Source organism: Sorangium sp. So ce362 (assembly GCF_051519845.1).
Lineage (GTDB): Bacteria > Myxococcota_A > Polyangia > Polyangiales > Polyangiaceae > Sorangium.
The window spans coordinates 9,505,254-9,562,924 of record NZ_CP150332.1; the positions used below are offsets into that span (position 1 = coordinate 9,505,254).

At 70.8% G+C, this 57,671-nt stretch carries 47 protein-coding genes (1 of these 47 only partly in view); 27 read left to right on the forward strand and 20 right to left on the reverse strand.

Features of this window, described 5'->3' with window-relative positions; all coding sequences use genetic code 11:
• Positions 1-518, forward strand: the final stretch of a protein-coding gene (locus WMF17_RS36535; RefSeq protein WP_437645667.1) for a PE-PGRS family protein. 1,282 nt of this gene lie to the left of the window's left edge; only the last 518 of its 1,800 coding nucleotides appear in the window; its start codon lies off the left edge, out of view; the stop codon is at positions 516-518.
• 23 nt (positions 519-541) lie between these two features.
• On the opposite strand, the gene WMF17_RS36540 is transcribed toward WMF17_RS36535, so the two are convergent.
• Together WMF17_RS36540 and WMF17_RS36545 are read right to left on the reverse strand one after the other, a co-directional pair.
• Positions 542-1,939 carry a hypothetical protein gene (locus WMF17_RS36540; protein ID WP_437645669.1) on the reverse strand — a complete coding sequence of 466 codons (1,398 nt, stop codon included), beginning with the start codon at positions 1,937-1,939 and terminating at the stop codon, positions 542-544.
• A 439-nt stretch (positions 1,940-2,378) separates the two neighbouring features.
• The gene (locus WMF17_RS36545) at positions 2,379-2,582 is read right to left on the reverse strand and encodes a hypothetical protein (protein ID WP_437645671.1); all 204 of its coding nucleotides are present in this window, start codon (positions 2,580-2,582) and stop codon (positions 2,379-2,381) included.
• Between the two features lie 636 nt (positions 2,583-3,218).
• Between WMF17_RS36545 and WMF17_RS36550 the strand changes: the two genes are divergently transcribed.
• Together WMF17_RS36550 and WMF17_RS36555 are read left to right on the forward strand one after the other, a co-directional pair.
• The gene (locus WMF17_RS36550) at positions 3,219-4,259 is read left to right on the forward strand and encodes a serine/threonine-protein kinase (RefSeq protein WP_437645673.1); all 1,041 of its coding nucleotides are present in this window, start codon (positions 3,219-3,221) and stop codon (positions 4,257-4,259) included.
• An 86-nt stretch (positions 4,260-4,345) separates the two neighbouring features.
• Entirely contained in the window at positions 4,346-5,938 is a 1,593-nt protein-coding gene (locus tag WMF17_RS36555) for a serine/threonine-protein kinase (RefSeq protein ID WP_437598001.1), read from the forward strand.
• Between the two features lie 33 nt (positions 5,939-5,971).
• Here WMF17_RS36555 and WMF17_RS36560 read toward each other — a convergent pair whose 3' ends face one another.
• Positions 5,972-8,215: a cyclic nucleotide-binding domain-containing protein gene (locus WMF17_RS36560; protein ID WP_437598002.1), complete on the reverse strand. Its 2,244-nt coding sequence runs from the start codon at positions 8,213-8,215 to the stop codon at positions 5,972-5,974.
• A gap of 152 nt (positions 8,216-8,367) precedes the next feature.
• Here WMF17_RS36560 and WMF17_RS36565 point away from each other — a divergent pair, with 152 nt between their 5' ends.
• The 6 genes from WMF17_RS36565 to WMF17_RS36590 all read left to right on the forward strand — a co-directional run bounded on the left by WMF17_RS36565 (position 8,368) and on the right by WMF17_RS36590 (position 14,626).
• Complete coding sequence (locus tag WMF17_RS36565) at positions 8,368-9,504, forward strand: hypothetical protein (RefSeq protein WP_437598003.1); 1,137 nt, start codon at positions 8,368-8,370, stop codon at positions 9,502-9,504.
• A 34-nt stretch (positions 9,505-9,538) separates the two neighbouring features.
• A complete protein-coding gene (locus WMF17_RS36570; protein ID WP_437598004.1) occupies positions 9,539-10,531 on the forward strand; it encodes an NAD-dependent epimerase/dehydratase family protein in 993 nt (330 codons plus the stop codon).
• Positions 10,532-10,589: 58 nt separating this feature from the next.
• Positions 10,590-11,507, forward strand: a complete 918-nt coding sequence (locus WMF17_RS36575) for a hypothetical protein (protein ID WP_437645675.1) — start codon at positions 10,590-10,592, stop codon at positions 11,505-11,507.
• Complete coding sequence (locus WMF17_RS36580) at positions 11,504-12,664, forward strand: peptidase MA family metallohydrolase (RefSeq protein WP_437645676.1); 1,161 nt, start codon at positions 11,504-11,506, stop codon at positions 12,662-12,664. The genes WMF17_RS36575 and WMF17_RS36580 overlap by 4 nt, the downstream gene beginning before the upstream one ends.
• Complete coding sequence (locus WMF17_RS36585) at positions 12,646-13,482, forward strand: type II CAAX prenyl endopeptidase Rce1 family protein (protein WP_437645678.1); 837 nt, start codon at positions 12,646-12,648, stop codon at positions 13,480-13,482. The genes WMF17_RS36580 and WMF17_RS36585 overlap by 19 nt, the downstream gene beginning before the upstream one ends.
• Positions 13,483-13,825: 343 nt before the next feature.
• Positions 13,826-14,626 (forward strand): hypothetical protein, encoded by an 801-nt coding sequence (locus tag WMF17_RS36590; RefSeq protein WP_437598009.1) that lies wholly within the window; start codon positions 13,826-13,828, stop codon positions 14,624-14,626.
• A gap of 52 nt (positions 14,627-14,678) precedes the next feature.
• Here the strand turns inward: WMF17_RS36590 and WMF17_RS36595 are convergent, their stop codons facing one another.
• Positions 14,679-15,593: a zinc metalloprotease gene (locus tag WMF17_RS36595; RefSeq protein ID WP_437598010.1), complete on the reverse strand. Its 915-nt coding sequence runs from the start codon at positions 15,591-15,593 to the stop codon at positions 14,679-14,681.
• 765 nt (positions 15,594-16,358) lie between these two features.
• Between WMF17_RS36595 and WMF17_RS36600 the strand changes: the two genes are divergently transcribed.
• The gene (locus WMF17_RS36600; protein WP_437598011.1) at positions 16,359-16,811 is read left to right on the forward strand and encodes a Fur family transcriptional regulator; all 453 of its coding nucleotides are present in this window, start codon (positions 16,359-16,361) and stop codon (positions 16,809-16,811) included.
• Positions 16,812-17,007: 196 nt separating this feature from the next.
• Positions 17,008-18,678, forward strand: a complete 1,671-nt coding sequence (locus WMF17_RS36605) for a permease (RefSeq protein WP_437645679.1) — start codon at positions 17,008-17,010, stop codon at positions 18,676-18,678.
• Here the strand turns inward: WMF17_RS36605 and WMF17_RS36610 are convergent.
• From WMF17_RS36610 to WMF17_RS36625, 4 genes are all read right to left on the reverse strand, one after another.
• Positions 18,654-19,001: a hypothetical protein gene (locus WMF17_RS36610; RefSeq protein WP_437598013.1), complete on the reverse strand. Its 348-nt coding sequence runs from the start codon at positions 18,999-19,001 to the stop codon at positions 18,654-18,656. The two genes, WMF17_RS36605 and WMF17_RS36610, sit on opposite strands and share 25 nt — an antisense overlap.
• A gap of 188 nt (positions 19,002-19,189) precedes the next feature.
• Positions 19,190-20,275: a serine/threonine-protein kinase gene (locus WMF17_RS36615; RefSeq protein WP_437598014.1), complete on the reverse strand. Its 1,086-nt coding sequence runs from the start codon at positions 20,273-20,275 to the stop codon at positions 19,190-19,192.
• A gap of 342 nt (positions 20,276-20,617) precedes the next feature.
• A complete protein-coding gene (gene glnA, locus WMF17_RS36620; RefSeq protein ID WP_437598015.1) occupies positions 20,618-22,024 on the reverse strand; it encodes a type I glutamate--ammonia ligase in 1,407 nt (468 codons plus the stop codon).
• A 136-nt stretch (positions 22,025-22,160) separates the two neighbouring features.
• Positions 22,161-22,499, reverse strand: coding sequence for a P-II family nitrogen regulator (locus WMF17_RS36625; RefSeq protein ID WP_012239819.1), 339 nt, complete (start codon positions 22,497-22,499; stop codon positions 22,161-22,163).
• A 637-nt stretch (positions 22,500-23,136) separates the two neighbouring features.
• Between WMF17_RS36625 and WMF17_RS36630 the strand changes: the two genes are divergently transcribed.
• The 7 genes from WMF17_RS36630 to WMF17_RS36660 all read left to right on the forward strand — a co-directional run bounded on the left by WMF17_RS36630 (position 23,137) and on the right by WMF17_RS36660 (position 34,463).
• Entirely contained in the window at positions 23,137-25,866 is a 2,730-nt protein-coding gene (locus WMF17_RS36630) for a serine/threonine protein kinase (protein WP_437645681.1), read from the forward strand.
• A gap of 4 nt (positions 25,867-25,870) precedes the next feature.
• Positions 25,871-26,446, forward strand: coding sequence for a GNAT family N-acetyltransferase (locus WMF17_RS36635; RefSeq protein ID WP_437598017.1), 576 nt, complete (start codon positions 25,871-25,873; stop codon positions 26,444-26,446).
• A 77-nt stretch (positions 26,447-26,523) separates the two neighbouring features.
• Positions 26,524-28,092: a sensor histidine kinase gene (locus WMF17_RS36640; RefSeq protein ID WP_437598018.1), complete on the forward strand. Its 1,569-nt coding sequence runs from the start codon at positions 26,524-26,526 to the stop codon at positions 28,090-28,092.
• Positions 28,089-30,008: a sensor histidine kinase gene (locus WMF17_RS36645; protein WP_437598019.1), complete on the forward strand. Its 1,920-nt coding sequence runs from the start codon at positions 28,089-28,091 to the stop codon at positions 30,006-30,008. Before WMF17_RS36640 ends, WMF17_RS36645 begins: the two co-directional genes overlap by 4 nt.
• Positions 30,009-30,090: 82 nt before the next feature.
• Positions 30,091-31,113, forward strand: a complete 1,023-nt coding sequence (gene ruvB / locus WMF17_RS36650) for a Holliday junction branch migration DNA helicase RuvB (RefSeq protein ID WP_437598021.1) — start codon at positions 30,091-30,093, stop codon at positions 31,111-31,113.
• 159 nt (positions 31,114-31,272) lie between these two features.
• Complete coding sequence (locus WMF17_RS36655; RefSeq protein ID WP_437645683.1) at positions 31,273-33,267, forward strand: PAS domain S-box protein; 1,995 nt, start codon at positions 31,273-31,275, stop codon at positions 33,265-33,267.
• Positions 33,264-34,463 carry a sensor histidine kinase gene (locus tag WMF17_RS36660; protein WP_437645685.1) on the forward strand — a complete coding sequence of 400 codons (1,200 nt, stop codon included), beginning with the start codon at positions 33,264-33,266 and terminating at the stop codon, positions 34,461-34,463. The genes WMF17_RS36655 and WMF17_RS36660 overlap by 4 nt, the downstream gene beginning before the upstream one ends.
• Positions 34,464-34,485: 22 nt before the next feature.
• Here WMF17_RS36660 and WMF17_RS36665 read toward each other — a convergent pair whose 3' ends face one another.
• The 7 genes from WMF17_RS36665 to WMF17_RS36695 form a co-directional block, all read right to left on the reverse strand.
• Positions 34,486-35,004, reverse strand: a complete 519-nt coding sequence (locus tag WMF17_RS36665) for a hypothetical protein (protein ID WP_437598024.1) — start codon at positions 35,002-35,004, stop codon at positions 34,486-34,488.
• The gene (locus WMF17_RS36670; protein WP_437598025.1) at positions 35,004-35,726 is read right to left on the reverse strand and encodes an anti-sigma factor family protein; all 723 of its coding nucleotides are present in this window, start codon (positions 35,724-35,726) and stop codon (positions 35,004-35,006) included. Before WMF17_RS36670 ends, WMF17_RS36665 begins: the two co-directional genes overlap by 1 nt.
• Positions 35,723-36,529, reverse strand: coding sequence for a sigma-70 family RNA polymerase sigma factor (locus WMF17_RS36675; protein ID WP_437645687.1), 807 nt, complete (start codon positions 36,527-36,529; stop codon positions 35,723-35,725). The genes WMF17_RS36670 and WMF17_RS36675 overlap by 4 nt, the downstream gene beginning before the upstream one ends.
• Before the next feature lie 110 nt (positions 36,530-36,639).
• On the reverse strand, positions 36,640-37,791 hold the full coding sequence (locus tag WMF17_RS36680) for a S1C family serine protease (RefSeq protein WP_437598027.1): 1,152 nt from the start codon (positions 37,789-37,791) through the stop codon (positions 36,640-36,642).
• Complete coding sequence (locus WMF17_RS36685) at positions 37,788-38,090, reverse strand: DUF1844 domain-containing protein (protein WP_437598028.1); 303 nt, start codon at positions 38,088-38,090, stop codon at positions 37,788-37,790. Before WMF17_RS36685 ends, WMF17_RS36680 begins: the two co-directional genes overlap by 4 nt.
• Positions 38,087-38,317, reverse strand: a complete 231-nt coding sequence (locus WMF17_RS36690; protein WP_437481196.1) for a hypothetical protein — start codon at positions 38,315-38,317, stop codon at positions 38,087-38,089. The genes WMF17_RS36685 and WMF17_RS36690 overlap by 4 nt, the downstream gene beginning before the upstream one ends.
• Positions 38,318-38,357: 40 nt before the next feature.
• Entirely contained in the window at positions 38,358-38,984 is a 627-nt protein-coding gene (locus WMF17_RS36695; RefSeq protein ID WP_437645689.1) for an FKBP-type peptidyl-prolyl cis-trans isomerase, read from the reverse strand.
• Between the two features lie 291 nt (positions 38,985-39,275).
• Between WMF17_RS36695 and WMF17_RS36700 the strand changes: the two genes are divergently transcribed.
• The 4 genes from WMF17_RS36700 to WMF17_RS36715 are packed head-to-tail and all read left to right on the forward strand — an operon-like array spanning position 39,276 to position 43,746.
• Positions 39,276-40,496 (forward strand): efflux RND transporter periplasmic adaptor subunit, encoded by a 1,221-nt coding sequence (locus WMF17_RS36700; protein ID WP_437645691.1) that lies wholly within the window; start codon positions 39,276-39,278, stop codon positions 40,494-40,496.
• A 6-nt stretch (positions 40,497-40,502) separates the two neighbouring features.
• Positions 40,503-41,300, forward strand: a complete 798-nt coding sequence (locus WMF17_RS36705; protein WP_437598031.1) for an ABC transporter ATP-binding protein — start codon at positions 40,503-40,505, stop codon at positions 41,298-41,300.
• Positions 41,297-42,517, forward strand: a complete 1,221-nt coding sequence (locus WMF17_RS36710; RefSeq protein WP_437598032.1) for an ABC transporter permease — start codon at positions 41,297-41,299, stop codon at positions 42,515-42,517. The genes WMF17_RS36705 and WMF17_RS36710 overlap by 4 nt, the downstream gene beginning before the upstream one ends.
• Positions 42,514-43,746, forward strand: a complete 1,233-nt coding sequence (locus tag WMF17_RS36715) for an ABC transporter permease (RefSeq protein ID WP_437598033.1) — start codon at positions 42,514-42,516, stop codon at positions 43,744-43,746. The genes WMF17_RS36710 and WMF17_RS36715 overlap by 4 nt, the downstream gene beginning before the upstream one ends.
• Before the next feature lie 74 nt (positions 43,747-43,820).
• Here the strand turns inward: WMF17_RS36715 and WMF17_RS36720 are convergent, their stop codons facing one another.
• The 3 genes from WMF17_RS36720 to WMF17_RS36730 all read right to left on the reverse strand — a co-directional run bounded on the left by WMF17_RS36720 (position 43,821) and on the right by WMF17_RS36730 (position 48,609).
• Positions 43,821-46,013 carry a S1 RNA-binding domain-containing protein gene (locus tag WMF17_RS36720; RefSeq protein WP_437645693.1) on the reverse strand — a complete coding sequence of 731 codons (2,193 nt, stop codon included), beginning with the start codon at positions 46,011-46,013 and terminating at the stop codon, positions 43,821-43,823.
• Between the two features lie 128 nt (positions 46,014-46,141).
• Positions 46,142-47,242, reverse strand: coding sequence for a P-loop NTPase (locus WMF17_RS36725; RefSeq protein WP_437598035.1), 1,101 nt, complete (start codon positions 47,240-47,242; stop codon positions 46,142-46,144).
• Between the two features lie 128 nt (positions 47,243-47,370).
• Positions 47,371-48,609, reverse strand: a complete 1,239-nt coding sequence (locus WMF17_RS36730) for a hypothetical protein (RefSeq protein ID WP_437645695.1) — start codon at positions 48,607-48,609, stop codon at positions 47,371-47,373.
• Positions 48,610-49,016: 407 nt separating this feature from the next.
• On the opposite strand from WMF17_RS36730, the gene WMF17_RS36735 reads away from it, so the two are divergent.
• The 3 genes from WMF17_RS36735 to WMF17_RS36745 all read left to right on the forward strand — a co-directional run bounded on the left by WMF17_RS36735 (position 49,017) and on the right by WMF17_RS36745 (position 52,170).
• The gene (locus WMF17_RS36735) at positions 49,017-49,544 is read left to right on the forward strand and encodes a TlpA family protein disulfide reductase (RefSeq protein ID WP_437598037.1); all 528 of its coding nucleotides are present in this window, start codon (positions 49,017-49,019) and stop codon (positions 49,542-49,544) included.
• Between the two features lie 151 nt (positions 49,545-49,695).
• Entirely contained in the window at positions 49,696-50,223 is a 528-nt protein-coding gene (locus WMF17_RS36740; RefSeq protein ID WP_437645696.1) for a peroxiredoxin family protein, read from the forward strand.
• Between the two features lie 75 nt (positions 50,224-50,298).
• Positions 50,299-52,170, forward strand: coding sequence for a hypothetical protein (locus WMF17_RS36745; protein ID WP_437645698.1), 1,872 nt, complete (start codon positions 50,299-50,301; stop codon positions 52,168-52,170).
• Between the two features lie 36 nt (positions 52,171-52,206).
• On the opposite strand, the gene WMF17_RS36750 is transcribed toward WMF17_RS36745, so the two are convergent.
• Positions 52,207-53,529 (reverse strand): hypothetical protein, encoded by a 1,323-nt coding sequence (locus WMF17_RS36750; protein WP_437598040.1) that lies wholly within the window; start codon positions 53,527-53,529, stop codon positions 52,207-52,209.
• A gap of 95 nt (positions 53,530-53,624) precedes the next feature.
• Here WMF17_RS36750 and WMF17_RS36755 point away from each other — a divergent pair, with 95 nt between their 5' ends.
• Both WMF17_RS36755 and WMF17_RS36760 read left to right on the forward strand, forming a co-directional pair.
• On the forward strand, positions 53,625-54,614 hold the full coding sequence (locus tag WMF17_RS36755) for a diacylglycerol/lipid kinase family protein (RefSeq protein WP_437645700.1): 990 nt from the start codon (positions 53,625-53,627) through the stop codon (positions 54,612-54,614).
• 130 nt (positions 54,615-54,744) lie between these two features.
• Positions 54,745-55,707 (forward strand): acyl-CoA desaturase, encoded by a 963-nt coding sequence (locus WMF17_RS36760; RefSeq protein WP_437598043.1) that lies wholly within the window; start codon positions 54,745-54,747, stop codon positions 55,705-55,707.
• Between the two features lie 161 nt (positions 55,708-55,868).
• On the opposite strand, the gene WMF17_RS36765 is transcribed toward WMF17_RS36760, so the two are convergent.
• Positions 55,869-57,554, reverse strand: coding sequence for a CTP synthase (locus WMF17_RS36765; protein ID WP_437598044.1), 1,686 nt, complete (start codon positions 57,552-57,554; stop codon positions 55,869-55,871).
• Positions 57,555-57,671: the final 117 nt, after the last annotated feature.

Consider the following 57,671-nt stretch of genomic DNA (forward strand, 5'->3'; position numbering starts at 1 on the left):
GCGCGGGCGGTGGTGGCGGCGGCACGTGCGCGATAGGCCGTAATGATCGCGGCGGTGGCGGCGGCAGCGGCGGATGCGGCGGGCTCGGTGGCCGCAGCGGCCAGGCTGGCCGAGGTGGAGGCGGGAGCTTTGGAGTCTTCGCCGCAGCCGGACGGGTGGTCGTCTCCGGTAACGAGATCACGACCGGAAAGGGCGGCAACGGCGGCCGCGGCGGCAACGGCGGACCGCACCAGCTCGGGGGGAATGGCGGCAACGGCGGCCCCGGTCCTGACGACGCCGCCAACGGCGGCACCGGCGGCAGAGGTGGCAACGGCGGCGCCGGCGGCCCGGGCGCGGGCGGCGGGGGCGGCCCGAGCGCCTGCCTGGCGCGCTCCGGGAGCGTCGGCTTCACGTTCACGGGCAATAGCTGCACGACAGGCACTCCCGGCTTCGGCGGCGCAGGCGGAACAAATCCGAGCGGCGGCGCCGCGGGCGCCGGACAGAACGGCGAGGGGAAGCCGAATCTGCAGATCAACTGACGAGCGCACCACCGCTCGAGAAGCTATCTCCCAACCCGTCCCAGGTCGATCTTCGTCACGACGGCGCTGAACTCGCCGGGAGCCGCGACCTTCATCCCATCGCCAAAATCCAGCGTTCCGTCGTTGAGCCCAACGACGACGACGGCTTTCGTCGTCGGATCGGTATCGATGTCAGTGATCAGTTGCCCTGCCGCAGGATCGCCGAAACGCCTGCTCCAGAGGTGCTCCCCGCCATCGCTCAGCTTTGCGACTACCCAGTCCGGATCCTGTCTCCCGCCAAGGAGCCCGCCCCCGAAATCTACGGCGCCAGCGACCCCGGTGCCGAGCACAATGTCCCCGGCGGCGTCGACGGCGACGCGAGGCCCGCCGACGATGCCACTGCTGAAAGAGCTCCAGTCATCCACCTCGGACTGGGCCGAATCATCCCCGAAATTCAACGACCACAGGTGGGTTCCCGCGGACGACAGCTTCACGAGCAGGAGGTCCGAATCTGCCAGTCCGCTGGTCTGCTGGGAGCCTAGAGTGCCGTGCGTTTCGATCTCAATCGCTCCGCTGAAGGCCCCAGCCGCGACGATGTGGCCTCGCGCGTCGACGTCGATGTCGCTCAGCATGGCGTCCCCCTCGCCTTGGACGAAGGCGATCCAGTCCATGTTTCCGGTTGGCACGATCCTGAGCAGGAAGGCGCCGGTGCCTGACGAGCTTTCGAAGAAGCGCCCAGTGTAGACGGACTGGATGGAGCCGCTGAACCGGCCTCCCACGACGATGCTGCCGTCCGGGTCCGCAGCCACCGCGGTGGCGCCGATGGTCGCTGTCGTCGTGATATCTTCGGGATCGCCGAGCTGACGACTCCAGCGCTCATCGCCCGTCATGCCGTCCAGCCTCATGATGAACGCGTCTCTCGCAGCTGTCCTCAGCGTCGATGAGCCGAGGTTCACCTCGCCGTCAAAAGAACCCACCAGAACCACGTCGCCATCGGGAGTAGCCGCCAAATCCAACGCGAACGCCTCCCCCGTTCCCGTAAATAGGTTGCGCTTCCAGTCCAGCTCGCCATTGGACAAGAATCTGGCCAAAAAAGAGCCATATCCCTCCGGATTGGGCGACGTGAGGGGCGCTCCATCCCCGAGATCGATGGCATCCTCATAGCGACCCGACAAAATGACACTATCATCCGGCAAAATAGAAAGATAGGAAACAAAAACACCGTCCGAATTGTCCACCAACAGCCGCTGACTGAAAATGTGATTACCGTCAGGCATCAGCTTGGCAAGAAACCCATCCATGCCAGACGATATCAACGGCGGACCGCCGAAGTCGGTGGTATCACGGAAGAAGCCTGACAGGATGATGTTCCCTTTGGAGTCGAGACGAGCGCTTGTTGGCCAGACCAAGTCACCGCTCCCGAAGCTCTTCGCCCAGACCACTCCTGAGCACGAATCTTCATCGCAGTCCTCGAACTCGCCGAGACCCAGGACCTGAGCACACGAAGCAGTGCTGAGGAGGGCACCCAGGGCCAGCACGCGGGTGGCGCAAATGTGGGAAGGAGAAGGCGGAGCGCGGCGCATGGTGACACATGAAGCCCCAAAGTCCCACGCCGGTCAAGCGTGAAGCAAGACTCTCAGAAGTCCTGCTGGCTCGCGCCGGAGGGCACCTTCGCGCGCTCTCTCCACCGAGCAATGGGCAAGCCTCTCCCGGTTCCGGCGGCTTCGCGGCGGGTGGACCGGTCGGAGCGCTTGCGGCAGGCTCAAGCGAGTCCCGTCGCTCGCACGCGCGCACCGCGGCAGGTGCAAGCGGTTCATGCGGGTCGTCGGCGGCGCTCACGGCCTCGGAGAACGCGATTGTCCTCGGGGAGGGCGCCTTCACTCACCCGGTGCGCGCAGTGGATGAACGCAAGATGTCCTGTGAGATGACGAAGGACGGCATGACCTGCAAGTTGATGCCGGCCGAGGGCATGTCCGTGGACATGCTCAAGGAGCGCAGCGAGGCCATGACCAGGATGATGTCCGCCGGGATGCCCATGATGATGATGTGCGGCGGGATGCCCATGAGAATGGGCATGTCCACCATGACCAAGGAGCGCCACCACCAGGCCTCTCTTTCTTGAAACCAAAGGACGCCGGCGACCGTCGGCGTCCTTTATCTCCTCTCCATCCCCGCGCGAGACCCGCCCTCAGGGCGCCGACAGCGAACAGGTCATCATCAGGCAAACACAGCCAAATCCGTGAATTCGACGTAACGACTTGCAGCGACCATCAGATGAGTTCCGTCACTCCTGGTGAAGACGCCTGAGCCCGCGCGCGATGCCCCTGTCGCATTGCCCCTCCTCCCGCGCGCCGGTGGTGGCCGGGTTTGAACATGAAGGCGGGAAGAAGAGATCAATGATCTTCCCACCTTCTCGCCTTCATGTGAATCACTCCGGGGCAAATCAGGCCACCACCCGCGCGCTCGCCCTGCCCATCAGGCTCGCCCTCCCCAGCTCTCCCCAGCGCGCTCGCCCTCCCCAGCTCCCCAGCATCCCCAGCAGGCTCGCCCTCCCCCAGCAGCCTTGCCCTCCCCTCCCCACGCGCCCACCCTCCCCGCGCCCGGCCGCCAGCCGAGGCCGGCGCCCAACCGTCCCTACCGCGAGGGCGCCGGAGCGGCTACAACCTGAGCTCGTTCCGCGGGCATGCTGGCGCAGCGCGCTCGGAACAGCGAGGACTGCCGATGGACCACGACATCGACGACGTGATCGACGGCCGATACAAGCTGATCGAGGTGGTCGGCCAGGGAGGCCATGGCGTCGTCTACCGCGCCCTGGACCAGCAGACCGGCACGCACGTCGCGGTCAAGTACCTCAGGCCCGAGTTCTCCAGCGATCCCGCCCTGAAAGCCCGCATGCGGCGCGAGGCCAGCGCCATGGGCACGCTGTCCGGCACCAGCGCGACACAGGTCTTCGCCTTCTCCGAGGCACCCGACGGCACGCTCTTCATCGTGATGGAGTTCCTGAGGGGCAGCGACCTCGAGACGACCCTGCGCCGGCTCGAGGCGCAGGACCAGCGGCTCCCGCTCGCCCGGCTCCAGGAGCTGTTCTGCCCGATCATCGACACGCTCGACGCCGCGCACGCCCGCGGCATCGTCCACCGCGATCTGAAGCCCGCGAACATCTTCGTCCTGGACAGCGACGCAAGCGGTCCGCCCTCCTCGTCTCGCCAAAAAAGTAACCCAAATCACATCAACCACGCTCTCTCTCCTGCTGGCGACCCGATCCGTCCTGCGGACCACGGCGCCGGCGGCGGGTCGCCGGCCGATCCCGGCGCAGCGGCCCGGGGAGGCGTACGCTTGCTTGATTTCGGGCTTGTCAAGGTCATGCAGGCCGACCCCCTCACCCGCGAGGGGGCGATCCCCGGTTCGCCCAGCTACATCGCGCCCGAGGTCTGGAAGGGCCGGCCCCAGGAGATCGACCACCGGATCGACATCTACTCCCTCGGCGCGGTGCTCTTCCGCGTGCTCGCGGGCCGCGTGCCGTTCTCCGGGGCGAGCCGGGTCGACATCCTGCTCGCCGCCGCGCGCGGCCCCCGGCCGAGCCTGTACGCCCTCCGGCCCGACCTGCCGCCCGAGATCGACGCCTGGGTGGCCCGGGCGCTCGCCGTCGTCCCGGAGGAGCGCTTCCAGGACGTCCGCGCGCTCTGGAGCGCGCTGGGGCCGCTCCTCGACCTCGCCGCTCGGGTCGAAGGCGAGGCCGCCGGCGGCGCGATCCAGCGGTGAGCACGTTCCCCTACCCGTGCGCCTTGCGACGCGGGAAGCGGCGCTGATAGCGTCTTCCAGACCATGTCTGAATCGAGGGCCGCAGGATGAGCTCCTCGCCCGGTCTGTTGCAGTCGAATACCCGGTTCCGCGACCGCTACCAGGTGCTGCGCGTCATCAAGGCGGGCGGCATGGGCGCCGTCTACGAGGTGATGGACGACGTCACCGCGGCGCGCCGCGCGCTCAAGGTGATGCTGCCCAGCCTCCTCGACAGCGAGGAGCTGCGCGCCCGCTTCGCCCTCGAGGCCCGCATCACCGGCATCATCGAGAGCGACCACATCGTCAGGACCTCGGACGCCGGCATCGACGACGAGACCGGCACGCCGTTCATCGTCATGGAGCTGCTCCGCGGCGAGGAGCTCGGCGGCCTCCTCAAGAAGCGCGGCTCCCTCCCCGCCGAGGACGTCGCCATCTACCTGTTCCAGGCCGCGCTCGCGCTCGACAAGACGCACGCGGCGAACATCGTCCATCGCGATCTCAAGCCGGACAACCTGTTCGTCACGGTCCGCGACGACGGCTCGCCGTGCGTGAAGATCCTCGACTTCGGGATCGCCAAGGTCATCGAGCAGCACCATGCCTCCACGCTGACCCGGCAGATGCTCGGCACGCCCGTGTACATGGCGCCCGAGCAGCTCCGGGCCGAGCGCAACGTCGGTCCGCGCGCCGATATCTACGCGCTCGGGCACGTCGCGTACGCGCTCCTCGTCGGCGAGTCGTACTGGGCCCAGGAGGCCGAGGCGACCCCGTCCCCGTACCTGCTCGCGGCCGAGCTCCTGCGCGGGGCGATGGAGGCGCCCAGCGCTCGCGCAGCGCGCCGCCGCTCCGCCGCGCTGCCGAGCGCGTTCGACGGCTGGTTCTTCAAGATGACGGCGCTCAGGCCCGAGGACCGCTTCGATCGCGCGTCCACCGCGGTGAGCGCGCTCGCCGTCGCGCTCGACGTGCCGCTCCCGCGGGCGTCGCGCGTCGTGCTCCTGCCGGACGCGCCGCCGCCCGCTCCGAGCCCGAGCGTGAACCCGAGCCCCACCGACCCGACGCAGCCCTCGCGGCCCGGCAAGTCGGGGCGCTTCGCCGACGTGCCGACCGTCACCGCGCCCGAGCCGTCCACGACGCCGCCGTCGCGCCGCCCCCCGCCCTCGCCGCCGCCCGTGTCGAGGTTCCCGGAGCCCCGGTCCCGACCGTCGGAGGCGCCGAGCCGGACGAGCGTCTCGACGGGTGAGCCGTCGAGGAAGTCCGATCCTGCGTCGCGGCGCGAGCGCGCCGCGCAGCGGCGGTTCCACGTCCGGGCCGACACGGTGACGGGGGTCCTCTACGTGAAGGTCTGGGGGTTCTGGGATGTCGACGAGGGCAAGGCGTACCTCGACGACTTCCGCCAGAAGGCCTCGACGCTGCTCCACCTCGGCAAGCCCTGGTACGTGCTCGCCGACATCGCGGACTTCCCGCCGCAGAAGCCCGACGTGAGCCCGTACGTCGAGCAGACCATGGCCTACGCGGTCGAGCACGGCATGCGCAAGGCGGCGAACCTCGTGAACAGCGCGCTCTCGAAGATGCAGATCTCCCGCCTGTCGGCCGCCATGGGGCTGCCCGAGTACTCGTTCTTCACCGCGGAGGCCGACGCCCTCGCGTGGCTCCTGAAGGGCTGAGCGCCCCCGGCCCGGGCGCGAAGGGCTCCGCGCTCAGCCGAGGACGAACCGCCGGATGCGCCCGGCGAGGCTCCGCACCTTCTCCTCGGCCTCGTTGTAGCGCTCGGCCGCGTCGCGCAGGTGGGCCTGGCGCGAGGCCATGAGCAAGCTGAGCTCGATCACGAGCTGCGGGCGCGCCTCGATGATCGGCTGCAGCGCCTCCTTCGTGATCTGGTAGAGCACCACCTCGTCGACGGCGCGCACCGTCGCGGTGCGCTCCTCGCCCGTGAGCAGCGCGAACTCGCCGAAGACGGCGCCCTTCTCGAGCGCGGCGACCGTCGAGTCCTGCCCGTCGGTGTGCCGCACCAGGACCTCGACCACGCCGGACGCGACGACGAACATCGACGAGTCCCGCTGCCCCTGCAGCACGACCCGGTCGAGCGGGCCGTACTCCACCCGGCGCACCTTCGTGGCGAGCTTGCGGAGCTCGCGATCGAGCAGCGGCTTGAAGACCGGCGCCCTCCGGAGCAGCGTCATGATGTCCTCGGCGCTCACCCCGCGCTCGGCCTTGCTCGGCTCGTCGACATCGATCGACGACGCGGCCCCGTGACCGTCGCGCCGCTGCAGCGCGGCGAGCAGCGACGGGTTCTTCTCCATGTACGCCTCGAGCAGGCTCGCGTTCCGCGGGATGCACTCGTCGCCCGTGTAATCCATGAGGTTCCGCTCGGCGGCCCAGCGGGCCACGTCGTTCATCGACTTCCGGTACTGCCGGCACGCCGCGGGGAAGATGCCGTCCTGATCGCCGAAGAGCGCGGTCAGCGCCTCGGGCATGAGGCTGAGCCCGAACAGCCGCACGTCGCCGCGCTGGTGCCAGAGCGCGAAGTCGCGCCACCGCGGGTCGAGGTGCGCGAGCTCCGGGAACGCGAGCACGCTGTTCTTGAGCACCGCCCGCTCCGCGTCGCGGAACACGCGGTGCCAGGTCTCCTGCGCGTTCCACAGGTTGGGGCCCGCGAGCTCGATCGCCTTCTGCAGGTCCGCGTGGTGGGCGTGCAGGAAGGTGAGCGTGGCCTTCTGCTTGCGCATCAGGTTCGTCAGGCTCACCGGCCCGGCCGCGAAGAAGCCGGCGGCGCGCGGCGCGATGTGCCGCATGTCCCAGACCTCCTTCCACGCCGCGACGTCGATCGCCGCGCGGATGGGCGCGAACGCCGCGCCGTTCTCGAAGGCATCGCGCTCCCCCGGCGAGAGCATGTCCGGGTACTGGTCCTTCACCGCCTCGAAGATGCCGATGCACGTGAGGAGCTCGAGGTAGAGCCCGACCCGGAGCAGCCAGCGGGGATCGGGGAGGTTGCGCCGGTGCTGCTCGAGGTCCTGATGGATGGCCCGGAGGTACAGGAGGGCCTTGTCCATGCCGATGGTCAGCACGGGGAACCACGGGTGGTAGCCGACGTGCAGCTCGTCGATCCCGAGCGCCTGCTGCTGGATCTCCGTGTCCGCCTTGACGAGCCGGTCGAGCAGGCGCGTGTAGAGCGAGCCGAAGCGGCCGGTGTCGAAGATCTCGACGTCCGTCGTCTCGGAGGAGACCGTCCTGCCCGCCTCGCTGAGCCGGATCTCGACGCGGAGCTGCTGCCGGAACAGGCTCGCGAGCGTGAACGGATCGGCGCCGTCGGGGATGCGCCGCCGGAACGACTCGGGCAGGTCGACCCAGTGATAGCCGCCGCCGGTCTCCTCGCCGGGGGGGTGCGGCATGAGCTGCCGCGCCGGCACGATGGTGGCGACGTAGACGGTCTGATGGAACGAGTTCCACGGGGCGGGCTCGAGCATCGGGACGGGGTAGGACGACGTCGAGACGATCTGCGGGCTGAGCGGCAGGTCCATGATGCCGGGCACGGGGCACGGCTCGCCTTCGCCGGGGGTCGCCGGGAGGAACCACGCCGACAGGGTCACCTCGAACGGCCGCTCGAAGGGGGCGACGAACGCGTAAATGTCGCGCAGCCGGTAGAGCAGCCACACCTCGTCGCCGAGCTCCGACGGGTCGCCCGCGGTGTTGATGCAGCCGGCGCGCTCGCTGCACCCGTGCCCGGGATAAAGCGCCTCGTCGACAGGCCGCTTGCCGGGCTCGAACGGGATGAGCTCCAGCGACGGCGAGAGCTCGGCCGACTCCTCCTCCGGGCTCTGGCGCGCCTCGAGCTGCCGCAGGTACTGACGGACCCGGGCCAGCTTGTCCTCCCAGTCCATGCCCTCGACGCGGCTCATCAGCAGCCGCTTGAACTGCCTCTGGAACTCCTTCGGGGTCATCATGCAGCGTCCACCTGAGTTGCCGGGGGGCCGGACAGCCGCCCTCCGGGAGAGCTTACCGGCTCCGCGCGCGCGGCGCGCAGCGATCAGCGCCGGCCAGAGCCCGCGCGAGCCCCTTGCGGCGCCGCGTCCCGGAAGGTACGGGCTTGCGCCGTATGGCCATCGAGATCCGCGAGCTCCGGAAGGGCGACAAGAAGGTCCTCAAGGACTTCCTGAACGTGGTCGACACCGTCTACGAGGGTGAGCCCAACTATATCCGCCCGCTCGACTTGGACATCGCCGATCGGCTCGACAAGAAGAAGAACCCCTTCTTCGAGCACGCCGAGGGGACGGCGTGGGTGGCGTACAAGGACGGCCGGCCGGCCGGCCGGATCACCGCGCAGGTCGATCACGAGCACCTCCGGATCCACCGCGACGAGACGGGCGCGTTCGGCTTCTTCGATACGATCGACGACGCGGAGACGGGGCAGGCGCTGCTCGCCGAGGCGGCGGGCTGGCTGCGCGCGCGCGGGATGAAGCGCATGCGGGGCCCGTACTCGCTCTCGATCAACGAGGAAGCCGGCTGCCTCGTCGAGGGGTTCGACCACCCGCCGGTGCTGATGATGGCCCACCACCGGCCGCACCAGGGCCGGCTCATCGAGCAGGCGGGGCTCGAGAAGGTGAAGGACCTCTACGGGTGGCGCTACGAGGTCGGCGATGTCCCGCCCCGCGCGCAGAGGGCCCACGCCGAGGTGCTGGCGATGCCGGAGGTGCACACGCGCTGCGGCGACCCGAAGGACCTGCTCCACGACATCCGGATCGTCCTGGACGTCTTCAACGACGCCTGGAGCGACAACTGGGGCTTCGTGCCGATGACCGAGAAGGAGCTGGTCAAGTGGGCGAAGGACGTGCGGCTCATCCTGATGCCCGAGCTCACGAAGATCACGTTCATCGACGGCGAGCCGGCCGCCGTGTCGCTCGGGCTGCCCGACCTGAACGAGCTGATCCGGGACTTCCACGGCGAGCTCCTGCCGGGTGGGATCTTCAAGCTGCTGTGGCGGCTGCGCGTGCGCGGGCCGAAGAGCGGGCGCCTCGTCGTGCTCGGCATCCGCAAGAAGTGGCGCCACGTGCGGCGCTACGCCGGGCTCAGCGCATTCCTCTACGTCGAGATGAACCGGGCGGCGCACCTGCTCGGCATGAAGGGCGGCGAGCTCGGGTGGACGCTCGAGGACAACGCCGCCATCAACGCGGGCATCCGGCTGATGGGCGGCCGGCTCTACAAGAGGTACCGGCTCTACGAGCGGGCGCTCTGATCGATCGGGGCGCCGGGGCCGAAGGAGCGGATCGATGAAGGTGCTGGTCACGGGCGCGAGCGGGTTCCTCGGCTCGCACGTCGCCGAGCAGCTCGTGCAGAAGGGGCACGGCGTCGTGGCCCTCGTGCGGCGCTCGTCCAACACGAAGTTCCTGTCGTCGCTGCGCGGGGTCGAGCTCGCGTACGGCGCCATCGAGGACGCGGAGAGCGTCCGCCGCGCGGTCGTCGACGCGCCCGGCGTCGACGCGATCGTGCACTCGGCCGGGCTGGTCAAGGCGCGCGACGAGGCGGAGTTCTTCCGGGTCAACGTCGGCGGCACGCGGAACCTGCTCGACGCGGCGAAGGCGGCGCCGTCCATGAAGCGCCTCGTGTTCGTCTCGAGCCTCGCCGCCGTCGGCCCGAGCCTCGACGGGCGCCCCGTCGCCGCCGACGCGCGCCCGGCCCCGGTGACGCGCTACGGGCGCTCGAAGCTCGAGGCCGAGCGGCTGGTCCTCGCCGAGAAGGACGCGCTGCCCGTGGTCGTCGTGCGCCCGCCGATGATCTACGGCCCGCGCGACCAGGAGTCGTTCGCGTTCTTCCAGAGCGTCGCGCGCCGCTTCCTCCCGATGCTCGGCGACGGCAGGAACACGCTCAGCGTCATCTACGCCTCGGACGCGGCCGCCGCGTGCATCCGGGCGCTCGAGGCCGACGTGCCGAGCGGCCGGGCTTACTTCATCGACGACGGCCGCGTGTACGTGTGGCGCGACATGCTGGCGCACGTCGAGGCGGCGCTCGGCGCGCGGGCGCTCGTCCGCGTCGGCATGCCGTTCTCGCTCGTGCGCGGCGCCGCGCTCGCGAGCGAGGGGATCGGCCGCCTCACCGGCAAGCCCGTGATGCTGACGCGCGACAAGCTGAACGAGCTCGCCGCGTCGCACTGGGTCTGCGACTCGGGCGACGCCCGCAGGGAGCTCGGATGGGAGCCCCAGGTGGGCTGGGCCGAGGGGACGCGCCGGGCGGTCGCCTGGTACCGCGAGCACGGCTGGCTGTGACGTGACGCCGCGCCGCGCGCCGTTTGACGCTCGCCCGCGGCCTTCGTACCGTAAACGCATGTCCCGCTGTCCGCCGGCTGCCCCGGGCCTCGTCGCGCTGGCGCTCGGCCTGGCGGCCGCGCCGGCGCAGGCCACGGAGCCGCCTCCCGGCGACGCCGCCGCGGCGCAGGCTCCGCGCGATCCGCTCGAGCGCGGCGCGGCGGCGGCGGACGCTCCGCCGGGCGCCGCCGCGCCCCGGTCAACCCTGCGCGGCGCCGTCGTGGTGGCGGTGGACGACGCGAGCGCCGAGGCCGCTCGAGCGCTCGCGCGCGCGCTCTACCACGATCCCGCGCTACGCCCGCCGATCGACGAGGCGACCGCGCAGGTGCTCGCCGGCGATCCGCCGCGGCCCGACGCGCCGGCCTCCGTGAGGGAGCTCGCGGAGGTGCGCCGCTCCGCCGGGCGTGCCGAGTCCGAGCCGGTCGCGCGCGGCCTGCTCGCGTCGCTCGGCGCGAGCGCGGGCGCGGCGCTCGTCGTGGCGGTGACGACGGCGCACGGCCACCCCGTGGCCCGCGTGCTCCGGGTCGCGGGCGCGAGCTACGCGCCGCTCGAGCTCGGCGCGACGGTCCAGCGCACCGCGGAAGGCGCGGCCGCCCCCGCCGGAGCGGCGTTCGACTGGCCGGGTGCGGGCGCGGCCGTCCGCGCGCTGCTCGCCGGGGAGGAGCGCCCGGCAGGCGCGACCGGTCGCGCCGCGGCGCCGCTCGCGCCCGCCCACGCACCGTCGCGACGCGGCCCGGTGGGCCCCCGCGCGGGCGTCGACCTGACGGCGCCGGCGGGCGACCAGGGCTCGCCGGAGCGACGCTCGATGTGGAGCTCTCCCTGGTTCTGGGGTCCGCTCGCGGGCGTCGTCGCGACCGGGATCGTGGTGCTCGTGCTCTCCCAGACGGGCGAGGGCGACGGCGAGACCGTGCGTCTCCGGGCTCGGATCGCTCCATGACGCGCTCCTGCCGGCGCAGCTCGGCGGCGTTGGGGCTGCGGCTCGCCGCGCTCCTGTGTCTCGCGCTCGTCGCCGCGCCCGGGCGTGTCGCCGGCGCCGCGCCCCGCGTCTACGACGCGCCCGCCGCGACGGGCGACGGCGGTGCCGCTGCTCCCGTCCCGCCGCCCCCGCCGGAGTACCACACCCAGGATCTCGACTGGATCGAGTTTGCCTACCACCCGTCGACCCGCGATCGCGTCCGCCCCTTGATCGCCCGTGCCGACGCCGTCCGCGCCGAGCTCGGCGCCCTGCTCGGCCGCGAGGCGCTGGTCGCTCCGGTGAAGGTCCGGATCGCGGCCTCCCTTGCCGAGCTCGACGGCCTCATCCCCTGGGGCATCGCGGGCCCCGCGACCGCTGTCTCCTTCGGCGCGCTCCGGCTCGCCGTCCTGAGCGACGCTCCGCGGCTCGGCGTCGAGGCGCCCGATCTCGAGAGCGCCTTCCGTCACGCGCTCGCGCACCTCGCCCTCGACGAGGCCACGGGCGGCGCCCTGGTGCCGCGCTGGTTCCACGAGGGGTTCGCCGCTCACGCGGCCGGCGACGGCGTCGCTCGCCGCGCGCAGAGGCTCTCCGTCGCCGCGCTGAGGGGCGGCCTCCTCCCGCTCGACGCGCTCGAGACGAACCTGACGGGCGCCGGCGACACGGCCGGATCCCTGGCGCGCGCGCAGTCGGCCGACGTCGTCCGCTTCCTCGTCGACGGCGAGCGCCGCCCGCTCTTCGCGCACGCCCTCGATCAGGTGCGCGCCGGCTCCCCGCTCGCGGGCGCGCTCGAGGCCGCGTATGCCTCCAGCGGCCGCGAGATCGAGCTCGCGTGGCGCGCCGACGTCGCGCGCCGCTACGGCTTCGTCCCGGTGCTGGCGGGCTCGCTGCTGGCGATCGGGCTGCTCGTGGCGGGCAGGCTGGCCGTGCGCCGGTTCCGCGCCCGGAGGTCGCCGCCGCCTCCCGCGCCGCGCCGGCGGCTCCGCGCCGCGCGCGAGGCGGCGGAGATGCGCCAGCGGACCACGCGCCCGTCCACGGCCCAGCTCGTGGCCACCCTGGGCGCCCGTCATCGCAGCGAGGCGGACGGCGACACGGACGTCCCGAAGGTGGAGCACAACGGCCAGTGGCACACGCTCCACTGAACGCCGCGGAAGAAGGCGCTCCCCGGCCTGATCGCCCGGGGCCGCAGCGCCGCCTGCTCGAGCTCGCGCTCGGCGCGGCCTGGCTCGTCGGCCTCGCCGCGGCCCTGCAGATCGTCGCCGTGCTCCTGTCGTCGAGCCCGCTCGCGGCGGCGCTCGCCGGCGCCGTCGTCGCCGACCTTGTCGCGTCGCGGGCGGGCGTTCCGTGGACCGACCCGCTGGAGCCGGAGGGCCCGGGCCACCGCGCGCGCATCGCCCGCCGCGTCGGGCTCGGCGCGGCGCTGAGCGCGCTCGCCGTGCTGCTGACGCTCGGCGTCTCCGTCGTCCTCGGCTGGGCGACCGTCGACGCCGGGGAGCCCTCGGTGAGCTTCGGCTTCGCCGTGGCGCGCGCCATCGCCCTCGCCGTCCGCGACGAGCTCCTGCTCACGGGCATTCCGTTCGCCGCCGCGGCGCGCGCCGGCGTCTCGAGCCGCCACGCGTTCGCCTTCTCCGTCCTCGCGCACGGCGCCGCCCTCGGGCTCGCCCCGGGCGCGACAGCGTCGAGCTTCGCCCTCACGTCCGCGCTCGGCGCGCTCGCTGCGGCGCTCTTCCTGCGCGGCCGCGGCGCGTTCGCGCCCATCGCCGCCCACGCGAGCTTCATCGCGCTCGCGGGCGCGGGCCTGCGCGGCTCCCTGCTCGACGTCACGTGGGTCGACGGCGCCCTCGCCGCGGGGACCCGGGCCTTCGGCCCGCCTGCCTGGCTCGCCGCCGCCGCGCTCGCGGCCCTCGCCGCGCTCGTCCTCCGCGCCGGCGCGCCCCGTCCTGGCCGATCGGCGCGGTGAGCGCCCTCGCCCGCGCGCGGCCGCCGCGGGGCGCTCCCTGACGCGCCGCCGGGCCGGCATGAGATGCCCCTCGCCTGCGTTGAAGCTCCGGACAGCGGCGCTGGGGGCGCCGCGCTCCTCCTCGCTGCGCACTCGGCTTCGCCCTTCCAGCGATCGGCGCGCCAACGTCCGCCGGATCGACACCGGCATTTCGCAGCGCCGTGCGAGGACGCGCCGCGCAGCGCGGGCGTGACACGCGCAGCATCCCACAGCGCCTCACCCCCCGGACACGGCTATGTCATATTTCAGCGCACCGCGTCAAATGCACGTTGACGCAATGCCTCCGAGGAACCAACGATCGCATATGCATTGGGAAAGGATCCGCCAGATTGCGCCGGTAACGCTGCTCGTTCTCGCGTCGACGGGCTGCGGCATGGCGACGATGGTCGACACGAACACGCGCTCCATCCAGGCGACCACCGAGGAGATGAGGCGCACGCGGTCGACGATCGAGGATTCGAATCAGGCGCTGCGCGAGTCGCAGGAGAGCCTCGATCGGCTGGCCGACCTGCGCCAGCCGATGGAGAAGGTCGCCGAGATGCAGGCGGCGATGGAGCGGCTGGCCGAGCTCAAGGGGTCGATGGACGCGATGCAGCGGAGCCTGCGCGAGACCGCGAGCCTCGAGCAGTCGATGGACCGGCTGAGCGAGATGAAGGCCACGATCGCCGCAATGAACGAGAGCCTCGCGGGCATCCGCGGCCCGCTCGAGGACGTCGCGGCGCTGAACGCTCCGATGCGCGACGTCGCGGCGCTGAACGCTCCGATGCGCGACGTCGCCGGGCTGAAGCAGCCGATGGAGCAGGTCGCGACGCTGCGCGAGCCGATGCAGGAGGTGAGCAAGCTGTCGGCGCCGATGGAGGAGATGAGCCAGCTCGGGAGCGACGCCTCTCGCCAGACCGGCCTCGTCGCCGTCGCCCTGCTCGGCTGGGGCCTCGTGACGTTCCTCGGCGTGTACTTCGGCGTCCAGGCCGGCACCCGTCGTCAGCAGCGCCTCGCGCAGGGCGACCGGGACTCGAGCGCGGCCCCGCCGCAGGCCGAGCCCGCGCCTCGCATCCTCGCCGAGAGCCCGAGCTTCGAGCGCCGGGCGCAGGTCAAGTCGACGTGATCGTCGTCTGACGGACACGCCTCGCCGGCTGCGCCCCCACATCATCTACCGATCAACGATATGTATCCCAGAACGCCGACATGCGATCGACCTGCCCCGAAGTAAACGAATCCATGCAGGCGTCGTCGGTATAATTCATGAAGTTCCGGATCGGGTCGAACCCACCGCCCCTGCAGGTGTCCCGGTTCATCGGGCAACCGTACGCGGCGCTGCGCTCAGCCGACGTGTCGTCGACCCCGTCATTGGTCTTGCTGCAGCCGCCCTGGAAGGTGTGGTAGAGGCCGAGCCAGTGACCGACCTCATGCGTCCCCGTATCTCCCTCGTTGTACGGCGCCGCGGCGCCGCCGGGCAACGAGGAGTGGAGCAGGACGACGCCGTCGTCGCTCGGGTTGGCCGTGTAGCTCGAGGGGAACGTCGCCCAGCCGAGTAGACCGCCGCCCGGGTTGGCCGTGTAGAGGTTGAGGTGGTCGGGACCACCCATGCGAAGCGCCGACTTGGCTTGCCGCTCGGCCGCGGAGCCGAGCTTCATGGTGTACCAGGTCGCGTTCGTCGTCCGGTCCACCGAGGCCAGGACGAAGCGGAAGCGGGTGCTCGCGTAAGCCTCGTTGAGCACGTCGATCTGCTCCTCGATCCTGGCCTGGGGCACGTTGCCGTTCGAGGTGCTCGTTCCCTTGTTGATGACGTGGACGTGCACGGGGATCTCGACGTCCGTCTGCACGGTGAACCCGACCGCCGCCTTGCTGCGAACGAACTGGTCGACGGCGTCCCGTTCAACCTCGCTCAGCTCGACGGTCGCGCAGCTGCGCCGCAGGGGAGCCGGGGCCGCCTCCACCTGCTCGGGCTCGACGTCGGCGACGACCGGTTCTTCCTCCTCCGCCGGGGTCGAGGGGTCGCCGTTGCACGCGGCGGCACTCAAGGCAGCGATCAAGACTAAGGCAAGTACCTCCGCACACGTCCGAGCTCGCATGGACATTCTCCTTGTTCACAGGCCCCGCAAAGGAAGCGGGAATATATATCCACGTTGACAATCAATTCAATTCCAAAAGGGCTGATTCCACTCAAGGCGACAAGGCGAGATTCCACGTCTTGGTCGTCTTGCGTCATCTCGTCGAACGCCGGCTGGTGCCTCGGGGCGCGCGCCGCGATGACGCGGCGCAACGGCGTGCGCGGAGCCGACACGCCGGCTGCTCCAACATGGAGCGATCGCTCCATTATGGAGCACACGGCGAGATCAACGCTGGCCGAGCGGCCCTCGACTCGAGGCCAGATAACGACCAGGACGCTGGCCGTTCCGCCTGTTTTCCATGTCCTCTGCGCATTCGGAAGCAGGCTCGAGGGGCTCATCCAGGTTTCGAGAAGCCCTCTGAGGAACACCGTATCGAGGCTCATCCGCCTGGCCTGTGCAGTTTGAGCCATGGTCGAATCGAGGCGCGCGAGGTTATCCAACTCGCCATCTGCCCCATTACTCAGCGTAATCCGACGGCCGCGCTCGCTGCGCCGGCGCGCTCCGGGCCGCGCGGCGCACGCGTGCCCGTGGTCCGGGCGGGAGAGCGGCGAGCTCCTACCGGCCCGGAGGGCGCTCGGCGGCGGCCTCGCCGCGCGACGTGCGGCGCGGCGAGGCGGCGGCGGTCGAGCGATCTCACTTACCCCCCGCGGCCGTCCCGGGGCGCGCGGCCGGCGAGCTCCGTGCATCCTGATTGCAGTACTGTCCTGGCGACGGTAGATGTCTCGCATGGCGCGTTCGAAAGCAGGTCAGTCCGCGGAGCAGCTCCGCGAGCAGATCCGGGCGACCGGCCTGCGAGCCACCTCGCCGCGCATCGCCGTGCTGCACAGCCTCGGCCGCACGCGGACGCCCGTCAGCCACGCCGAGCTCGCGGCCGAGCTCGCCCCCAAGGGGTGGGATCGCGCCACCATCTACCGGAACCTGATCGATCTCACGAACGCGGGGCTCGTGCGCCGCACCGACATGGGCGACCACCTCTGGCGGTTCGAGCTGCGCGAGGGCACCGGCGACCACGCGACGAACGAGCACCCGCACTTCATGTGCGACACGTGCGGAGATGTGCTCTGCCTCCCCGACGAGAGCATCGAGATCAAGGCGGCGCGCGGCGCTCCCCGCGCGCTGCGCCGCAAGGGCCTCCAGATCCAGATCAAGGGTCGCTGCGACCGGTGCGTTCAGCCCTGAGCCACGGGGCCACCGGCGCAGCGCGGCAGCCCTGAACCGCTGGGCAGCCTGAGCCGCGAGCCGCCTGCGCCGCGGGTCCCTCTGAGCCGCGCGAAGACGCGTCGCCCCGCGGGGATGCGACGGCTGTTCGCACCTCGATTGCAACATCAATTTGATGTTGATTAGGGTCCGGGGCTCGGGCATAGCCCACCGGCCCATGCTCGCGCTCGTCGTCGCCTTGTCGATCGCCGGCCTCGCCACGGGGCCGCTCCTCGTGGCGCTCGGCCGACGCCGGGCGCTGCCGACGTCAGCGCTCGACGGGCTGACGCTCGGGCTCGTCCCCGCCCTGGTCCTCGCGCGCCATCTCCCGCACGCGGTCGAGGAGATCGGGGCGCAGGCGGTCCTCTGGACGGCGCTCGGGTACATGGCGCTCTCGCTCACGGAGCACCGGCGGCGCGACACCGGCGAGGTCCTGGGGCGGGAGATCGCGTTCTCGGCGCTCGCCGTGCACGGGCTGCTCGACGGCGCCGCGCTCGCGCTGGCCGCGTCCGCGGCCGACGGCGGCGCGGACGGGGTGCTCTTCGCGAGCGCCGTCCTCGTGCACCGGCTCCCCGAGGGCCTGTCCCTCGCGGCGCGCTTCCTGCCCGCCTGGGGCTGGCGGCAGCTCGCCCTGCGCGTCGCTCTCCTCGGGCTGCTCACGCTGCTCGGCGCCCTCCTCGGCCAGCGCCTCATGGAGAGCCTCCCCCACGAATCGTTCGAGGTGTTCGTCGCGTTCGGCCTCGGCGTCCTCCTGCGGCTCGTCGTCCACACGCACGAGGCGCCGCCCCGGAGCCGGACGGCGCGGACCGCGAGCGCCGTCGCCTTCGTCTCGGGCCTGTGCGTCGCGCTCGCGCTCCCCAGCCCGGAGAGCTTCTTCACGCATGCCCACGCGTCCGAGCTGTCGATGGCCGAGTCGCTGGTCCCGCTGTTCGTCGAGACGGCGCCCGCCATGCTCGCGGGGCTCGCTGCGGCGGGGCTCATGCACGCGTTCTTCCCGCGTCTCGCGGTCGGACAGCCGCACGGCGGCGCCGCGCTGCTCTCGCTGCGGCTGCTCGGCCTGCCGCTCACCGCGGTGCGCGTCGCCGGCAGCGCGCTCCTCGCCGTGCTGGTCGCGCTCCTCGTCGCCAGGGTAGCCGGGTCGCCCGGCGCGGCGCTGCGCCGCAGCGCGCCCCCCGCCTCGGGCGTTGCCGCGTCGCCGGGCGCGCGACTCCGTGCGGCCGCCGTCGAGGCCGTCGGTCCTGCGCTCGATCGCGTGGCCGCGTGGTACCTCGGCGGCCTCGTGCTCGCCGCCGTCCTCGAGGCGACGATCGAGCCGGACGCGGCGCGCGCGCTCGGAGCGCCGGCCGACATCGTGGTGAGCGCCCTCATCGCGGTGCCGGTCTACATGTGCGCGCAAGGCGCGACGCCGCTCGCCGCCGTGATGATCCACAAGGGGTTCTCGGTCGGCGCGGCGCTCGCATTCCTCCTGGTAGGGCCCGCGACCAGCGTCGCGTTGCTCGCCATGCTGAAGCGGTCGCTCGGCGCGCGCGCCGCCGCCGCCTTCGCGCTCTTCAGCGTCGCCTTCGCCGTCGTTGTCGGCCTCGTCGCGAACGCGCTCGTCCCCGGCGCCGTGGTCCCGGACCTCCACGACCTCGCAGCCGGAGAGCACGCCGCCGTCGAATGGGCCTGCGCGGCGGCGCTCGGCGCGCTCCTGCTCTGGAGCTTCACGAGGCTCGGACCGCGCGCGTGGTTCGGCAACATGCTCGGCACCGGCGGCGCCCCTGCGCCCAGCCCGGCGGAGCCGCACGCGCCGGATGCGCACGCGCATCCGGCGCGGCGCGGCGATCATCCGAGCTGGACCGCCCCGTGATGATCGCAGTGATCGCCGTGCGGGCGGTGGAGGTGCCCGCCGACGAGGTAATCGAAATGATCGCCGTGGGGCACGGCCTCGTGGCCGCAGCCTTCCCCGTGCGTGTGCGCCTTCGCGTGATCCGCGCAGGCGTGGCTCGGCGTGCACGCGTCGGGGTTGTCGTTGCCGACCGGGAGCACGTGCTCGTCGAAATGATCGCCGTGCGGGTGATGCAGGTGTCCGTCGTGCAGGTAGTCGACGTGGCCCTCGTGCCGCAGCGCCTGATGTCCACATCCCTGCCCGTGAACATGAGCGTGCGCTTCGTGGGTGCGGTGATTGTCCATCGAGTTGCGTCCTTTCCGGGAAATGCCCGCTTCGAGCGCGCATGGCGGCCCCAGGAGAAACAACATGGGGCACCGATGCCCACCGTCGCAAGCAGCCGTCCATCCGCCGTGGTCTTGTGGCCGCGCCCGAGGAGCGTAGAGGCGAGCCCTGGGCTGGGACGAGCGCGCCGCCGAGGCTCGTCGCTCGCTCAGCGGCTCCAGTACCTGCCGAGGAGCACGAGCACCATCGCCCAGACCACGACCCCGAACCCCGCCGCGACGAGCATGGCCGGCGGCAGCCGCCTTCCGTGCTGCACGAGCCGCCCCAGCGTCCCCGCCGCGCCGCCGCCGCGCATCGCGGCGCTCTCCGGCGCGAGGCTGAGCTTGTCGCCCAGCACGACGTCCGAGGCGCGCCGCCCCTTCTGTCCCCGGAAGCGCGCGGCGCGCAGCTCGCGGAGCACGGCCTCGAGCTCCTTCGCGAGCACGCCCGCCGAGGCGATCCGATCGTCGCGCTCGCGCTGCAGGCAGGCGTCGACGACGCGGCAGAGGCGCGGCGGGAGCCCCGGCTTGCGCGAGGCGATCGGATCGCAGTCCTTGCTCAGGATGCGGACCATGAGCGCGTTGTAGTTCGGCGCCTCGTGCGGGAGCGTCCCGGTCAACGCCTCGTGCAGGACGACGCCCAGCGACCAGAGGTCGGCGCGGCCGTCCAGGTCCTCACGCCCCGCGGCCTGCTCGGGCGACATGTAGGCCGGCGAGCCGACGACGCAGCCCGTGTGGGTCAGCGCGAAGTTGTGCTCCTTCTCCAGCACCTTGCTGATCCCGAAATCAAGGATCTTCCCCACGAGCTCACCCAGGTGGTTGCGGTGCACGTAGAGGTTCGCGGGCTTCAGGTCGCGGTGGATGATCCCCTGCTGATGGGCCATGTCGAGCGCCCGCGCGAGGCCGATGAAGATCTCGACCAGCGTCTCCGGCTCGATCGTGTGCTCGCGCCGCAGCCACTCGTCGAGCCCCTCGCCGACGAGCAGCTCGAACACGAGGAACGGCGAGCCGTCCTCCGCCTGACCGAGATCGAGGATCTCGACGATGCTGGGGCTCCGCACGCGCCCGCTCGCCTTCGCCTCGTTGAAGAAGCGCTGGAGCGCGACGGCGTCCTCGGCCACCTCGGGGCGCATCACCTTGAGCGCCACGTCACGGTCGATGAGCTCGTTCTTGGCGGCCCACACCGACCCGCTGGCGCCTCGGCCCAGGATCTTCACGAGCCGGTAGCGAGACTGGATGAGATCGCCGGGGTTCACTGCTGCACCGAGGTGTCCCGGGGACGAGGGTGTCTTCCCCCCGGACCCACATCAGAGACGGGTCGGAGGATACCCCGGCGCATGGACGAGCGGTACCGCGGCGCCGCCAGGTCCAGCGGGGACCCAAAGTTCGCGAGGCGAGGGAGCGACAGCCCACGTTGCGCCCCAAGGGCCGCAGCGCCGCGCGCAGAAACCCTGGGTTTCGAGGCGCCGCGACGCCTCATCTCGGCGTCAGCGGCGCTCGACAAACACGACAGCGAGCGAGGAAGAGCGCGGGCAGCGAGGGTCACAGCGCAAATTTCCCGTGCGCCGGCCCCTGCGCTGCCTCGGGGGTGGGGAGGATCAGACGTCGTAATAGAGGAAGAACTCGTGCGGGACCGGGCGGAGCCGGATCGCGTCGACCTCGCGCTCGCGCTTGTAGTCGATCCAGGTCTTGAGGATGTCGCGGGTGAAGACATCGCCGCGGAGCAGGAACTCGTGATCGCGCTCGAGGCAGGAGAGCGCCTCGTCGAGCGAGCCCGGCATGTGCGGCACTTCCTTGAGCTCCTCGGGCGAGAGCGCGTAGATGTCCTTGTCGAGCGGGTCGCCCGGGTCGATCCGGTTCTGGACGCCGTCGAGGCCGGCCATCATCATGGCCGCGAAGGCGAGGTACGGATTGCAGCTCGCGTCCGGGAAGCGGACCTCGATGCGGCGGCCCTTCGGGCTGTTGCCGGGCGGCAGCGGGATGCGGATCGACGCCGAGCGGTTGCGGCTCGAGTACGCGAGGTTCACGGGCGCCTCGTAGCCCGGGACGAGCCGGCGATAGCTGTTCGTCGTCGGGTTGGTGAGCGCGGCGATCGCCTTCGCGTGCTTCAGGATGCCGCCGATGTACCAGAGGCCCGTGTCGGACATCCCGGCATAGCCGTCGCCGGCGAAGAGCGGCTTGCCCTCCTTCCAGAGCGACTGGTGGCAGTGCATGCCGCTGCCGTTGTCGCCGAAGACGGGCTTCGGCATGAACGTCACCGACTTGCCGTGCTTGCGGCCGACGTTCTTGATGACGTACTTGAACCACATGAGGTTGTCGGCCATCGTGGTCAGCGTCGAGAACTTGATGCCGATCTCGCACTGCCCGGCCGACGCCACCTCGTGGTGGCCGACCTCGACCCCGATGCCGGTCTCGATGAGCGTGGACATCATGTCCGCGCGCAAATCCGAGAGCGTGTCGGTCGGCGGAACGGGGAAGTAGCCCTCCTTCGCCCGGATCTTGTGGCCGAGGCCGGCCTTGCCGGTGTTCCAGACGGCCTCCTCGCTGTCGATCTCGTAGAAGGCGCCGCGCTGCGAGCTCTCGTAGCGAACCGAGTCGAAGACGAAGAACTCGGCCTCGGGCCCGAAGTAGGTCGTGTCAGCGATGCCGCTCGCGCGGAGGTGGTTCTCCGCCTTCTGGGCGATGTAACGGGGGTCGCGGCCGTAGGGCTGACCGGTCACGGGATCGCTGATCTTGCAGATCAGGCTGAGCGTCTTCTGGGCGTGGAAGGGGTCGAGCTTCGCCGTCGACGCATCGGGCGTCATCAGCATGTCGCTCGCGTTGATCGGCTGCCATCCGCGCACGGAGGAGCCGTCGAAGCCGATCCCCTCCTCGAAGATGTCCTCGTTCAGACGGGACACCGGGACGGTCGTGTGCTGCCAGATGCCGGGCAGATCGATGAACTTGAGATCGACAAACTTTACGTCGTTTTCCTTCGCAAACGCGACGACATCTTTCGCCTTCATGATCTTCTCTTTACCTCGCTGACTCGCTGCTCTCGCTGTATGTGACTCTACGGCGCGCGGGCTCGCTGCTGCCTGCCTGGGGTGTGGAGCCTGCGACCCGCCGCGAATGCCCTGTGACGCTCTACCCGCGGCTCGCCTAGATGGCGTCCTCGCCGCGCTCTCCCGTGCGGATCCGCACGGCTTCCTCGACGGGGACGACGAAGATCTTGCCGTCGCCGATCCGGCCCGTCTTCGCGCTCTTCTCGATGGCGTCGATCACGTCGCTGACCATGCTGTCCGGCACGACGATGTCGACCTTCACCTTCGGGACGAAGTCGACGACATACGCCGACCCTCGATAGACCTCCTTCTTGCCACCGGTCCGACCGAAGCCCTTTACCTCGGTCACCGTCATGCCCTGGATCCCGACCTCGGCGAGGGCGTCCTTGACCTCGTCGAGCTTGAACGGCTTGATGATCGCCTCGACCTTTTTCATTGCGCACGCCTGTGGTGACCGGATGCCCGCCAGGGTAAAATCCCGGGCGCTCACCCGAAAAGCCCCGCCGGAGCAGAGCCGGTAAAGGGGGGACGCCTCCGCCGGCGGCCTCCCGTCGATGTGCCGGGCGCCGCCCGGCCTCCGATCCGTGACGGGGTCCGCTCGGCCTCCCGAGCATTGCCCCGACGCTTGTCAACAGACTCAGGCCCCCATCCAGCAGAGCTGGATCGACGACCCTCTACCCCGGGCGCCGGCGCAGCGACCGGAGGTCCAGGCTGGTGTACCCAAGCTCATGTTTCCGGAATGTTTCGCGCATCATGCGTGCGTGAGAAAAGTGGTTCCGGCGTCAGAAAATCGGATCCCGCTTACGCTTTTCAATCCCTCCCGGGAGCTCCCGGGAGGAGGGCGCGCCCGGTCCCATCGCGCCGGCGCCGGGGGGGTGGGGCATGCTTTATCCATGCCCGGCCGGCGTGGACCCGCCTCCCGGCTCCGGCCGGGGATGGCTGAGCTCGCCTCCACGGCGCGCCCGAGGGGGTGGATCCCCCCTCCTGACAGGTCATGCCGCGCTCGCCTTGTTCTTGCGACGCGGCTCGAATAGTCTCCGCTGGCGAATCCAGTCGCGGGACAGCCCTGCCTGATGGCTTTGCCGAACAAAGCGAAGATCCCGGTAGGCACGGTCCTCGCCGGAAAATACCGCATCACACGCGAGATCGGACGCGGTGGCATGGCCGCCGTGTACGAAGCCGAGCACGTCGACATCGGCAAGCGCGTCGCGATCAAGGTGCTCGCACAGGAGCTGACGACCTCGGCCGTCGTGGTCGAGCGCTTCCTCCGTGAGGCCCGTGCCGCCGCGTCGATCCGCAGTCCGTTCATCTGCGACGTCTACGACTCCGGCAAGCTCGACGACGGGCGGCCCTTCCTGGTGCTCGAGCTCCTGGAAGGCGAGTCGCTGTACGAGCGCATGACGGTCGTCAGGTACCTCGACCCCGAGACCACCGTCACGGTGGTGTCCCAGGTGTGTCGAGGGCTCACCAAGGCGCACGCCGCCTCGATCGTCCACCGCGACCTCAAGCCGGAGAACATCTTCCTCACGAAGGACGAGGAGGGCCGGCTCTGCGCGAAGATCCTCGATTTCGGGCTCGCGAAGTTCTACGCGCCCGTCGACGGCGGCGACGCGCAGGCGCGCCTCACCCGCGAGGGCGCGGTGTTCGGAACGCCGGCGTACATGAGCCCGGAGCAGGTGCGAGGCCAGGGGGCGGTCGACCACCGCGCCGACCTCTGGGCGCTCGGTTGCATCACCTACGAGTGCCTCACCGGCCGCACCGTCTGGCAGACCGAGCAGGGCGTCGCGATGACGTTCGCGCAGATCGCGAACGCGCCGCTGCCGCAGCCCGCGGCGCTCCGCCCGGACCTGCCGCCGAGCTTCACGGTGTGGTTCGAGAAGGCGCTCGATCGCTCGATCGATCGCCGCTTCCAGACCGCGAGGGAGTTCGCCGACGAGCTCTCGATCGCGCTCGGCGTCGCGCAGCCGACGCCCCCGCGCGGCGCGGAGCCGTCGCAGGCAGGGCTCCTCCCGACGAGCGGCGATCCGCCGGCCGACGTGACGTTCGATCCGCCGGGGGTCGTCCGTGTGACCCCCAACGAAGCGCGGCGCACCGTCCCCTCGGGCCCGGCGGAGCGCGGGGGCGACCCGTTCGGCGGGCTCGACCTCTCGGGCCCGCACGGCGGCGCGCTGGCCGGGCGCGTGAGCCAGGGCGCGGGGCAGCAGATCTCGTTCTCCGGGGGCCCGGGCGACGCGTCGGTCCCCGATCCGCTCGCGCAGCGCTCGCCGCCGAGGCGCGGCGGCGCCGGTCGCGCGCTCGTCGTCTTCGGCGTGCTCGTGCTCGCCGCGGGCGCCGCTTACGCGGGCTACCTCCAGTTCCTCAAGCCGACGGCCCTGCCGCCCGTCTCGTCGAGCAGCGCGCCGCCGCCGCCGCCGGCCATCAGCGCGCCGTCGTCGTCCGCGCCGACCGCCGTGCCGGCGCGCGCCGACGCCAAGGCCGAGCCGCCCGGCCTGCCGTGGCCGCCGCTCGTCGCGCAGGCGCAGGAGTCGATCGCCGCGGGCGATCTCAAGGCCGCGCTCCGGCAGCTGAGGGACGCTCAGGAGAAGGGCAACCACGCCGTGCCTCGGACCCTGATCGAGCACGTGCAGGTCGCCATGAAGGACGCGAGCGGCAAGGCACCCTGCCAGCTCACCGGGCTCGCCCGGCCGCGCACGCACGATCTCGTGCGCGAGGGCGGCCGCGCCATCGGCGCCAGCCGGCCCTCGATCACGCTCGGGCCGCGCGGCGCGGTGGTCACCTGGACGGACTCGCACGAGGGCAGCGAGCACGCCTACACGGCGGTGCTCGACAGCGCGATGCGGCCGTCGTCGCCGGCGCTCGACGTGACGCCCGAGGGCCGCGCCATCGGGCGCCCCGAGCTGACCACCGCCGGCGATCGGCTGGTGCTCACGTACTGGGACGGCAAGGGGCCGGAGGCCGGCGTGCACGTGCGCTGGCTCGACGCCAGCGGCCGGATCGACGGGCCCGCGATGATGGTCGCCCGCTTCCTTCGGGGAGGGAACTCCTGGCCCTCGCTCGCGCGCGCCTCCGAGGGGTTCGTGATCGCGTGGTCGGACGACGGCGACAGCGCGTCCGAGGACCTCTTCATGCGCCGCCTCTCTCCGAACCTCGATCCGGTCGGCGAGATCATCCGGCTGACGGACGTCACCCCGACGGGCCCCTCGAAGCCGCGCGTCCGCTTCCCCTCGATCGCGGTGACGAACGACGTGATGCACCTCGCCTTCCGCTTCGATCGCGAGCCGATGCGGGTCATCCAGTACATGCGCCTCCCGCTCGCGAGCGCCGACAAGGGGCTCCCGCCGGCCGCCCCCGGCAAGCGCGCCGATCGCGCGCTCGGCGACCTGTCGCTCGTGAACAGCGATCGCGCCCGGAGCGACAACCCCTCGCTCGCCTGCGGCACGGGCGGCTGCTTCGTCGTCTGGCACGGCGAGGCGCCGATCGGGGGCGCCTCGGCCGCCTACATCGATCCGGCCAAGGGCCAGCCGCTCTGGCGCAAGAGGTTCTCGAAGTCCGGCGCGCGCCCGTCCGTCGCGATCGCGCCGAGCGGCCAGGCTCAGCTCGTCTGGTTCGAGCAGGGCCGCATGCTGACCGCATCGATCAACCGCGACGGCATCGGCACGCCCACGAAGTTCGCCCGCGTCAGCGGCGATCAGCCGGCGCCTTCGATCAGCCCCGGCGCGAGGCCTGGAGAGTGGTATGTCGCCTGGCTTGACTACGAGGCGGGTCATCTCGAGCCCTACGCCGCTCGCATCCAGTGCCGGTGACCCCATGCTCATCCTGCCACCTCGAAGCGAGGTCCGCGCCCGCCCCATCGAGACCGAGCGGCTGATCCTCGTGCCGATCGACCCGTCCGACGGCCCCGAGCTCTGGCTCGCGGTCAGCGGCTCGCGCGCACCCCTCCAGCGCTGGCTGCCCTGGGTGCAGTTCCACACGGATCCGGCCGCGAGCGTGCGCTTCGCCGAGGCGTGCGCCGCCGACTGGGATCACGGCAGGGCGCTGCGCTTCGTCATCCGCGAGCGCGCGCACCGCTCGCTCGCCGGCGTGGTCGGGCTCGAGTCGTGCGTGCACCTGCACCGCTCCTGCGAGCTCGGGTACTGGCTGCGCAAGGAGGCGACCGGACGCGGCCTCATGACCGAGGCGGCGCAGGCCGCGCTCGGGTTCGCGTTCGGCCACATGGGCGCGCACCGGGTGCGGGTCGCGGCCGCGACGGACAACCACGCCTCCCTCGCGGTCATCGGCCGGCTCGGCTTCCGCTTCGAGGGCATCGCCCGCCAGGCCGAGTGGTGCGACGGCCGCTGGCTCGACCACTCCGTCTTCGCGCTCCTGGCGACCGATCCCAGGTGAGGCGCGCCGTCCCCAGCGCTCTGGCGCCCGAGTCGGCCCGTACGCCGCTCGAAGCGCGCTAGCATCCTGCCTTCGCCGTGGCTCGCCGTCGTCGCCTCATCCGCTGGCCTCGCGGCACGATGCCGCTCGTGCCGCTCGCGCCCGCGATCGTGATCGTCGTGGGGATCGCCACGGCGGTGGCGATCGCGCTGATCGGTATCCGCCAGCTCGCCAAGATGAGCGATCAGGCCGCGAGTCTGCGCGCGGAGGTGCTGGCCGCGACGCTGTCGGCGCGGCTCCCGGGGACCGCCGACGCGGAGCGGACCGAGCTCCTCGGGCAGGCGGCGCGGCGGGCCGGGTCGGAGATCCTGCTCGTCGAGCACAGCGGCCACGTGCTGGTCAACGAGAGCTTCGGCGCGCCGGCCAAGGCCGACATCTTCCAGATGCTCACGCAGGGCAAGGGCGAGGCGATGACCTCGCTCGGCCGCGTCCGGTTCGCGGCGCGCCCGCTCCGCCCGCCGCTGTCCCACCTCTCGGTGCTCACCTTCGTCTCCGCGCCGAGCCCGCCGCCCGACTCGATCGCCCTCGGCAACGCCGTCGCGGCGCTCACGACGCTGCTGCTCGGCGTGGCGGTCGCGGTCGCGCTCTCGTTCACCAAGGCGGCGCGCGACGACGTCGACTACCTGCGCGAGCGCATCACGGCGATGGCGCGCGGCCAGGGCCAGAGCGCGTCGAGCACGGACCTGATCCAGATCGAGCCGGTGCCGATCCGATCGCTGGACCAGGTGGGGCTCCTGACGGCGGCCTTCAACCTGCTGATCACCCGCTTCGCCGCGGCGGAGCGCACCTACCGGGCGGACCTCCAGCAGGCCTCCGCGATGGACCGCGAGCGCTCGGCGTTCCTCGCGGGGCTCAGCCACGAGCTGCGCACGCCGCTCAACGCCATCCTCGGGTTCGCGCACGTCCTCGAGAGCGAGGTCGACGGGCCGCTCAGTCAGGACGCGCGCGAGGCGCTGTCCGTCATCCGGCAGAGCGGCGAGCACCTGCGCACGCTCATCGACGACATCCTCGATCTGTCGGCGCTCGAGACGGGCAAGCTCCAGCTCTCCCGCCGCGCCGTCAACCTCCGCGTCCTCGTCGATCAGGTGATGCGGGAGGCGTCCGCGGCGGCGCGCGACAAGCCCATCCAGCTGCGCGCCACCGGGGACCACGGCCTCCTCGCGCACGCCGATCCGCGGAGGGTGAGGCAGATCCTGACGAACCTCGTCTCGAACGCCGTCAAGTTCACGGCGCGCGGCTCGGTGAGCGTGCACATCGCCGCGCGCGGCCGCTACGCGGCGATCGTCGTCCAGGACACCGGCCCCGGAATCCCGCCGGAGGAGACGTCGGCGGTCTTCGAGGAGTACCGGCAGACCGGCGACGTGCGCGCTCGCCGGGCCGGGACGGGGCTCGGGCTCTCGATCGCGCGGCGCCTCGTCCTGATGCACGGCGGGACGATCCAGCTCGACAGCGAGCTCGGGCGGGGCTCGACCTTCACGATCACCCTGCCGCTCTGGGTGGTCCCGCCCCCCGCGCCCGCTCCGGTCCAGCCCGCGCCCGACGGGGCGGCGCCGCCCGTGAGCGAGCCAGGCGGCGGCCGCCCAGGAGGAGGAGGGAGGATCGCATGAACGAAGAGCGCATGAGGGATGACGCGATCCACTTCGCGCGGCGCGTGCTCGTCCGCCAGGCGCTGGTCGGCGTCGCCGCGTTCGGGGCGATCGCGACGCTCGCGCCGAAGCTGCTCATCCTGGAGCAGGACGTCGCCGCGAGCGTGCTCGCGGTCGGCGCGAAGATCGCACTCGCCGCGATCTTCGCGACCACGCTGCTGACGCTGCTCCGGCTGCGCACGCACCGGGACCTGTTGCGCTCGCTCATGATCGGCTCGCGCGACATCGATCACGAGGAGCTCGAGCGGTTCGCCGAGCTGCCGCCGTCGCTGGCGCTGCGCTTCGTGCTGGCGAGCTCGACGATCTCGAGCCTCACGATGATCCCGGGGATCAGGCCGGAGAAGCTCGACGACGGCCGCGCGGTCAGCCTGCTCATCCTCGCGATCACGATCCTCAGCGCGTCCGCGATCCCGCACTACGTGCTGACGCGCGCCACCACGTTCAGCCTCTTCGAGATCAGCCCGGCCGAGGCGATCGGCGCCTTGCTCGAGACGGCCGAGCTTTACCAGACGCCGCGCCGGCGGGTCACCTACAAGCTGCTCCTGGCCGTCGCCGCGCCGGTGCTGCTCGTCGGCGTCGGGGCGGTGCTCATCGCGAACGCGCACCTCCAGACGTTCATCGAGCGGAGCCGGCGCACGACCGCGGGGCTCATCGCGCGCACGGCGCTCGACCCGTCGCTCGGGGCCATCGCGGAGGCCCATCGCAACGACGTCGTGGCCTCCGCGGCGGAGTTCGGGTTCCTCGCGCGCGTGGAGCCCAACTGCGTGGGCGGGGAGCCCTCCTTCGGCCGCGAGGCCGACGGGCAGATCGCCGTGATCACGCCGCTCGACGGCGGCTGCGTCAACATCCGGTTCTCGGCGGATCTCGAGCCCTCCGCCGCGATCTGGGGCGCGCTCGTCGCGTTGCTCGCGGTGCTGGTCGCCGGGGCGCTAGGCAACCTGTTCGGCCGCGTCCTCGCGGCCGATCTCGTGCACGCCACGAAGCAGGTGCGCCTGCTCGGCACGGACAGCGTGCTCCGCGGCGGCACGCAGATCGCGCGCCCCGCCCGGTTCGCCGTCGTCGCTCGGCTCGGGCACGCCATCGAGGATCTCGCCGAGCGCTTCCGCGTCTTCGCCGCGGCGCAGGAGCGCGCGCTCGAGGCCCGCGAGGCGGCGCAGCGCATGCGCGGCCTCCTGTTCGCGAGCGTGAGCCACGACCTCAAGAGCCCGCTGAACGCGATCCTCGGGTTCGCCGAGCTCGTGGGCCAGGAGGACCTGACCGCCGCTCAGCGCGAGAGCCTGGAGCTCATCTCGACGCGCGGCCGGGAGCTCCTCGGCCTGATCGAGTCGATCCTCGACGCCGCGCGCGTCGAGGCCGGGCAGCTCACGCTCGAGCCCCAGCCGACGTCGGTCGGCGCGCTCATCGTCGGCGCGCTCCGCAAGGCGCGCGAGCTCGCGAGCGACGCCGACGGGGAGGTCGTCGTGGAGGTCGGCGACACGCTGCCGCTGATCCCGGTCGATCAAGCGTACGTGACGCGCGCGATCGCCGTCATCGTGGCGCACGCGCTCAGGACCGGCGCGGCCGACCCGTCCGCGCGCCTCGTGCGCCTCACCGCGACGATGGCCGGCGAGTTCAACAGCGAGGTCCGCATCGACATCGAGTACGGCAGCCGCGACGTGCCGCCCGACGAGCTGGAGGCGTTGTTCAGCCGGCAGACCACGTCGCGCGGCCGCGGCCTGACGCTCGGCCTCAGCCATGCGCGCTCGGTGATCGAGCTCCACGGCGGCTCGCTCGAGGTGGACGGCGCCCCGGACGGCCGCCCGCTCTGCCGCGCTCGGCTGCCGCGCGTTCCGCCCCCGCGCCGCCCCCGCCTCTCCTCGGTCCCCGCGCTCGGTTGACCTCGCCCGCAGCCGCGCGAACCACGCGCCACCGCGCGCGGGATCGCTTCCCTTCGCCCTGTGCCCGCGGTACTCCGGGGGCATGCCTGAACGGGCGCTCTCTCCTGCCGAGACAGGCGACGACGATCGCTTCGACCGCCTCTTCCGGCCTGCCTCGCTCGCGGAGTACGTCGGCCAGACCAAGCACACCGAGAACCTGAAGGTCTTCGTCGAGGCCGCGCGCCGGCGGCGCGAGCCGCTGGACCACATGCTCTTCTGCGGTCCGCCCGGGCTCGGCAAGACCACGCTCGCCCACATCCTCGCCCGCGAGATGGGCGTCACCCTCCACGTCACGAGCGGGCCGGCGATCGAGCACAAGGGCGCGCTGGCCGGGCTGCTGACCAAGCTGGAGCGCAATGACGTGCTCTTCATCGACGAGATCCACCGGCTCACGCCGGCGGTCGAGGAGAGCCTCTATCCCGCGATCGAGTCGTTCCAGATCGACATCATGACGGGCGACGGCCCGTATGCGACGACGATCCAGCTCGCGCTGAAGCCGTTCACGCTGGTCGGCGCGACGACCCGCACCGGGCTGCTCACCGCGCCGTTGCTGTCGCGCTTCGGCCACGTCGTCCGCCTCGATTTCTACCCCGTCGAGGAGCTCGAGCGCATCGTGCAGCGCAGCGCCGGCCTGATCAACGTGCCGATCGACGCCGGGGGAGCGCGCGAGATCGCGGCGCGTGCGCGGGGCACCCCGCGCGTCGCCAACCGCCTCCTGCGCCGGGTCCGCGACTTCGCCGAGGTGCTCGGCGACGGCGCGATCACCATGGCGATCGCGCGGAAGACCGCGGAGCGGCTGGAGATCGACGCGGCCGGCCTCGACGAGATGGATCGCAGGCTGCTGCGCGTCATCATCGATCACTACGACGGCGGCCCCGTGGGCGTCGACACCCTCGCCGCGGCGCTCAGTGAGCCGCGCGACACGATCGAGGACGTGTACGAACCGTTCCTGCTGCAGCAGGGCTTCCTCGGCCGCACGCCGCGGGGCAGGGTCGCGACCCGCCGCGCGTACGAGCACCTGGGCCTCGCGGACCCGGCAGCGAAGCAGGGGGATCTCTTCTCTTGACCCACGCCGCGTGGCGCCCCGGTGCGCCGCGCCGCCATGTGCCGTCCGCGATGTTTCGTGCTCGCGCTCTGGGATTGCGCCGTGACCCGGAAATCTCTCATCGCTCCAGCGTGGAATCGATAAGCTTGCGGTGTGTCGCGCCGTGATCCTGTGCTCGTCGTGGATGACGACGCCGTCAGCCGGCAGATGCTGCTGCACGCGCTGGCCGACGCGGGCATCGAGACCATCGCCGTCACCTCGGGCGCGGAGGCGCTCGCCTGGCTGAACGCGAGCGTACCCGCGCTCGTGCTGCTCGACCTCGTGATGCCGCCTCCGGACGGCTACGTCGTCCTCAGCGCCGTACGGGACGATCGCCGGACGCAGGACGTTCCGGTCGTCGTGTTGACGGCGCTCGACGCGGACGAGGACGTCGCCCGCGCCTTCGAGCTCGGCGCGGACGACTTCATCCGCAAGCCGTTTCGCCCGGCGGAGCTCATCGCCCGCATCCGCGGGCAGCTCCGGATCCGCGACTACGTCGACGCGCTCGCGCGCAGGGAGCACGACGCGAAGGTGGTCCTCGAGCTGACGCAGGCGCTGTCCTCGACGCTCGACTTCCGGAACATCCTCTTCACGGTCGTGCGCCGCATCGCCGAGGTGGCCCGCGTCGACCGGTGCAGCATCGTGCTCGTGCGCGACTCGGGCAACGTCGGCTACGTGGTCGCCGCGAGCGACGACAAGGAGCTCCGCGACCTGCCGATCGATCTCGAGAAGTACCCGGAGATCCAGCGCGTCATGCGCACGGGCGACGTGCTCGTGATCGACGACGCGAAGGCGCACCCGCTGTTCGACATCGTGCGCGCGGAGCTCCCGGAGAACGCGTTCCGCTCGCTCGCCCTCCTGCCCATCCTGTTCGAGGACAAGCCGCTCGGCGTGCTCTTCCTGCGCGGGCGGCAGCCGGTGGCCCCCGATGCGCACGAGCTCTCGCTGGCCCGCACGGTCGCGAGCGCCACCGCGATCGCCCTGCGCAACGCGCGCATCCTGCAGTCGCTCCGCGACCAGACACAGAAGAGCACCTTCGCCCGTTTCGAGGCGGAGCGCCGGCTGAAGGCGCTCCAGCGCTACGCCGACTTCTTCCACTCGACGGCGGACGGCATCATCGTCGCCGATCCCGACGGCCACATCCTCTTCTCCAACCCGCGCGCCCAGGCGATCACCGGGCGCACGGCGGAGGACCTCGAGAGGGCGAACCTGGCCGACGTCGTCGATCCTCGCGAGCACCCGCTCCTCGAGGAGATCCGGGCTGGCTTCGCCAAGGGGTCGTTCCCGCACATGGTGGACTTCACCGTGAGGCGGGGCGAGCACGAGAAGCTCATCTTGAGCTTCAGCTTCAGCAGCGTCCTCCGTGAAGAGAGCGGCGCCGTCCTGGTCAGCTTCCGCGACGTCACCACGGAGCGCGCCACCGAGGCGGAGCTCACCAAGACCAAGGAGTTCCTGGAGCGCGTCATCGAGAGCTCCGTCGACGCGATCGTCTCGGCCAACATGGAGGGCATCGTCCTGCTCTTCAACCGCGCCGCCGAGCGGATCTACGGCTATGACGCGAAGGAGGTCGTCGGCGTGATGAACGTCCGCGCGCTCTACCCCGACCACAACGCCGAGCAGATCATGAGGCTCATCCACGCGAAGGAGCACGGCGGCCCCGGCCGGCTCGAGGGCTATCGGACCGAGGTCCTGGCCAAGGACGGGTCGCGCGTCCCGGTGCACCTCTCCGCAGCGTTGATCTTCGAGAACGGCGTCCCGGTCGGCTCCGTCGGCATCTTCACCGACCTGCGCGAGCGGATGCGGATGGAGGCCCGCCTCACCGCGGCGCAGGAAGAGCTCCGCGCTCGCGAGAAGCAGGCCATCATCGCCGAGCTCGCGGGCGCGGCCGCGCACGAGCTGAACCAGCCCCTCACCAGCGTGCTCGGCTACGCCGAGCTGATCTGCCGCCGGATCGACGACGCGTCCCCCATCATGGGCGCCGCGGCCACGATCCGCAGCGAGGCCGAGCGGATGGCGGAGATCGTCCGCAAGATCGGCAAGATCACCCGCTACGAAACGAAATCCTATGTCGGCGCCGCGAAGATCATCGATCTCGACCGGTCGAGCGGCGACGACCCGAACAGGGTGATCGGGTGAGCGGAAGGAGCGCGGAGCGCCGGGGGAAGCAGCCGTTGTCCGACGCTCCCGTCACGCTCCGGAAGCCCCTCACCCGGGACATCCCGCTCGAGTGGATAGACAGCCTGCTGATCGCGTCGAGCGAGCTGGATCCATCGGCCTCCATCGACCAGCGCGCCTCGGCGCTGCTCGGCGCAGCCGCGAAGGTGCTCCCGGGCTGCGGGCTCGGCGTGTACATCCCGGGAGCGACGGGCGCGCAGGTGGCCGTCCGGGTGTCGCCGCGCGCTCGCCGCGACGACAGCCGCGATCCGGCGCGGCTCCTCCCGGAGTTCGCCTTCGAGCGCGTCGTATCCATCGAGCCCGAAGGTCGCTCGACGATGCACATCGCAGCCGACGACGCCGGGTACCTCGACAGCGCGTCGATCCAGGCGCTTGTCGACCGGCTCGTGCTCACCCTGGGCGCGTCGCTCCGCGAGGCGCGTGCGCACGAGTCGCTGCGCGCGCAGGTCATCCAGGCCGAGAAGCTGGCCTCCCTCGGCAAGATGGCCGCCGGCGTGGTGCACGAGCTCAACAACCCGCTCACCTCGATCCTCGCCTACTCCGAGTACCTGCGCCGCAAGGGCGAGCGCAGCGGCTTCGACCCCTCGGACCTCGAGCGGCTCGCGCGGATCAACGAGGCGGCGGATCGCATCCGCCGCTTCTCGCGCGATCTGATCGCCTACGCGCGGCCGTCCACGGAGAAGCCGGGCGCCGTCTCCCTCCACGACATCATCGAGCGCGCGCTCGTCTTCTGCGAGCACCTCCTCGACCAGAGGGGCGTCACCGTCGACCGGCGCTTCAGCGAGATACCTCCCGTGCGGGGCGTCATCGATCCGCTGACGCAGGTGTTCGTGAACCTGTTCACGAACGCCGCGCACGCGATGCACGAGCACGGCGGCTGCCTCGGCATCGCCACCGCGATGTCGCCGGAGGACGGCTACATCACGGTGACCATCCGGGACGACGGGCACGGGATCGACGCCGAGCACCTGCCGAGGATCTTCGACCCGTTCTTCACGACCAAGACCGACGGGACCGGCACCGGGCTCGGCCTGAGCATCGTCAGGAACATCACCGCCTCGCACGGCGGCAGCATCCGCGCGGAAGCGTGCGCCCCGCGCGGGACGGTCTTCTATCTCGACCTGCCCGTCGCGCTGCCGTCCTCGGCGCGCCGCTGAGCGGGCGCCGAGCGCTCTCGGCTCAGGGCGCGACCTTGATGCCGAGCACGAGCACGCCGCCCATGTGCTGCTGACCCGCCACGAAGAAGTTCTCGCCGGCCTTCGCGTTCACCTCGAGCAGGGGCAGGAACGTGTTGCCGCCTGGCTTCTGGATGCTCGCGCTGACGACGAAGCGCTTCGGCTCGTCCTGCTTCTTCGCGGCCACCACGTCCTTCAGCGACACCATGAGGACGCTGCCGTTCGGCAGCTTCGTGGTGGTCGGCTTGCCCTTCCGCAAGCTGATTTTCAGCCGATCGAGCAGCTTGTAGCTGTTGTACGCCGAGAACGGCGGCTTCCCGAGCTCGGGCATCTTGCCGATCTTCGGATCGATGCCGGTCCCGTCGTTCGTCGCATGGAGGACCACGACCTCGGACGAGATCGCGGCGTCGGCGGGCGCTGCCGGAGCAGGGGTCGGCGCCTTCTCTTGCGCGACGGCGGGGGAAGGGCTCGCGCCGAGCGCCAGGACCATCATCGCGGTGATCGCACTCGCAAGAAATCTCATCACTGTCCTCCCGGACCGTCATCGGAGAGCCAAACCACCGTGGTCGTCGGGCCTGAGGCCGCGGCCTCCCGCGGAACGTAGAAGATGGTGCCCATGCGCGCCCCGAAGTCGACCGCGGCGACCTCGACGCCGGGCTCGATCTCGCCCTCGCCGCTCGGCGCGGCGGCGGGCTCGTGCGCCGGCGCCGCAGCCGGGGGGGCGAGCACCGCGGAGGGCGCCGGCGCCGTCAGCACCGCGCTGGGCGCCTCCGCGCCCGTCCGGCCCCAGACCATCATCGCGGCGGCCGCCGCCACGGCGAGCGCCGTCAGCGCGAAGATCCCGCGCGCGTTGTCGTTGGCCGGCGACCCCTGAAGCCGCGTCCGCGCGCGGGGCGCATCGCCCGACGGCGACGCCGCGAGCGGCTGCACGACAGCGCCTCCGCTGGCCTTCGCGCCTCCGCTGGCCTTCGCGGCGCCCCCCCGCCCTTCGAGGATCTTCGCCATGACCCCGTCGGCGATGCCGTCGGCCGCGCTGGAGGCGAGCGCGCTGTCCCGGATCATGTCGGCTGCGGTGACGAGCCCTGCGACCTTCGCTCGGCAGCGCGGGTCATGGATCAGGTAATCCTCCACCTGCCGATGGCGAGCCTCATCGAGCTCACCGTCGACATAGAGCATCAGCTCCAGATCCGTCGGCGGGAGGCTCGCGTCCCCGTGATTCGCGTTGCTGCTGTTGGCGGTACTCACGCGATCTCCTCCGGGTCCTCTGCGGCGGCCCTGCCCTCTTCCTCCGCGTAGCAGTCAGCAAGGGCGCGCTGAAGCTTCTGACGGGCGTGGAACAGGCGGCTCATGATCGTCCCTTTCGAGACCTCCATCGCCTGCGCCATCTCCTCGTAGGACATCCCCTCGACCTCCCGCATCAGGATCACGCCTCGGTGGTAAGGGGGCAGCGCGTCGAGCGCGGCCTGGATGCGCCCGGCGATTTCCCGGCGCCGGACGACGTTGAGGGGGTCGGCGCCGTCGATCCGAGCAACGAGCGGGAAGTCGGACTGCTCGTCGGCTGCCTGGTTTTCCTGAAGCTCGACGTCGCGGCGCCCTGGCTTCCGCATGAGATCGATCGCCAGGTTCGTGACGATCCGGTAGAGCCAGGTAAAAAATGAGGAGCCGCCCTGAAAGGAGCCGAGCCCCTTGTAGACGCGGAGAAAGGCGTCCTGCACCAGCTCGCGCGCGTCGTTCTCGTCGCGGACGAGCCCCATCGCGATCGCGAAAGCCCTGCGCTGGTGTCGTTCCACGAGCGAGCGGAACGCCGCCTGGTCCCCCTTCTGCGCCCGCTCGATGAGCTCACGATCTTCCTCCGCTTCCCGCCGTCGTGCCTCGCGATTGGACGCACGGGCGGAAGCGCTATTCAGGCGCGCGTGGAGCTGCTCCGCTCTGCGGTGGGCGTCCCCCGCGGACGGGAGATCGCCTTCCATGTCACCCGGCGCATCGCCGGGAGGGCCGGGAGGTGCGGCCGGCTCGAGCTCGTCCGGGGAGGAAGGTACAGAGGCCACGGGATCAGCTTACCTGAGGAGGCTGGGGGACAAGGAACGTCGCGCGGCAGGCAGACTGGCCGGGCACGCGGCCGGCGGGCGTGCCGGGCAGAAGGCCGGGGTCACCCGGCTCACGGCTCATCGGGCTCTTCGTTGAGCTCGGGGAGCTCGCCGAGCGTGAGGCGCACATCGAAGACCCGCTCGAGCCGCGCAACGCGGAGCGTAACGACCTTGCTCACGCCGGCGATGCTCGCCATCCACCGAAGCTCGTTCGGGTCGGAAATCGGCTGTCCCTCGAAGCCGACGATCACGTCATCCGGCGCAATGCCAGCCCGGTCCGCGGGCCCCCCCGGCACCACGGTCTTCACCCACGCCCCCTTTCGATCGGGCCGCTTGAGCCGCCCCGCCTCGATCGAGTTGAGCACGTCGACGATCACCCCGACCTGGCTCCGCCGGATCTTCCCGTCGCGCAGCAGCATCGGCAGGAGCTGCCGCACCATGTTGATCGGGATCGCGAACCCGATGTTGTTCGCGTTGGCGCGCACGGCCGCGTTGATGCCGACCACCTCGCCCTTGAGGTTCAGGAGCGGGCCGCCGGAGTTGCCCGGGTTGATGCTCGCGTCCGTCTGGAGGAAATTGAAGTAGCCGCTCGGATCGAGCCCCTTCACGTCGTCCCGGGTGCGCCCCTTGGCCGAGAGGATGCCCGCCGAGACCGTGTGGGAGAGGCCGAAGGGGTTGCCGATCGCGACCACCCAGTCGCCGACCTCCATGATGTCCGAGTCGCCCAGCGGAAGCGACTGGAGCCCCTGCTCCTCGACCTTCAGCACGGCGACGTCCGTGTGCTTGTCGCGGCCGACGACGGTCGCCTTGATGTCGCGGCCGTCGACGAAGCTCACGAGGATGTCGGTCGCGCCCTCGATGACGTGGTTGTTCGTCAGCAGAAAGCCCTCGGGATCGTAGACGAAGGCGGTCCCGAGCCCCTCGGCGACCGTGCGGCGGCGGCCGCCCGGGTGCTGCTGTCGCTCGACCCGGGCCTTGACCGTGGCGACCGCCGGATCGGCCCTGCGCGCGAGCGGCGCGAAGGAGCCGGGCATGCCCTCGGAGCGGACGATGGACGGAGGGGGCGGCGCGGGTGGAGGCGGAGGGAGGTTCGCCACCGGCACGGCGCCCGAGGGAACGGCGGAGCTGCTCGCGCCGGAAGAGTGGCCGGGGGAGGCCTTGTTGCACGCGGCGATCAGGCAGGCGAGGAGGACCCAGGAAAGAGCCCTGGCGCCGGCGATCACGAGCGTTTCGAGACCTCGAGGTAGCGCATCCGCAGATCGTAGAGCGCCTGCTCGATCAGGCGCTCCTCGTCACCCGTGAGGTTCCCCTTGGTCTTCTCCTGGAGCAGGGAGAGGAGGTCGATGTCCTGATGCGCCAGGACCAGGTTCTGCTCTTCCCTGCCCTCAGGGCTGGGCGCGTCGCCGAGGTGCACGTACGCGGAGCCGATGATCGACAGCACGAACGTCGAGAAGTCGAGCGTCGGCAGCTCCGGGGAGCTCCCGAGCGGAGGGAGCTCCTCTTGATCGTGCGCGTCGCTCACTCTGACCCTTCGTCGTCGAGCTCGGGTTCGACCCGCGACCCGTGCGCTGACGCGCCGAGCGCCGGTTGATCGACGATGATCGACTCGGTTTGCTCCTCTTGATCCGGCAAGCTCGCGAGGTGCGCCTCGATGGTCGCGGCGCTGAGCGTCCCGCTCGCCAGGAGGCGCTCGCGCACCCGACGATCAAGCTGCAGCTCCGTCAGCTTGCCCTTCTCACCTACGGTCATGATGTGATCTCCTCGAACAACCCACCCGTTCGCGGTGGGCTTATGACGACTTCTTCGAGAGCGTCACGAGCACGTCTGCATCCGCGTGCTCGTGAGGGTGACCGTGCTCATGATCATGGTCGTGATCGTGATCGCAGCACCCCCCGCTCTCGGACTCCTCGATGCGCTCCTCCAGCTCGGCCTGGGCCTCTGCGATCTCTTCCTCGCTGGCGGCGCGCACGTCGCTGACCTGGACCTGAAAGCGCACCTTCTGGCCGGCCAGGGGGTGGTTCGTGTCGACCCGGAAGCCGTCGGGGAGGATGTCGACGACCCGGAGCGCGACCGGCTCGCCGTCCGGCCCCTGGGCGACGAACTCGTCGCCGACCTCGACCTCGCCCGCCTCGGGGAAGTCGGCCTTGTCGACCTCGAAGACGCCGGCGTCCTCGCGCTCGCCGAACGCATCGGCCGGCTCGACGGTGATCTCGCGCTGCTCGCCGGCGCGCAGCCCCTCCAGGGCGCGCTCCAGGCCGGGCACGATCTGGGCGTAGCCGTGCACGTAGACGAGCGGCTCCGCGGTCGACGCCTGGTCCACCGCATCGCCGTTTTGGTTGAAGAGGACGTAGGACAGCGTGACGACCGTGTCCGTTGCGATGGGCAGCGACTCCATAGGCGGCGGTTGGTCTGCCATGGCGGTTCCGCGGTTTCAAGCGAGCCGCGCGTGCATGGCGGCATGCTATGAGGATGTCCGATGGCGGATTCCATAGCTCGGGCGACCGGTCGCGACCCTCTCGACGCGTCGGCCCCTGCTGCGCAGGCCAGCCCGGAAGCGGAGCGCGTCCGCCCCGGTGAGCCGCCGGGCGGGGCACGACCGGCCTCGGCAGCGCCTCCGCCGCACGGCGCCCCGGCGGACCGGGGCCCGCGCGCAGGTGGACCGCCTCCCGGGCGCGGGAGGGAGAGCCTGGAGCAGGAGCTCTCCCGGGTGGGCACGAAGCGCTGGCTCGGACGGCTCGGCGTCCTCGCGACGATCGCCGCGCTCGTCGCGGCGATCGTCGTGTGGAGGATCCGGACGGCGCCGCCGCCGCCGCCGCGCTACGTCACGGGCGACATCACCACGGGCGACGTGTTCGAGGAGGTGCAGTCGACGGGGCAGGTCAAGCCGCTCACCGAGGTGCAGGTCGGCGCGCAGGTCTCGGGGAGAATCACCAAGGTTTACGTGGATTTCAACAGCATCGTGAAGGCCGGCGACGTGCTGGCCGAGATCGATCCGACGCTCTTCGGTGCGCAGATCGACTCGAACCAGGCGCAGGTCGAGGCGGCCAGCGCGAGCGTCGTGCGCTCCGAGGCCTCGCTGGGGACCGCCAAGCAGCGGCTCGACCGCGCGAAGAAGATGGTCGCGGAGGGGGTGGGCTCGCAGGCCGATCTGGACACGGCGCAAGGCGCCTACGACGTCGCGCTCGCAGACCTCGCGGCCGCGAAGGCGCAGGTGGCGCAGCTCAGGGCGGTGCTCCGCTCCTCCACGACGAACCTCCAGTACACGCGCATCTTCTCGCCCATCGACGGGGTCGTCATCAGCCGCGCGATCGATCCCGGGCAGACCGTGGCGGCGAGCTTCCAGGCGCCCACGCTCTTCGTGATCGCCCAGGATCTGCGCAAGATGCGCGTGCTCGCCGACATCGACGAGGCGGACGTCGGTCGGCTCCGCGAGGGCATGGAGGCGGACGTCAGCGTCGACGCGTTCCCGGGCGAGACGTTCCGGGGGACGGTGAGCCAGGTGCGCTACAGCCCGCTCAACCAGTCCGGCGTCGTGACGTACGCGGCGGTGGTCGAGGTCGACAACCCCGACGTCAAGCTGCGGCCGGGGATGACCGCCACGGTGAGCATCCGGTCCGCCGAGGCCAGGGGGGTGCGGCGGCTGCCGAACGCGGCGCTCCGGTTCAAGCCGGCCCCGGAGCGGGACAAGGACGGCAAGGAGATCAAGGCGCCACCCCTCGAGCCGCTCCCGCCGAAGAAGGGCCGCGTCTACGTGCTGACCGACGCCGCGCCGGGCGCGGAGAAGATCGAGCCGCGCGTCGTCGACATCGGGATCACCGACGGCATCTTCACCGCGCTCATGACCGATCTCGGGCCGGTCAAGGTCGTCACCGATGAGAACGACAGTCCGTCATCGGGCGGCAGGGGGCGCGGCCCCCGGCTGTTCTGAGGCGTGATGCTCCCGCAGAGCCAGGGCGTCGCCGCGGTGCTCCGAGACGAGCCGCTCATCGAGCTCGCGAGCGTCGGCAAGGACTACACGACCGAGGCCGTCGTCGTGAGGGCGCTTCGCCATGTGGATCTGACCATCCAGCACGGCGATTTCGTCGCGATCGTCGGACAGAGCGGCTCGGGGAAGAGCACCCTGATGAACATCGTCGGGTGCCTGGATCGGCCGACCCGGGGCACATACCGGCTGGACGGGCTCGACGTCACCCGACGCAGCAACGACGCGCGCGCGATCGTGAGGAACCGCCTTATCGGGTTCGTCTTTCAGGGCTTCAACCTGCTGCCGCGCACCACGGCGCTCGAGAACGTGGAGTTGCCGCTCGTCTACCGGGGCGTCGGCGTGGCGGAGCGGCGCAGGCGCGCGCTCGAGGCGCTCGGCGCGGTGGGGCTGGCCGATCGCCTGCACCACACGCCGAACCAGCTCTCGGGCGGCCAGCAGCAGCGCGTCGCCATCGCGCGGGCGCTCGTCACCTCCCCGCCGCTGCTCCTCGCCGACGAGCCCACCGGCAACCTCGACACCCGCACGAGCTACGAGGTGCTCGGGCTCCTGCAGCGGCTCAACCGGGGCGGGATCACCATCGTCCTCGTGACGCACGAGCCGGACATCGCCGCCTGCGCGAGCCGCGTGATCACGATGCGCGACGGCGAGGTCCGCAGCGATCTCAGGAACGAGCGCCCCGTCGACGCGGCGGTGGCCCTGGCCGCGCTGCCGCCCTCCGGGGCGGAGGGCGACGAGCAGGCACCGTGAGCGGCTACCTCGCCGCCGTCCGGCTCGCGCTGCGCGCCATCGTCCGCTCGAAGCTCCGCGCCGCCCTGACGGTGCTCGGCATCCTGATCGGGGTCGCGGCCGTCGTGATCGTGGTGGCGCTCGGGACGGGCGTACGCAACCGCATCATGGGCGAGATCTCTGGCCTGGGTGCGAGCTCGATCTACATCTTCCCGCAGTCGACGCAGGCCTCCGGGCTGAGGCGCCGCGAGAGCGTGCGGATGTCGGAGGCCGACGGCCTCGCGATCTTGAAGGAGTCGACAAGCGTGGCCGCGCTGAGCCCGTTCAGCTCGACCTCGATGCAGATCGTGGCCGGAGAGGCCAACGTCGCGACCCAGGTCATGGGCGTGACGCGGAGCTACCTCTCGATCCTCTCGTACCGCGTCGCCACGGGCGACGGCTGGACCGAGGTGGACGAGCAGCTCAAGACGAAGGTCTGCGTGATCGGCGAGACCGTCCGGGAGGACCTGTTCGGCTCGGGCGAGGCCGTGGGGCAGTACATCCGGATCGGCAAGCACCCGTTCCGGGTGATCGGGGTGCTCGAGAAGAAGGGGCAATCCCCGTTCGGCGAGGACCAGGACGACCGGCTGCTCATGCCGATCGGCAGCTTCCGGTCGCGCGTCGTACCGAGCGCACCGGGCAAGGTGCAGATGCTCGTCGCCGCCGCGACCAGCGAGCGGACCGTCGATCGGGCGGTGGAGCAGATCGACAGGATCCTCCGGCAGCGCCACGAGATCGCGCCGGACGCCGAGCCCGATTTCGTGATCCGCACGCAGGCGGAGTTCCGGGCGTCCCAGGAGCGGATCCTGGACACCTTGACGATGCTCCTGTCGTCGATCGCCGCGGTGTCGCTCCTCGTCGGCGGGATCGGCGTCATGAACATCATGCTGGTCAGCGTCACCGAGCGGACGCGTGAGATCGGCATCCGCATGGCGATCGGCGCCTCCGAGGGCGACATCCTGGTCCAGTTCCTGGTCGAGGCCATCACCCTGTCGCTCATCGGCGGCGTCATGGGGCTCGGCGCGGGGCTCGTCGTGATCGAGGTCCTCGCCGCGGCGCTCGGCTGGAACATGACGTTGCCGGTCAGCGCGGTCGTCATCGCCGTGGGGACGAGCGCGACGATCGGGGTCGTCTTCGGGTTCTTCCCGGCGCGCCGCGCCGCGCGCCAGGATCCCATCACCGCCCTGAGGCACGAATGAGCGCGACGCTCACCCGCGTCCTGTCGGCGATCGTGATCGCGCTGCGCGCCGTCCGCCGGAACAAGCTCCGCGCGGGGCTCACGATCCTCGGGATCACGATCGGCGTCGCGGCCGTGGTCACCGTCACCGCGCTGGCGAGCGGCGCGCGCGCCAACGTCAACGCGCAGATCTCGAACCTCGGCTCCAACTCGCTCATCGTCTTCGCGCGCTCCGCGCGCGCCTCGGGCGTCCGCAGCACCACCGGCGCCCGGCTCTCGGAGCTCGACGGCCAGGCGCTTGTGCGCGAGTCGACGAGCATCCGGATCGTGGCGCCGTTCCTGCGATCGAGCGCTCAGGTCATCTACGAGGGCCAGAACGCGAGCCCGACGCTCATCGGCACGCGCCTCAACTACTTCGAGATCCGGAGCTGGAGGGTGGCGCAAGGAGAGCCGTGGAGCGCCGCCTCGGAGAACCTCTCGGAGAAGGTCGTCGTCATCGGCGCCCAGACCGCGCGCGATCTGTTCGGAGCGCTCGATCCGGTCGGCCGGAGGGTGCGGATCGGCCGCCAGGTCTACCGTGTGCTCGGGGTGCTCGAGGAGAAGGGGGCGTCGCCCTTCGGGCAGAGCCAGGACGACATCGTGCTGATGCCCATCACCACGATGCGGTCGCACGTCGTCGCCACGCGGCCCGGGGAAGTGCACGCGATCCTGCTGAGCGCGACGTCCGCGGAGACATCCGAGCGCGCCAAGCTGCAGGCCGAGGCGATCCTCCGCCAGCGGCACCGCATCGGCGAGAACGAGGAGGACGACTTCGCCGTCCGGAGCCAGGCGGAGTTCCAGGCCATGCAGGACGCGATCTTCGCGGTGCTCTCGGTGCTGCTCGTCAGCATCGCGGCGGTGTCGCTCGTCGTCGGCGGCATCGGCGTCATGAACATCATGCTGGTGTCGGTCACCGAGCGCACCCGGGAGATCGGCATCCGGATGGCCATCGGCGCCCGGGAGATCGACATCCTGCTGCAGTTCCTGCTCGAGGCGCTCGTGCTCGCCACGCTGGGCGGCATCGTCGGCAGCGCGCTCGGGTACGGCGTCATCCTCGGGTTCTCCAGCGCCCTCGGCTGGCCGATGAAGCTCGAGCCGGCGGCGCTCGGCGTCGCGCTCGGGGTGAGCACGGCGATCGGGATCGTCTTCGGGTTCTTCCCCGCGCGACGGGCCGCGCGCATGGATCCGGTGAACGCGCTCGGGCGCGAGTAGCGCGAGCCCCTCCGGCCCGCGGCGGCCGGAGGGAGGAGGAGGCGCGGCCGCGAAGCGGCGCGCGCCTCCCGGGCTCAGCTCTTCTTCATGAGGTCGGCGAACGTGCCGAACTTGGCCTCGCGCGCGACGCCAGCGCGGTACTGCTGGTACGCGTGCTTCTCGGCGTCTTCCTTGAGGGCGCGGATCGACAGCTTGGCCTCTCCCCGGCGCGGATCCACCTCGATGATCTTCGCATCGAACTGGGCCCCGATGGGGAACTCCTTGCGCAGGTCGGTGCCGCGCTGCGTGCCGGTGTGGCCGGCCGGGATGAAGCCGCGGGCCGCTCGCCCCGTCGCGCCGAGCACCCGGACGACGAGCCCCCCTTCGGTCACCTGCGTGACGGCCACCTTCACCGCCTTGCCCTGCTGCACGCGCTGGCGCGGCTCGCTCTCCTCGCCCTCGGGCGGGGCGGGGTGGAGCCCGATCCGCCGACCCGCGGCGTCGCAGCTCGCGACGACCACGTCGACCTCGTCGCCAACGTTCACCACCTCGTTCGGGTGCTGGATCGGCTTCATCGAGAGGTCGGCCGTATGAACGAGCCCATCGATGCCCGGCTCGAGCTCGATGAACGCGCCGAACGGCTGCAGGCGGGCGATCTTGCCCTTGTGGCGCGTGCCGACCGCGTACTTGTCCTTCACCGCGTCCCACGGATCGACCGTGGCGGCCTTGCGGCTCAGCCAGAGCTTGCCCTTGTCGTCGACGCGCACGACCTTCACGTCGATCTCCGCGCCGGGCTTGAACAGGTCCATCAGCTTGGCGCCGCGGTCGTGGCTCGCCTCGCTCATGTGGACCAACCCCTCGACGCCGCCGGCGTCGGGGAGCGCGACGAAGACGCCCCACGCGACGACCTTGCGCACCACGCCCTTGTGCAGCGAGCCCGGTTCGATCGACGTGAGCGCCTCGGTGCGCGCCCTCCGGCTCTCCTCCTCGAGCATTTTGCGGCGGGACACGACGATGTCGCGCCCCTTCTTCGCGAACTGCGTCACGATGAAGTCGAGCCGCTGGCCCACGAGGTAGTTGAGGTCGGCGCCGTGGCGCAGATCGACGTGCGATGCCGGCGCGAAGGCGCGAAGGCCGCTGAGGTCGACCTCGAGCCCGCCCTTCACCGCCCCGGTCACGAACCCTTCGATCGGCTCGCCGCTCTGGAGCGCCGCCTCGGCGTGCGCGCGCGCCTGGTCGAGCTGCACCGACGCCCTCGACAGGAGGAGCATGCCACCGCGCACGCCGGTGCTCGCCACCGTCGCGATGAACTGATCGCCCTCGATGGGAGGCTCTTCATCGAGGATTTCGCGACGGTCGAACAGACCCGTGGCCTTCCCGGCGATGTCGATCCAGATGGCGTGGTCAGTGATTTTGCTGACCTTGCCAAACACTTCCTCGCCGATGCTGAAGGCCGGGCGATCGCGCGGCGGCGGCGCCCCCTGCCCCTTGCGCCGCTTGCGCTTCTCGCCTCCGGGCTGGGGCTGCCCTCCCGCCTCGTCGGCCGCCTGCTCCTCCTCGCCCTCGTCCTCTGCAGCATCGGATGCAGCGTCGGACGGGTCTGCGTCGCCGGCGTCGGTGGCGACGTCGGCCGCCTCGGCGCCCGGCGGACCGGCCTCCTCCGCGCCCTTGCGTCGGCGGCGACGGCGGCGCTTCTTTCCTGCGCCCCCCTCCGCCTGCGCGGTCGCGCCGGCTTCGCCCGCCAGCGCAGGCTTCGCGGCTTGCGCGGGCTTCGCCGTTTGCGCGGGCTTCGCGGCCGCCGGCGGGTTCCGCCTGCCCGGGGGGGACCCGGGCTTACGGTTGCCGATATCATCCCGCGGCAGGCCGGGGACGCGGTTGCCAATGTTGTCGCCGGGCTGCTCTTCCCAGTCGTCGTCGTCGGCGGCGGCGCTCACCGGTGCGGCGGCGGGTACCGCTGCGACCGGTGCTGCCTCGATCTGGGTCGAGCCCGCCTGCGGCGAAGTTTCGCCGCCCGACGCATCGCTCGCCTCGGAGGGGACGGTGAGCTCCCCTTCATGCGCCTGGGCTGCTTGCTCGGGCGCAGCGTTCGCTGCTTGCTCGGGCGCAGCGTTCGCTGCTTGCTCGGGCGCAGCGTTCGCTGCTTGCTCGGGCGCAGCGTTCGCTGCTTGCTCGGGCGCAGCGTTCGCTGCTTGCTCGGGCGCAGCATTTGACGACTCGAGCTGGCCGCCCTGGTCGGCCGGAGCTGCCGGCGCGTCCGCCGGCGTGGTGGTATTTTCGTGGGTATTCATCCGCGCCTCGCGCGACAACGCATGCCGATGGGGGCGAAACGTGTTCGCGTTCTCTCCAGCGGCCCCCTCGGTTCAATGGGGGGGAAGGGGCCGGAACCATAACGTACCCGGGACGTTTACGCGAGGGCCTACCGCATGATGGGCAGGTGCTTGTTCGTTCCCCCGCTCCGATCGATGCGCAGGCTGCCCCCGCTCGCGAGGTTGTGGGCGCTCATCTGGCCGGCCAGCCGCTCGGCCACATCCACGAACGCGCGCGCGATCGGGCTGCCCGGAGCAGCCTGAACGACCGGCGTGCCGGCGTCGCCCCACTCCCGGATGGCCGGATCCATCGGGATCTGACCGAGCAGCGGCGCCTCGGCGAACTCGGCGATCTTCTGCCCGCCGCCGGCGCCGAAGAGCTCGTGCCGCTTGCTGCACCCGTCGCACACGAAGTAGCTCTCGTTCTCGACCACGCCGAGCAGGGCGATCCCGACCTTCTGGGCCATCGAGACCGATTTGTACACGTCCTGGAGGGCCACCTCCTGCGGCGTCGTCACGACGATCGCGCCCGTGGTCCTCATCTTCTGGGAGATCGTCAGCGCGATGTCACCGGTCCCGGGCGGTAGGTCCAGCACAAGGTAGTCGAGCTCACCCCACTCCACGTCGCGCATGAACTGGATCAGGGCGTTCTGGAGCATCGGTCCGCGCCAGACGACGGCCGACCTCGGATCCTCCAGCAGGAAGCCGATCGACATGAGCTTCACACCGAAGCGCTCGAGCGGCAGGAACTTCTGGCCATCGGCGGAGGTCGGGCGGCCCATCACGCCGAGCATGGTCGGGACGCTCGGCCCGTACATGTCCGCGTCGAGGAGGCCGACCTTGGCCCCCTCGCGGCTCAGCGCCAGCGTCAGGTTGGCGGCGACCGTGCTCTTGCCGACGCCACCCTTGCCGCTCATCACGAGGACGATGTTGCGCACGCCCGGAGACGGGTCGTCCTGGAGGATGGTGCGCGTCGGGATGGCGATGTCCCACGCGATCCGGACGTCCTTCGCGCCGGCGCCCTTCAGCGCCGCCTCGATGTCCGCAGCGAGCCGCTGCTTGAAGTAGCTGGTCAGCTCGACGGTGAGCGAGACCGCCTCGCCCTCGACCGAGAGCTCCCGGACGCGCCCGAGGTCTGTGAGAGGGCGCTGGAGATCCGGCGCGATGACCTTTGCCAGCGCGGCGAGGGCGGCATCCTTCGTGATGGGCATGGGGCGGAGGAGTTAGGACCGCTCGGGATTCCCGTCAACCGGCGAGCGCGGCACGCTCGCGGCCGCTCGGTTTCGTCTCGCCTCGCCTCGCGCGGGGCACCGGCCGTCCCGGCGCCCGGCCGCTTCCCTCACCAGCAGGAGGTGACCACGGAAGCCTGGTCGCCTGGGTCGAGCTGGCGCGACGGCAGATAGCACCGCGAGTCCACGCACACCTGGCTCGAGTTCACCTCGACGCACACGCACGCACCGGGGAGCCCGCTGGGCGACTTCGGGCAGACGTCGGCCGCGTTCTCCGCGGTGCACCGGATGGGGAGCGCCGCGTCGATGCACACCCGCTGGCCACGCAGCGTGGTGGTGCACCCCATCGTGGAGTCTTGGTCGCCGCAGTCGATGTCGTTGCGGCACGGCTCACAGAAGTTGCCCTGCCCGACGCAGGCGCCGAACCGCGGCGTGCACGCGCCGTCCTCGCACCTGTAGTCGAGGTCGCAGTCGGTGTCCGTGCTGCAGGACCTGGCGCACCGGCTCTCGCCGCCGATCGTGACGCAGCGCTGCCCTGAGACGAGCGAGCAGTCGAGATCGGAGCTGCACAGCGCGCACTGCGTGCGCTTGACGCAGGTGCTGCGCAGCAGGCACAGCGAGCCCTCGACATAGGTGTTGCCGTCGCCGAACATGGCGGGGTCGACGCATCCTTCGTCGGTCTCGCCGCAGAAGCTGCTATTCCCCTTCTCCGTGCCGCAGATCGCGCGAGGGTCGCGGGTCACGGCGCACTCGAAGCCGCCGGGGCAGTCTGCGTTGCTCGCACAATGCGGCTGCGAGCAGTACGCCTCGGCGTCGCCCTCTCCCTTGCCGAGGCACTCCAGGCCGAGCGAGGTGCACTGGTCGGGGGAGCAGGTCGGGATGAAGCAGTAGCTGCCGTCGCTGCACTTGCCGGCGGAGCAGGCGGGATCGTCGCCGCACACCGCTATGTCGCGCTGGCACTCGTCGGGTTTACCGTTGCACTGCATCAGGTTGCACGGCGTATCATCGGGGCAGCGCCCGAACTGGCCGCACTCGAGACCGAACGGACATGACGCACCGAAGCCCACTATTTTTCCGTTTGGCTTACAAATGGAAATTTCGACTTTCGTGTCGTCCTCCTCGGCGGGCATACAGTCCTGGAGACCCGGGGTGCATTCAAGGTGGCTGCTGCACTTGAGCACGCAGCGGTTGCCGACGCAGGTGTTGCCCGGGAGGCAGAGTTCCGGCTCGCACTTGCCTTCGCAGACGCCGTTGATGATCACCCCCCCGAAACATTCGTCCCGCGGCGTGTCCGATGACGAGCAGGCGCCGCTCGCGAGGGCCGCCGCGCTCGCCAGGCAGCCCAGCATCAGGAACGCGTGGAGACGACGGAGACGGGCGCTGCGAGAGGATACGACCTGCTGCATAGGACCTCAGCGCGGGAAACACCCGCGGATCGGGGCAGGCACCGGGGGCCTGGCCGGAGATTGCGGAAACGAGCCCCCGAGCGAAGCGGCGACGGCGACAAGGTTGCCCTTGACGCCCCCCGTGCCGCCCAGAAGAATGAGCACTCCTACACCATACTTCAGGCGGTGGCATCATGCGAATGGACGCAGTTCTCGTTTGGATGGGCCTTGGCGTCGTAGCAACCCTGGGGCTCGTCGGCTGCGCAGGAGAGGATCCCATTCCGGCTCCTCCTTTTCCTGACGGGACGGGTCAACCTGCGGCCAACGCGGCTCAATATCCGGCTGGGCCGTATGGGATCAGCCCCGGCCGGGTGATCGCGAACTATCAGTTCGTCGGATACGCCAACGCCGCCGAACACAACGACACGATGCAGCCGATTCAGCTCGCCGACTTCTACAACCCGTCCGGGGAGGAGGTCTTTCCCGAGGGCTCGCCTTACGGCGCTGGCGAGCCGAAGCCGAAGGTGCTGCTGATCGACGTCTCGTCCGTGTGGTGCCACCCCTGCAAAGTCGAGGCGGAGTCCGTCCTGCCCCGGCTTTACGAGCAGTATCAACCGCTGGGCGGCGAGTTCCTGGTCCAGCTCGCTGACGGGAGGAACCCGGGCGAGCCGGCCGTGGCGCGCGACCTGTACCGCTGGACGACCCAGTACGACGTGCAGTACCCGTCGGCGATCGACCCGTCATACAAGCTCGGCGCGCTCTTCCAGGCCGATGCGTTCCCGGCGAACATGCTGGTCAAGACGAAGGACATGACCATCGTCGAGGTCGTCGCCGGCGTGCCCGCGGAGGACAGCCGTTTCTGGCGAACCTTCGAGAGGATCATGAACGGCGAGATCTGAACGAGCCGCCGCGCGGGCGCATCGCCGAGCCACCGCGGTCGGCACGCCCGCGCGGGAGAATCTGCCAGGGCGCCGCTCCTGGCGTCCGCGACGTTAAGCCCTCATGCCGGGTCGGCCGCTCAGGCTGGCCCATTCGCGACGGAAACCCTCGATGAACCGAACTACCCGCTGCGCGCTCTCGCTGGTGTTCACTGTCCTTGGCCTCGCGACCACCGCGTGCGGAGCAGCCTCCGGCGGCCCGGCGGCGAGCCCTGCACCGGACTTCTCGCTCCCCGCCCTCGACGGCAAGACAGTCAGGCTCTCGGACTACGCCGGCAAGAGCGTCGTATTGATCGACTTCTGGTCGACCACCTGCGATCCGTGCCTGGCGGAGATGCCCCACATCGTCGAGCTCTACAAGAAGCACAGGGACAAGGGGTTCGTCGTGCTCGCCGTGTCCCTCGATGGACCGGAGTCCCGCGCGCAGGTGAGCAGCACGGCGCACGATAGGGAGATGATCTTCCCCGTGCTCCTCGACGAGGAGACGACCGTGGCCGCCAAGTACAATCCGAAGCGCGAGCTCCCGTTCTCCGTGCTCATCGGCCGAGACGGCTCGATTCTTCACAAGCGCGGCGGGTACCAGCCCGGCGACGAGGCGATGCTCACCGAGCAGGTCGAGAAGGCGCTCGGCCAACCGTAGGAACGGAGGGACTCGCGCTCGGCGCCGCGCCGCGACGACGCTCCACAGGCGATAGGTCCATGGTAGGAACGCGAGGTGCGCTCCCTGCTCCAAGCCGCCCTTCCCTGTCTGCCCGCAGCGTCCCTCCTCCTCGCCGCCGGCCCCGCGGCGGCGATCGATCTCCCGAACGTCGGCGGCAAACCGATGGCGGTGGACGTCGTGAACACCGCGGCCGCGGTGTACCACTTCGACAACCGGAACGACGATCCCCGCTACGCGTCGCGCTACCTCGACGACCACTACGGCGAGATCCTCGACCGGCTGGACGCGCAGATCAGCTGGTGGCGTCTTCAGCTCGGCGCCCGGATCGATGCCGCCCTCTATGTCGGCGCGCCATCGGCGACCAGCGCCGACCTGCAGCAGAAGATTCTGAACGATGAGGTCTTGTTCGAGATCAACGACGCCAGGCGGGAGCTCCACTCGCGGTACCGGAACACGGTCTATCCGGCGAAGCTCTGGGTGACCTACACGCAGCCAGGCATCGAGGCCACGGCAGGCGATTTTTACGCCCAGCTCGGGCGCGGCCTGGTCTTCAGCGTGCGCAAGATGGACGAGCTGGCCATCGACACGACGGTCCGAGGTGGCAGGCTCGCGCTCGAGCACGATTTCACGCTCCTCCGGCTCAAGGCCATGGCCTTCGCCGGGCAGCTGAACCCGCTGCGCATCGACAGCGCGAGCGGCAGGAGGCTGCACGGCGCCGGGTCGCCCCTCTTCTTCGGGTTCCCCGACGCGGAGAGCGCGGGCAACCTGATCACGGACGAGTCGACGTTGGACGCGCAGGGGAATCCGCGCACCGTCAAGAACGTCGCGGAGGCGCGGCCGAGCTACGTCGAGGACACCGTGCTCGGCGGAAGCCTGGAGGTAGGGGTGAAGGGCGTGCAGCTCGCCGCGAACGGAGCGCTCCTCCGCGGCGAGATCGGCACGTTCAGCGGCTCGATCGGCGTTCCCTCGATCGCGGAGCACGGGGACGTGTATGTCGAGGTGGCCGGCCAGCCGGGCCGAACGGAAGAGGGCCGGCGCATCCGGTCAGGCTATGCGATCTACGCGGCGGCGAACGCCCGCAGCGGGCCGCTCGCCGTGTCGCTCGAAGGGAAGCACTATCGCCGCTTCTTACCGCTCTCGGCCAGCATCGATGCCGATGTGCTGAACCCCGGCTTCAGCGCGCCCGAGTACAAGGGCCTCGCGTACAACCAACCTCCCACGGCGGAGCCCGTCTATGTCGAGCCGATCGGAGCGCCGAATGTCTGCGCGACAGGCGGGCGCGGGCGCGTCGACTACCGCTTCAACCGGAGAGCGTCCCTGTACGCCTGGGTCGGTCATTACGTGAGCTTCACGGAGAAGGCGAACGAGGAATGCATCACGGACGACGCAAACCGCACCGACACGTGGGACGTAGCGGCAGGCACCGAGCTCCACTTCGATAACAGCCGCTCGCACGTGCGCGCGTGGGCCGGAGCTCGGCAATCCGACGAGGCCGATTCGGAGCGCGCTTTCTACAGCGAGGGCTACGTCCGCTACGACATCGTGAAGCACCTCGCCGGAGCATTTTCCATCCAGGCGCAGGGCAACAGCCGCCGCCGCTACAGGCCAGAGAATTTCGAGTCGTCCTGGATCGAAGGGGACAACTACCTCGCGCTCCAGTGGTCGCCCCACCTGGCTGCAATTTTCGGTCACGAATACACATCCGTACCTGGTTGCGAGCCCGGCAAGGACGGCGAGCTCTGCCACCTCTTCAGCGGGGGGCTGCAATGGAAGTCCGGCTCAAAGAGGACGACGCTCGCTCAGATCGTCGACACGGCGCAGCTCTTCGTCGGCCAGCGGCGCGGTGGCCTGCGCTGCGTCTCCGGTGTGTGCCGGACCTTCCCGCCGTTCGAGGGTGCGCGGCTCGAGCTCGTCTCGCGGTTCTGAGCGGCCGGGCGCTCGTCGGGCCGGGGCCGGCGCCGCTCAGGACGCGCCGAGGATGGCGCAGGCCACAGAGATCCTGACCTGAGGCACGGCGTCGGCGAGGAGCAAGGCAGCGCGAGGGCTCTCGCCGAGCTCGACCAGGCCGGTCGCCGCCGCCTCCCGCACCGGGATCTCCCGGGATCGGAGATCGCGCTCCAGGAGCGGCACGGCCGCGCGCACGCCTGCACGGGCGAGAGCTCCCCGCGCGAGCACCGCGCGCGTCGACGTGCCCGAGGCGAGCTTCATCAGCCACGCGACCGCCGCGGAGCGCTCGCGCGCTGCGACGGTGTCCGGCGGAGCATCGACGTGGCGGGCGTGGACGGCGAAGGCCACGGCGTGGTCCGGATCGTCCTTCGCTTCGAGGAGCGCGGCTCGCACCGCGGGGTCCTCGAGCGGCGCGGAGAGGATGGCGTAGACGCGATCCCTGCTCTGACTGGCGCGGATGGCGCCGATGAGCACGGAGACCGCTTCCCCGGCGCCATCGCCGCCCACGCGCACCAGCGCGCGCGCCGCGGCGATCGCCGGGGCGCCGCGCTCGGTGGAGATCGCCCAGAGGAGCTGCGCGCGGCCGCCGTCGCCGAGGGCGCGCGGCGCCGCCCACGCCTCGGCGATCGCTTCACGCCCGGGTTCATCCGAGAGGGTCCAGATATCCCGTAACGCCAGCACGACCTCCCGACCGCCGAGCGCGCCGGCGGCGCGGATCGCGAGCGTCCGCGCGAGCGGGTACGGGTCGAGCCGCGCCGCTTCGAGCAGCGCGCCCCGGTCGCTCGGGTCCGCCGCTGCGATCGCGGCGCGAAGCGCCGAGACGCGCACCTCCTGATCTCCGTCGAGCATCCGCGAGCGGCGCACCGCGCCGTCCGCGGCTGCGACGAGGGCTCGCGTCTCCAGCGCGCGGAGCGCCGCGTTCTTGCCAGGGGACCTTCCCGCCGCCGCATCGTTTGCGTACAGCTTCACGCGCTCTGGATCGGTGATCCCTGCCTCGAGGAGGATCATCGCCGCGGCTGTCGTGACCGCGTCCGAGCCCGCCGCGCGCTCGGCGAGCGCGTCCTCCAGGGGGCGCGCGCAGGTCCGGATCTCGCGCAAAAGATCGACCCCGGACGGCGGCGTCGCGCGCGCGATCTCCCCCTCGGCGACCGCACGGGCGATCGCGCGTGCGGCGTCGCTGTCCAGCGCGCCGCGGCGCAGATCGTCGTTCAGCGCGCGGCGCAGATCGTCGAACCTGCCCGCCTCGGCCGCGCGTATCGAGGCCGAGCTCGCGCAGCCGATGACCGCGGCGAGCGAGAGGAGGCCGGCGAGGATCGACCCGGAGAGCACGCGGTGCATGAGGCGCCTCTTACCGCGCCGAAGTGCGCGCTCGAAGCCCCTTCGGCTCGACCAGCCGGGGAATCCGTTCTATACGGCGCTCACCTCCCGGCACCATGCGTATCGACGTCATCGTCAACACCACGGCGCGCCGGTACCGGGCGAGGCCTTCGCTCATCGACCGCATGTCGGCCGCTTGCGCTAGCGCGGCGAAGCTCCATCTGACCTCGAACATCGCGGAGCTCGAGGAGGTCTGCGATCGGATCGCGCAGCGGGGCACGGATCTCGTCGCGCTCTCCGGCGGCGACGGCAGCTTCATGGCGGGGGTCACGGCGCTCGCTCGCGCCTTCGGCGAGAGCTCCTTGCCGCCCCTCGTCCTGCTGCCAGGCGGAACCGTGGCGACCGTCGCGCGGAACTGGGGCATGGCGGGCGATCCGGCTGCGCTCCTCGAGCGGATCATCCACGAAGCTCGCGGCCGCCACGACGGCGCCGCCCTCCGTGGGACCGTCCGTCGGCCCACCTTGCGCGCGCGAGCGACGACGCGCGGCGGAGTCGAGGAGCGCATCGGCTTCATCTTCGGCACCGGGCTCGTGGCCAGCTTCTTCGATGTCTACTACGAGCGCGGAGGGGACGGATACGGCGCCGCTGCACGCATCGTGGCGCGGGTGTTCATCGAGTCCTTCTACGGCGGCTCGTATGCGCGGCGCGTGCTCGACCCGTTGCCCTGCACGATCGACGTGGAAGGACGGCAGCTCGCCCCGCGCGCCTGGTCGCTGATCTGCTCGTCCGCGGTGCGCGATCTCGGCATCCACATGCGGGTCACCTACCGGGCCGGTGAGGATCTCGAGCGCCCGCACCTCGTCGCCAGCGCGCTGCCCCCCCGAGAGCTGGGCCCGCGCGCCCCGCTCGTCGTTGCGGGCCGGAGGATCGGCGGCAGGGATCACTTCGACGATCTCGTCCGCGATTTCACGGTCCGGTTCGACGCCGCGCCCGGCGCGACGTCTCCCGGCGACGGTCCCTATATCCTCGACGGAGATCCCCTCCGGGCGAGCGAGATCCGGATCTCCGCCGGGCCGTCCATCGACGTCTTGCCCCTGCGCCCCTGAGGCCGCGCGCTCGCCGGTGGCGTGCGCCCGCTCCGTCAGGCGCCGGGCGCTGCGTCGCGTGACGGAATCATGACCAGTGTCGTGAAGCCCAGTGACCGGCGTGCTCGATGCTCCATGCACCTTGGAAACCATGACGCACGCCCCTGCATCGAGCCCTACACGAGTCGTCGTACCGAAGTCTGGCCCGGGTCTCGGCCAGCTCTTCAACGTGCTCGGGATCGTCGCGATCCACGTGGGCACCGTGGTCGCCATCATGCGAGGCGCCACCTGGAAGCTCGCGGCGCTCGCTGCGGCCACGTACTTCATCCGGATGTTCGCTATCACGGCGGTCTACCACCGGTACTTCTCGCACCGGAGCTACAAGACGAGCCGTGGCCTCCAGTTCCTGCTCGCGCTGCTCGGGACCACCGCGACCCAGAAGGGCCCGCTGTGGTGGGGGGGAACGCACCGCGTCCATCACAAGTACTCGGACACCGAGCGCGACGTTCACAGCCCGCTCCGCAGGGGGTTCTGGTACGCGCACCTCGGCTGGTGGCTCGGCCGCGAGCACGAGGAGCTCGACCTCAAGCGGATCCCTGATTTCGCGGGCTTCCCTGAGCTCCGCTGGCTGGACCGCTACCATGTGATCGGGCCGCTCGGCATGATGGCGCTGCTCGTCGCGGTGGGCGGCTACGATGCGTTCCTGTGGGGCTACGTCGTGTCGACGTGCGCGCTCATGCACGGCACGTTCACGATCAACTCCCTCGCGCACGTGTTTGGCTCGCGGCGTTACGCGACGACCGACACGAGCCGCAACAATTTCTGGCTCGCGCTGATCACGCTCGGCGAGGGCTGGCACAACAACCACCATCACTACATGAGCAGCGCGAACCAGGGCTTCTTCTGGTGGGAGGTCGACGTCAGCTTCTACATCCTGCGCGGGATGGAGAAGCTCGGCCTGATCTGGGACCTCAGGACGGCGCCGGCGCACGTGCTCCAGCGGAACCTGATCAAGGAGGTCGGCGAGCGCTCGCCGCTTCTCGCCCCTCACGCCGCGCCGGTCGAGCCGCTCGACGCCCCGCCTCTGGGCCGGCCGAGCCTCGGCGACGTCTGACCGCCCTCCCCGTTCGGCATCGAACCGCTGACGGACGAAGGCCGCTGGTCAGCTTTCGTCCGTCAGCGCTCGCGGCAGCCCGCTCGATAACCTGAGCCGGCCCATGCATCCCGCCGCCGACGTGGCGGCCAGAGATCCGTCAGGGCTCCCCGGTGGAGCCGCTAGTTCACGGACGAAGCAGCTTGCTGGCTGTGAGCGGTGGCGGAATCGCCGGGCTTCGGCTTCTCGGCCTTGTTGCGCTCGCGCTGTCGCTCCAGGCCGGCGCGGACGAACCGAGCGAAGAGCGGGTGCGCGCTTTGGGGGCGACTCTTGAACTCGGGGTGGAACTGACAGCCCACGAAGTACGGGTGCTCGCGCAGCTCGACCATCTCGACGAGCCGCTGGTCGGGCGACGTCCCGGAGAGCACGAGCCCCTTCTGCACCATCGCTTCGCGGTACTTGTTGGCCACCTCGTACCGGTGCCGGTGCCGCTCGCTGATGCTCGTCTGCCCGTATGCCTCCGCAGCGACCGAGCCCTTGTCGAGCACGCACGGGTACGCGCCGAGACGCATCGTCCCGCCCTTCTCGACGACCCCCTTCTGGTCGGGCATCAGATCGATCACCGGGTAGGCGGCGTTACGATCGAACTCCACGGAGTTCGCTCCCGCCATGCCGCAGACGTGCCGCGCGAACTCGACGACCGCGAGCTGCATGCCGAGGCAGATCCCGAAGAACGGGATCTTCTCCTCGCGCGCGTAACGGATGGCCTCGATCTTTCCCTCGGTCCCGCGATCGCCGAAGCCGCCGGGCACGAGGATCGCGTCGAGGTTCGAGAGCAGCTCGGGCGCACCGCGCGCCTCGATCTGCTCGGAGTCGATGTACTCGAGCTCGACCCGCACGTCGTTGTGGAGCCCGCCGTGGACGAGCGCCTCGTGCAGCGACTTGTAGGAGTCGCGCAGGTGCACATACTTGCCGACGACGCCGATCTTCACGATGCCGCGGGACGGCTTCTTGAACCGCTCGACGATGCGCTGCCAGGATGAAAGATCCGGCTGCCTCGCCCAGATGTTGAGCAGCTCGGTGATCTTCTCGTCGATCCCCTCGGCGTGGAGGACCAGCGGGAGTTCGTAGATGCAGTCGACGTCGACGGCCGCGATCACGCAATCGACCGCAACGTTCGAGAAGAGGGAGATCTTCTCCTTCATGCTGCGCGGGAGCGGTCGATCGCAACGACAGATGAGGATGTCCGGCTGGATGCCGATCTCGCGCATCTCCTTCACCGAGTGCTGCGTGGGCTTCGTCTTCAGCTCGCCCGCCGTCGCGATGAACGGCACGAGCGTGACGTGCACCGAGATGGCGTTCTGCGCGCCCGACTCCACCTTGAGCTGGCGGATCGCCTCGATGAACGGGAGCGACTCGATGTCGCCCACGGTGCCGCCGACCTCCACGATCGCCACATCGGCCCCGTCCGCGGCGGAGCGGATGCGCAGCTTGATCTCGTCCGTGACGTGCGGGATCACCTGCACCGTCGCCCCGAGATACTCGCCGCGACGCTCTTTCGAGATGACCGCCTCGTAGACGCGGCCCGTGGTGAAGTTGTTCTGCCTCGTCATCCGGGCGAGCGTGAAGCGCTCGTAGTGCCCCAGATCCAGATCGGTCTCCGCGCCGTCGTCCGTGACGAAGACCTCGCCGTGCTGGTAGGGCGACATCGTGCCGGGATCGACATTGATGTACGGGTCCAGCTTGAGGTGGGTGACCTTCAACCCACGGGACTCCATCAGCGCCCCGATCGACGCCGCAGCCAGTCCCTTGCCGATCGACGATACGACTCCGCCTGTGACGAAGACGAACTTGGTCCGCTTGCTCATGACCCATCGCTCCGCTGCGCCGTGTGCGCGCCTGTAACCAGTTCCTCGATCGGCGCTCAAAGGTGAGCGCCGACGAGGCTCGGCTGTCCACGGCAAATGCCTTGCCCGGCTTACAAG

Bases quoted from the DNA above. Each gene is read 5' to 3' on its own strand.
- WMF17_RS36545 (WP_437645671.1), bottom strand. From the start codon at position 2,582: ATGGTGGACATGCCCATTCTCATGGGCATCCCGCCGCACATCATCATC.
- WMF17_RS36635 (WP_437598017.1), top strand. From the start codon at position 25,871: ATGCTCATCCTGCCACCTCGAAGCGAGGTCCGCGCCCGCCCCATCGAG.
- WMF17_RS36605 (WP_437645679.1), top strand. From the start codon at position 17,008: ATGCTCGCGCTCGTCGTCGCCTTGTCGATCGCCGGCCTCGCCACGGGG.
- WMF17_RS36665 (WP_437598024.1), bottom strand. From the start codon at position 35,004: ATGAGATTTCTTGCGAGTGCGATCACCGCGATGATGGTCCTGGCGCTC.
- WMF17_RS36730 (WP_437645695.1), bottom strand. From the start codon at position 48,609: ATGCTGGGCTGCCTGGCGAGCGCGGCGGCCCTCGCGAGCGGCGCCTGC.
- WMF17_RS36740 (WP_437645696.1), top strand. From the start codon at position 49,696: ATGAACCGAACTACCCGCTGCGCGCTCTCGCTGGTGTTCACTGTCCTT.
- WMF17_RS36560 (WP_437598002.1), bottom strand. From the start codon at position 8,215: ATGATGACCCCGAAGGAGTTCCAGAGGCAGTTCAAGCGGCTGCTGATG.
- WMF17_RS36690 (WP_437481196.1), bottom strand. From the start codon at position 38,317: ATGACCGTAGGTGAGAAGGGCAAGCTGACGGAGCTGCAGCTTGATCGT.
- WMF17_RS36750 (WP_437598040.1), bottom strand. From the start codon at position 53,529: ATGCACCGCGTGCTCTCCGGGTCGATCCTCGCCGGCCTCCTCTCGCTC.
- glnA (WP_437598015.1), bottom strand. From the start codon at position 22,024: ATGAAGGCGAAAGATGTCGTCGCGTTTGCGAAGGAAAACGACGTAAAG.
- WMF17_RS36725 (WP_437598035.1), bottom strand. From the start codon at position 47,242: ATGCCCATCACGAAGGATGCCGCCCTCGCCGCGCTGGCAAAGGTCATC.
- WMF17_RS36630 (WP_437645681.1), top strand. From the start codon at position 23,137: ATGGCTTTGCCGAACAAAGCGAAGATCCCGGTAGGCACGGTCCTCGCC.
- WMF17_RS36645 (WP_437598019.1), top strand. From the start codon at position 28,089: ATGAACGAAGAGCGCATGAGGGATGACGCGATCCACTTCGCGCGGCGC.
- WMF17_RS36590 (WP_437598009.1), top strand. From the start codon at position 13,826: ATGCATTGGGAAAGGATCCGCCAGATTGCGCCGGTAACGCTGCTCGTT.
- WMF17_RS36555 (WP_437598001.1), top strand. From the start codon at position 4,346: ATGAGCTCCTCGCCCGGTCTGTTGCAGTCGAATACCCGGTTCCGCGAC.
- WMF17_RS36570 (WP_437598004.1), top strand. From the start codon at position 9,539: ATGAAGGTGCTGGTCACGGGCGCGAGCGGGTTCCTCGGCTCGCACGTC.
- WMF17_RS36595 (WP_437598010.1), bottom strand. From the start codon at position 15,593: ATGCGAGCTCGGACGTGTGCGGAGGTACTTGCCTTAGTCTTGATCGCT.
- WMF17_RS36760 (WP_437598043.1), top strand. From the start codon at position 54,745: ATGACGCACGCCCCTGCATCGAGCCCTACACGAGTCGTCGTACCGAAG.
- WMF17_RS36765 (WP_437598044.1), bottom strand. From the start codon at position 57,554: ATGAGCAAGCGGACCAAGTTCGTCTTCGTCACAGGCGGAGTCGTATCG.
- WMF17_RS36720 (WP_437645693.1), bottom strand. From the start codon at position 46,013: ATGAATACCCACGAAAATACCACCACGCCGGCGGACGCGCCGGCAGCT.
- WMF17_RS36580 (WP_437645676.1), top strand. From the start codon at position 11,504: ATGACGCGCTCCTGCCGGCGCAGCTCGGCGGCGTTGGGGCTGCGGCTC.
- WMF17_RS36565 (WP_437598003.1), top strand. From the start codon at position 8,368: ATGGCCATCGAGATCCGCGAGCTCCGGAAGGGCGACAAGAAGGTCCTC.
- WMF17_RS36610 (WP_437598013.1), bottom strand. From the start codon at position 19,001: ATGGACAATCACCGCACCCACGAAGCGCACGCTCATGTTCACGGGCAG.
- WMF17_RS36625 (WP_012239819.1), bottom strand. From the start codon at position 22,499: ATGAAAAAGGTCGAGGCGATCATCAAGCCGTTCAAGCTCGACGAGGTC.
- WMF17_RS36575 (WP_437645675.1), top strand. From the start codon at position 10,590: ATGTCCCGCTGTCCGCCGGCTGCCCCGGGCCTCGTCGCGCTGGCGCTC.
- WMF17_RS36755 (WP_437645700.1), top strand. From the start codon at position 53,625: ATGCGTATCGACGTCATCGTCAACACCACGGCGCGCCGGTACCGGGCG.
- WMF17_RS36550 (WP_437645673.1), top strand. From the start codon at position 3,219: ATGGACCACGACATCGACGACGTGATCGACGGCCGATACAAGCTGATC.
- WMF17_RS36600 (WP_437598011.1), top strand. From the start codon at position 16,359: ATGGCGCGTTCGAAAGCAGGTCAGTCCGCGGAGCAGCTCCGCGAGCAG.
- WMF17_RS36715 (WP_437598033.1), top strand. From the start codon at position 42,514: ATGAGCGCGACGCTCACCCGCGTCCTGTCGGCGATCGTGATCGCGCTG.
- ruvB (WP_437598021.1), top strand. From the start codon at position 30,091: ATGCCTGAACGGGCGCTCTCTCCTGCCGAGACAGGCGACGACGATCGC.
- WMF17_RS36705 (WP_437598031.1), top strand. From the start codon at position 40,503: ATGCTCCCGCAGAGCCAGGGCGTCGCCGCGGTGCTCCGAGACGAGCCG.
- WMF17_RS36695 (WP_437645689.1), bottom strand. From the start codon at position 38,984: ATGGCAGACCAACCGCCGCCTATGGAGTCGCTGCCCATCGCAACGGAC.